Origin of the sequence: Streptomyces gottesmaniae (genome assembly GCF_031845845.1) — a bacterium.
Classification (GTDB): Bacteria; Actinomycetota; Actinomycetes; order Streptomycetales; family Streptomycetaceae; genus Streptomyces; species Streptomyces akebiae.
In genome coordinates this window covers 1-42,584 of the sequence record NZ_JAVRFJ010000062.1, presented here as the reverse complement: position 1 = coordinate 42,584, position 42,584 = coordinate 1, and the positions used below count along the sequence as shown (strand labels likewise).

Annotated in this window: 31 protein-coding genes and 1 pseudogene; 11 read left to right on the top strand and 21 right to left on the bottom strand. The window is 71.9% G+C overall.

Annotation, left to right across the window (positions count from 1 at the left end; translation table 11 throughout):
• Window positions 1–6,368: SDR family NAD(P)-dependent oxidoreductase (locus RM704_RS42285; RefSeq protein WP_311593181.1), on the bottom strand; the 6,368-nt coding region annotated here is incomplete at its 3' end.
• A gap of 329 nt (window positions 6,369–6,697) precedes the next feature.
• Between RM704_RS42285 and RM704_RS42280 the strand changes: the two genes are divergently transcribed.
• Window positions 6,698–7,534, top strand: a complete 837-nt coding sequence (locus tag RM704_RS42280) for a HEAT repeat domain-containing protein (RefSeq protein ID WP_192829791.1) — start codon at window positions 6,698–6,700, stop codon at window positions 7,532–7,534.
• A gap of 20 nt (window positions 7,535–7,554) precedes the next feature.
• Here the strand turns inward: RM704_RS42280 and RM704_RS42275 are convergent, their stop codons facing one another.
• Both RM704_RS42275 and RM704_RS42270 read right to left on the bottom strand, forming a co-directional pair.
• On the bottom strand, window positions 7,555–8,127 hold the full coding sequence (locus RM704_RS42275) for an AMIN-like domain-containing (lipo)protein (protein WP_033530776.1): 573 nt from the start codon (window positions 8,125–8,127) through the stop codon (window positions 7,555–7,557).
• 134 nt (window positions 8,128–8,261) lie between these two features.
• A complete protein-coding gene (locus RM704_RS42270) occupies window positions 8,262–9,002 on the bottom strand; it encodes a hypothetical protein (RefSeq protein WP_033530775.1) in 741 nt (246 codons plus the stop codon).
• A 328-nt stretch (window positions 9,003–9,330) separates the two neighbouring features.
• Here RM704_RS42270 and RM704_RS42265 point away from each other — a divergent pair, with 328 nt between their 5' ends.
• Window positions 9,331–12,285 carry a SpoIIE family protein phosphatase gene (locus RM704_RS42265; RefSeq protein ID WP_033530469.1) on the top strand — a complete coding sequence of 985 codons (2,955 nt, stop codon included), beginning with the start codon at window positions 9,331–9,333 and terminating at the stop codon, window positions 12,283–12,285.
• A 334-nt stretch (window positions 12,286–12,619) separates the two neighbouring features.
• Here the strand turns inward: RM704_RS42265 and RM704_RS42260 are convergent, their stop codons facing one another.
• Window positions 12,620–13,648 carry an ArsR/SmtB family transcription factor gene (locus tag RM704_RS42260; protein WP_033530468.1) on the bottom strand — a complete coding sequence of 343 codons (1,029 nt, stop codon included), beginning with the start codon at window positions 13,646–13,648 and terminating at the stop codon, window positions 12,620–12,622.
• A gap of 181 nt (window positions 13,649–13,829) precedes the next feature.
• Window positions 13,830–15,488: an alpha/beta hydrolase gene (locus tag RM704_RS42255; protein WP_033530467.1), complete on the bottom strand. Its 1,659-nt coding sequence runs from the start codon at window positions 15,486–15,488 to the stop codon at window positions 13,830–13,832.
• A 251-nt stretch (window positions 15,489–15,739) separates the two neighbouring features.
• Between RM704_RS42255 and RM704_RS42250 the strand changes: the two genes are divergently transcribed.
• Both RM704_RS42250 and RM704_RS42245 read left to right on the top strand, forming a co-directional pair.
• Entirely contained in the window at window positions 15,740–16,243 is a 504-nt protein-coding gene (locus tag RM704_RS42250) for a hypothetical protein (RefSeq protein ID WP_033530466.1), read from the top strand.
• Between the two features lie 223 nt (window positions 16,244–16,466).
• Window positions 16,467–16,940, top strand: coding sequence for a carboxymuconolactone decarboxylase family protein (locus RM704_RS42245; RefSeq protein ID WP_033530465.1), 474 nt, complete (start codon window positions 16,467–16,469; stop codon window positions 16,938–16,940).
• A gap of 97 nt (window positions 16,941–17,037) precedes the next feature.
• Here the strand turns inward: RM704_RS42245 and RM704_RS42240 are convergent, their stop codons facing one another.
• The 6 genes from RM704_RS42240 to RM704_RS42215 all read right to left on the bottom strand — a co-directional run bounded on the left by RM704_RS42240 (window position 17,038) and on the right by RM704_RS42215 (window position 24,667).
• A complete protein-coding gene (locus RM704_RS42240; protein WP_052146345.1) occupies window positions 17,038–19,497 on the bottom strand; it encodes a DUF8508 domain-containing protein in 2,460 nt (819 codons plus the stop codon).
• A gap of 171 nt (window positions 19,498–19,668) precedes the next feature.
• Entirely contained in the window at window positions 19,669–20,019 is a 351-nt protein-coding gene (locus tag RM704_RS42235; protein ID WP_033530464.1) for a hypothetical protein, read from the bottom strand.
• A 30-nt stretch (window positions 20,020–20,049) separates the two neighbouring features.
• Window positions 20,050–21,201: a Rieske 2Fe-2S domain-containing protein gene (locus tag RM704_RS42230; protein WP_311593173.1), complete on the bottom strand. Its 1,152-nt coding sequence runs from the start codon at window positions 21,199–21,201 to the stop codon at window positions 20,050–20,052.
• Between the two features lie 107 nt (window positions 21,202–21,308).
• Window positions 21,309–22,523 (bottom strand): serine hydrolase domain-containing protein, encoded by a 1,215-nt coding sequence (locus RM704_RS42225; protein WP_033530463.1) that lies wholly within the window; start codon window positions 22,521–22,523, stop codon window positions 21,309–21,311.
• 87 nt (window positions 22,524–22,610) lie between these two features.
• Window positions 22,611–23,486 (bottom strand): response regulator, encoded by an 876-nt coding sequence (locus tag RM704_RS42220; RefSeq protein ID WP_033530772.1) that lies wholly within the window; start codon window positions 23,484–23,486, stop codon window positions 22,611–22,613.
• A gap of 8 nt (window positions 23,487–23,494) precedes the next feature.
• Window positions 23,495–24,667: a sensor histidine kinase gene (locus RM704_RS42215; RefSeq protein WP_438828989.1), complete on the bottom strand. Its 1,173-nt coding sequence runs from the start codon at window positions 24,665–24,667 to the stop codon at window positions 23,495–23,497.
• Window positions 24,668–25,010: 343 nt separating this feature from the next.
• Between RM704_RS42215 and RM704_RS42210 the strand changes: the two genes are divergently transcribed.
• On the top strand, window positions 25,011–25,223 hold the full coding sequence (locus RM704_RS42210) for a hypothetical protein (protein ID WP_033530461.1): 213 nt from the start codon (window positions 25,011–25,013) through the stop codon (window positions 25,221–25,223).
• A 4-nt stretch (window positions 25,224–25,227) separates the two neighbouring features.
• On the opposite strand, the gene RM704_RS42205 is transcribed toward RM704_RS42210, so the two are convergent.
• Window positions 25,228–26,259: a LacI family DNA-binding transcriptional regulator gene (locus RM704_RS42205; protein ID WP_033530460.1), complete on the bottom strand. Its 1,032-nt coding sequence runs from the start codon at window positions 26,257–26,259 to the stop codon at window positions 25,228–25,230.
• A 358-nt stretch (window positions 26,260–26,617) separates the two neighbouring features.
• On the opposite strand from RM704_RS42205, the gene RM704_RS42200 reads away from it, so the two are divergent.
• On the top strand, window positions 26,618–28,681 hold the full coding sequence (locus tag RM704_RS42200) for an RICIN domain-containing protein (RefSeq protein ID WP_033530459.1): 2,064 nt from the start codon (window positions 26,618–26,620) through the stop codon (window positions 28,679–28,681).
• Between the two features lie 147 nt (window positions 28,682–28,828).
• Here the strand turns inward: RM704_RS42200 and RM704_RS42195 are convergent, their stop codons facing one another.
• The 4 genes from RM704_RS42195 to RM704_RS42180 all read right to left on the bottom strand — a co-directional run bounded on the left by RM704_RS42195 (window position 28,829) and on the right by RM704_RS42180 (window position 31,266).
• A complete protein-coding gene (locus RM704_RS42195; protein ID WP_033530458.1) occupies window positions 28,829–29,392 on the bottom strand; it encodes a hypothetical protein in 564 nt (187 codons plus the stop codon).
• A 55-nt stretch (window positions 29,393–29,447) separates the two neighbouring features.
• Window positions 29,448–29,975 carry a DUF5990 family protein gene (locus tag RM704_RS42190; protein ID WP_311593167.1) on the bottom strand — a complete coding sequence of 176 codons (528 nt, stop codon included), beginning with the start codon at window positions 29,973–29,975 and terminating at the stop codon, window positions 29,448–29,450.
• Window positions 29,976–30,148: 173 nt separating this feature from the next.
• Window positions 30,149–30,325, bottom strand: coding sequence for a hypothetical protein (locus tag RM704_RS42185; protein WP_192829790.1), 177 nt, complete (start codon window positions 30,323–30,325; stop codon window positions 30,149–30,151).
• Window positions 30,326–30,465: 140 nt separating this feature from the next.
• Entirely contained in the window at window positions 30,466–31,266 is an 801-nt protein-coding gene (locus tag RM704_RS42180) for an 8-oxoguanine DNA glycosylase OGG fold protein (protein ID WP_033530456.1), read from the bottom strand.
• 393 nt (window positions 31,267–31,659) lie between these two features.
• Here RM704_RS42180 and RM704_RS42175 point away from each other — a divergent pair, with 393 nt between their 5' ends.
• Entirely contained in the window at window positions 31,660–33,063 is a 1,404-nt protein-coding gene (locus RM704_RS42175) for a 5'-methylthioadenosine/S-adenosylhomocysteine nucleosidase family protein (protein ID WP_438828990.1), read from the top strand.
• A gap of 715 nt (window positions 33,064–33,778) precedes the next feature.
• Here the strand turns inward: RM704_RS42175 and RM704_RS42170 are convergent.
• The 3 genes from RM704_RS42170 to RM704_RS42160 form a co-directional block, all read right to left on the bottom strand.
• Window positions 33,779–34,039 carry a hypothetical protein gene (locus RM704_RS42170; protein ID WP_052146343.1) on the bottom strand — a complete coding sequence of 87 codons (261 nt, stop codon included), beginning with the start codon at window positions 34,037–34,039 and terminating at the stop codon, window positions 33,779–33,781.
• Complete coding sequence (locus RM704_RS42165) at window positions 34,036–34,236, bottom strand: hypothetical protein (protein WP_033530455.1); 201 nt, start codon at window positions 34,234–34,236, stop codon at window positions 34,036–34,038. The genes RM704_RS42170 and RM704_RS42165 overlap by 4 nt, the downstream gene beginning before the upstream one ends.
• 364 nt (window positions 34,237–34,600) lie before the next feature.
• Complete coding sequence (locus tag RM704_RS42160; protein WP_033530454.1) at window positions 34,601–34,852, bottom strand: hypothetical protein; 252 nt, start codon at window positions 34,850–34,852, stop codon at window positions 34,601–34,603.
• A gap of 133 nt (window positions 34,853–34,985) precedes the next feature.
• Here RM704_RS42160 and RM704_RS42155 point away from each other — a divergent pair.
• The 4 genes and pseudogenes from RM704_RS42155 to RM704_RS42140 form a co-directional block, all read left to right on the top strand.
• Window positions 34,986–35,252 (top strand): annotated as a pseudogene (locus RM704_RS42155) (winged helix-turn-helix domain-containing protein); the annotation flags it as partial.
• Window positions 35,253–35,704: 452 nt separating this feature from the next.
• On the top strand, window positions 35,705–36,247 hold the full coding sequence (locus RM704_RS42150; RefSeq protein WP_033530453.1) for a hypothetical protein: 543 nt from the start codon (window positions 35,705–35,707) through the stop codon (window positions 36,245–36,247).
• Window positions 36,248–36,492: 245 nt separating this feature from the next.
• Entirely contained in the window at window positions 36,493–37,812 is a 1,320-nt protein-coding gene (locus RM704_RS42145; protein WP_033530452.1) for a helix-turn-helix domain-containing protein, read from the top strand.
• 29 nt (window positions 37,813–37,841) lie between these two features.
• A complete protein-coding gene (locus RM704_RS42140) occupies window positions 37,842–38,426 on the top strand; it encodes a hypothetical protein (RefSeq protein ID WP_052146342.1) in 585 nt (194 codons plus the stop codon).
• 9 nt (window positions 38,427–38,435) lie between these two features.
• Here RM704_RS42140 and helR read toward each other — a convergent pair whose 3' ends face one another.
• Entirely contained in the window at window positions 38,436–40,709 is a 2,274-nt protein-coding gene (gene helR / locus RM704_RS42135) for an RNA polymerase recycling motor ATPase HelR (protein ID WP_033530768.1), read from the bottom strand.
• A 327-nt stretch (window positions 40,710–41,036) separates the two neighbouring features.
• A complete protein-coding gene (locus tag RM704_RS42130; protein ID WP_033530451.1) occupies window positions 41,037–42,350 on the bottom strand; it encodes a glycosyltransferase in 1,314 nt (437 codons plus the stop codon).
• Window positions 42,351–42,584: the final 234 nt, after the last annotated feature.

Genomic DNA, 42,584 nt, shown 5'->3' with positions numbered 1-42,584 from the left:
CTGTTCGTGGGCGGGTGCGGGTTCGTCGTGGCTGGTCGCGCAGTTCCCCGCGCCCCTTCGGGGCCTGCGGACCCTGGTGGGGGTGGCGTGTGGTGCGTGGCCGTTATCAGGACGTGGGCCGTGTCCAGGGTGAGCGCCGCGTGGAGGCCCGTCAGGGCTTCCCGGGCGGTCATGGGGGTGAGCGGGTGGGGGCGTGAGGTCGTTCCGCCGGCCAGGCCCGTGTCGGTGACGGGTCCGAAGGCGATGCTCTGCCAGGGGCGGCCGGCGGCGCGTTCGGCGGTGGCGAAGGCGTCGAGGAAGGCGTTGGCGGCGGCGTAGTCACCGAGGGCGCCGGCCAGGCCCGGCAGTACGGCGGAGACGGACGAGAACGCGACGCATGCGGCGTCCTCCTGGCCGTGCCGCCGCAGCGCCTCGGCGAGCAGCCTCGTACCGCGCACCTTCGCGCCGAGTACGGCCTCGATCTCGTCGTCCGGCTTGCCCCGCAGGCTGCCGGGGCGAGCCGTGCCCGCCGCGTGGAAGACGGCGTCCAGGGGTGGCAGGCCGGCCACGAGTTCGTCGACGGCGTCCGCGTCGGTGACGTCGGCCGCCTGGTAGCGGACCAGGGCGCCCAGCGCGCGGAGTTCGTCGAGCAGGGCGCGGGGCGGGGTGGGGGTGCGGCCGGTGAGGACGAGTGTGGGTGCGCCGCGTTCCGCGAGGTCACGGGCGAGGGCGGAGCCGAGGCCGCCCGCGCCACCGGTGATCAGGTAGGTGCCGTTCGGGGGGAGAGGGGTGGGCGTGGGGAGCAGGGTGGGGATGGGGGTGCGAGAACCCGTGGTGAGCGCGGTCGTGCGGGCGAGGCGGCGGCCGGTTCGCCAGGCGACGGTGCCGGATGTGTCCGCCACGGACACCAACTCACGTTCCAAGGCGTCGAGTTGGGCGTCCAACTCGTCCCCGTTCGACAGGTCGATGCTCAGGGAGGTGAGGCCCGGATGTTCCTCGGCCAGAGCCAGGGCGAAGCCGTGGAGGAGTGCCTGTCCGGGGCGCGGGCGGTTGGACGGGTCGCCCGAGCCCGTGCCGGACTCTGTGCCTGACTCCGTTCCGGACTCCGTGCTGTACGCGTCCTCGGTGACGAGCAGCAGGCGGGTGGGCCGGGTCAGCGGTGTGTCGAGCGTGGCCAGCACCTCGCGCAGGGCGGAGACGGCCGTGGCGGTCTCCGACTCCGGGCTCGTGGTGCCACCGGCGGCACCGGCGAACCACAGCACCACCTCCGGGGCGATCGTCCGGTCCGGTGTTCCCGTCCTGCCTTCGTACGGGTCCGGCGTCCGCGTCGGGTCCAGCACCCTCACCCCGCGTCCCGTGAGCCGGGCGGTGAGGGAACGGCGCAGCGGGGTGTCGGCGCCGGTGAGGCGTACGGCACGAGGGCCGGGGGCGGCGGTCAGCGGGGCGTCGCGCCAGAGGAAGGGCCGTGGGGTGGGCGGCTCGGCGGGTGAGGGCTCTGGCCCTGTCGCTTCGGGTGCCGGCCCCGTTACCGGCGCTGGTGCAGCGTCGAGGTGTCGCGGCCAGTGGTGTTCGCGCTGGAAGGGGTACGTGGGGACGGGGACCCGCCGCCGTGTCGTGTCCCGGGCCGGAGACGTCGGGGACAGCGGGGTCCCACGGGCCCAGAGCCGACCGACGGTGTCGAGCAGGGCGCCCGCTCCCTGCGTCGCCCCTTCGCCGGCCGCCGGAGCGGGCAGGACGGTCGTCTCGGCGGCTGTGACGGCGGGGTGGGCGGCGACGACCGCGTGGATCGGGGCGGAGAGGGAGGCCCCGGGGCCCAGTTCGACGAACGTGTCGTAGCCCTCGTCGAGGAGCCGGGCGACGGCGGGCCCGAAGCGGACGGGGCGGATCGCGTGGTCGCGCCAGTAGCCGGAGTCGGGGGTCAGGTCGGGGCCCCAGTGGCCGGTGACCGTGCTCAGGAGGGGGACGGTGGCCGGGTGCACGGTCAGGGCCTTCGCCGCCGTCTGGAGGGAGTCGAGCACGGGGTTCAGCAAGGGGGAGTGGAAGGCGTGGGAGACATGGAGGCGCCGGGCGGCCACGCCACGGGCGGTGAGCGCCGCGACGGCACGGTCGACGGCCTCGGTCTCGCCCGACAGCACGACCTGCGTGGGTGAGTTGACGGCGGCCACGGTGAGCGTGCCGTCGGAGTCGGCGACCAGGGCGGCGACGGTCTCCTCGTCTCCCCGTACGGCCGCCATCGCGCCCGGCGTGGTCAGCTTGCCCATCAGGCGCCCGCGTTCGGCGGCGAAGCCGACCGCCTCGGCCAGGGGCAGGGCGCCGGCGACGCACGCGGCGGTGATCTCGCCGACGCTGTGACCGACGACCGCGTCCGGCGTCACACCCCACGCGGCCAACTGCCCGGCCAGCGCCACGCCGAACGCGACGAGCAGTGGCTGCGCCACCTCCGTCCGTGCCAGGGCCTCGGGCTCGACGCCCTCGTCCAGACACCAGGCGGCGAGGCTCCGCCCCAGCACCGGCCCCGTGAGGGAGGACGCCTCCTCCAGACGATCCCGGAACACCGGCGCCGAGCGCCACAACTCCCTTCCCAGGCCGACCTGTTGGGCCCCCTGCCCGGGCATGACGAACACGGTCTGCGACCGTCCCCGGACGTGTCCCGTCACGGTGCGTCGCCCCGTTTCGAGCCGCTCCGCGAGGTTTCCCTCCGCCACCACGGCCAGTCGGTGCGGTCCCTCGTCGCGGGCGGTGTTGACGGTGGCGCACACATCGCCCTCGTCCAGTTCGGGGTGAGCGCGCAGATGCGCGGCCAGTTCGGCGGCGGCCTCCCGCAGGGCACCCTCGGTCCGGGCGGACAGGGTCAGCAGGTGCGGGCCGTCGGCGTCCGGAGTCGCCGCGTCGGCCGGTGTCGGTGGGGGCGTGGGTGTCGCCGCGTCGGCCGGTGTCCGCGGGGCCATGGGTGTCGCCGCGTCGGCCGGTGTCCGCGGGGCCATGGGTGTCGCCGCGAACGAGTCGGTGGGCGCCGGGTCCGTCACCGTCCTCGTCCCGCCGGGCCGGCCCGCGTCCCGGGGCGCCTCCTCCAGGATCGCGTGGGCGTTGGTGCCGCCGAAGCCGAAGCTGTTGACGCCGGCGATCAGGGGGCGGCCGTCCGGGCTGGTCCACTCCTCCTGCTCGGTGACCAGGCGGAAGGCGGGCGCGGTGTCGGCGAGGAAGGCCGCGGGTGGGGTGACGTGGGGGGACGGCGGGAGCCTGCGGTGCGCGAGGGCGAGGGCGACCTTGACCAGCGCGGGCATCCCGGCCGCGTTGAGCAGGTGCCCCACGTTCGTCTTCACCGAGCCGAGCCGCCGCGGGACCCCGTCGGCGCGGGGCGGGAACGCCTGCCCGAGCGACCGCGCCTCGACCGGATCTCCGATCGGCGTACCCGTCCCGTGCGCCTCCACGTACGACACCTCAGCCGGATCGACACCGCACTCCTCGTAGGCCCGGCCGATCACCTCGCGCTGTCCGCGCGGGGTCGGCGCGAGGAGCCCGAGCGAACGGCCGTCGTTGTTCACGGCCGTGCCGCGTACGAGTGCGAGGACCGGGTCGTCGGCGGTGCGGGCGTCGTCGAGGCGGGCGAGGACCAGCGCCGCGCCGCCCTCCCCCGGGACGAATCCGTCCGCGTCGGCGCCGAACGCGCGGCACCGGCCCGTCGGCGACAACGCGCCCGTCGCCGCGAGGAGACGCCGGCCGGTCGGCGTCAGGCCCAGGTTGACGCCGCCGACCACGGCGAGGTCGCACTCGCCTGCCAGCAGGCTGCGCCGGGCCAGGTGCAGGGCGACGAGGGCCGAGGAGCAGGCCGTGTCGACGGCCAGGGCGGGGCCGTTGAGGTCGAGCACCTGGGAGACCCGGGCGGCGATCAGGTTGGGCAGGTTGCCGGTGAGGGCGGCGGGGTGGCGGGTGAGGTCCCCGTCGGCGGCCTCGGCGAGGATCTCCCGGTACCCGCTGTCACCGGTCGCCGCGAAGACCCCGACCCTGCGTCCGGCCCGCCGGGGCCCGGCGTACCCGGCCCGTTCCAACGCCTCGTGCGCCAGCTCGAGGAAGATCCGCGCCTGTGGATCGGTCGCCCGCGCCTCCACGTCGTCCATCCCGAAGAAGCGGGCGTCGAAGGCCCCGGGATCGGTCAGGCGGCCGACGGCGTCCCCGCCGGACGCGAGCAACTCCCAGAAGTCCTCCGGCGTTTCGCCGCCGGGAAACCGGCAGGCGACGGAGAGCACGGCGAGAGCGTGGTCGTCGGCACCCCCACCGCCCCCCGAACGGGCCGCAGGTCCGCCGGTCGTGCGGGGCGCCCCGCGACCGGGCACGACGTCCGCGCCCCCACCCTCGCCCTCCGCCGACAACCCCCACACATGTCCGGCCAGCGCCACCACGGTGTCGTGGTCCCGCAGAGCACCCGGCTCGACCGTCACCGCGAACACGTCCTCCAGCCCGGCGAGCACGGCCATCGCCTTGAGCGAGGAACCTCCGAGGTCGAAGAACCGCTCCCGCAGCCCCACCTCGGACACGGGCACGTCCAACACCCGCGCCCACACCGCCCGTACCGCCTCCTGGACCTCCCGCAGCGAACGGGGAGCACCCCCGTCCCCTTCCTGCGCCCTGCTGCCTTCCTCCGCCGTGCTGCCTTCCTCCGCCGTGCCGTCCACCACCAGAACGGGTGCGCCGCCCCGATGGCCCTCGCCCGCCGCGCCGATCCAGCGGCCTTCGACCGCCGCGTACTCCCCGGCCTCGAACCTCGCCCGCAGCACCCCCCGACGCACCTTCCCGCTGGTCGTCCGCGCGAACGCACCCGGCGGCAACGGCAGCACCCGTACGTCGTCGTGCCCGAGGACCTCCCGCAGCCGACCGGTGGCGGCGCGGAGCACCGGCGCGGCGGCCGCGCGCGCGGGCCGTGCCCACTGCACGAACGCGACGACCCGCTCACCCCCGCCGTCCGGATCGGTGGACCCCACGACGGCCACGGCCCCCGGCTGCAGTCCCGGCGTCGCGGCGACCGTCTCCTCCAGGTCGGACGCGTGGAACGTACGGCCGTTGACGAACACGACGTCCTTGTGGCGCCCGGTGACGCACAACCGGCCGTCCCGCAGGAATCCGAGGTCGCCCGTGCGCAGCCAGCCGCCGTCGCCGAACGCGGCCGCGCTCGCCTCGGGTGCCCGGTGGTAGCCGCGTCCCAGCTGCGGCCCCCGCACCTCCACGTGCCCGACCCGCGACTCGCCCGCCGGGGCCCCGGTGTCGTCGGTGATCCGGACCTCGCACCCCGCGACCGGCCGCCCGAGATCCATCAACTCCACGGCGTGTGAACCGGCTTGGGCGTCCACCACCCGACCGGCGCCGAGCGCGTCCCGGTCCAGCACCAGCGGCGTCGCGGTCTCACCCAGCGGCGGTACCGTCACCGCGAGGGTCGCCTCGGCCAGGCCGTACACCGGCAACGGGGCGCGCGGATCGAGCCCCGCCGGAACCGTGAGGGCCGTGAACTCCCGCCAGACACGCGGGGCGATGGGCTCGGCGCCGACGAGCAGCAGGCGTACGCAGCCGAGGTCGAGTCCGGCGAGCGCGTCGGCGGGGACGCGGCGTACGGCGAGGGCGAGGGCGAAGTTCGCGGCCGAGAGGAGGGTCGCGCGGTGGCGGTCCACGGCCTCGAACCACAGGGCGGGCCGCTTCGCGAAGGACAGCGGTTCGATCCGTATCTGCTTCACGCGCGCGGCCATGGGGACCAGATGCGTGCCGATGAGCCCCATGTCGTGGAAGTACGGCATCCAGGTCGCGAGCACGTCGTCCGAGGTGATCGCCATCGCGGTACGGATCTGGCGGAGGTTGGCGAGGACCCCGGCGTGGGTCAGCTCCACGCCCTTGGGGGCGCCCGTGCTGCCGGAGGAGAACTGGAGGAAGGCGATGTCGTGCGGGTCGGGGCGGTGAGGACGCTGGGGCGGGCGGCCGTGGCAGGGCTCGCTCAGCCGCAACACGCTTGCCCCGGTGGGCAGTTGACCGTCCGCCGACTCGTCGTCCGCCAGCACGGGCGGTCTGCCGAGGAGTTCCCACACGGGGCCTATCCGGCGGGGCTCCGGGGCGAGGGGGACGGGGACGGCCCCCGCCGCCAGCGCACCCCAGAACAGGGGCTGGAAGGTGTCGCCCCGGCCGGCGACCAGGGGCAGCGGGGTGCCCGGCGTCACGCCCGCCGCGAGCAGGCCGCCGGCCACGCGCAGTGCGTCGTCGTGGAGTTCGGAGAAGGTGACCGTGTGCTCGGTGCCGTCCCCCCGGACGTGCACGACGGTCTGGCCCGGGGTCTCCCGAGCCGCCCCGAGCAACACGTCCAGCAGCGTCGAGTCCGCCCCGCCGTTCACATCTTCATACGATCTCTCCACCGTGTGGACACTACAAGCCGTTTCGGCCGGTGGGAGGCAGAGCCGGCCGCGGCGGAAGCGGCCAGGGCCGGTCGGCGGTGAGGGTGGGCAGCCTTGGCCGGCGGGGTGGCGCCCTAGGGTCCCTCTGATGGATCTCCGCGGCGTCGCGACGCCCGGCACGCGCTCTCGCCGCATCGCGCGAAAGCCCACGTACGTCCAGTACGCGGGCTTCCGCGCGGCACGCCGAGAGCACGCTCCCCCAGTCTCGGCTTCGCTCGACCGGGAGGGGCCCCCACGACGCCGCTCCTTCTCCCGCGGAGATCCATCAGAAGCGCCCTAGCATCTGCGTCATGGCGATGTTCGTGCACCTGACCTCGGCGGCGAACGCGTCGCGCATCCGGCGGGCCGGGGTCCGCGCGGCCTCCCACGGGCAGGGCGGGGCGCGCGGGGTGTACTGCTTCCCGGTGCTGCCGTCGTACACCCTCACCCACCAATGGCTGCGCGAGCTGGGCCGGTTCGGCAGCAGGGGCGGGCTGGTGGCCGTCCATGTGCGGCTGGACGACGCCGAGGAGGTGCTGGTCGGGCGGTACACGGACCGCGCGCGGGGCCGGCAGGCCACCGTCACGGGGGCCGAGGCCGTGCGGCGGATCGCCGCGCTCGCGGACCCACGCGGGTGGGAGGTCTTCGTGCCCCGGGCGATCCGGGCGCGCGAGGTGCACCGGGTGCGGGCGGCGCCGCAGGTGGTGGGGTGGCGGTACCTCCCCGACGCCCACGGCACCCGGCCCTGCACCTGCTTCGGCTGCCGCGTGCGCGGCGGCTACGGATCCCGCCGCCTGCGCGAACGCCTGCCCCACCCCCTGGACGGCCCACCGCCGCCCGTACGGGTCCTCCTGGCCCGCGTCGCCGACGCGAGCGGGCCCGGCGGCCCGACCGCCTCCGCCGACCCCGGCGTCCCCGGCGACGCCGCCGTGCTGCGCCAGGCCCTGCACTGGTTCGGCATGCGTCGTCGAGGGCCGCTGGAGCGGCTGGCGCACCTCGCCGTCCACCCCGACCCCGGTGTACGGGAGGACCTGGTCTGGGCGGTCGCCCGCTGGTCCACCCCCGGGGTCGGCGCGCTGCTGGACCGCCTCGCCGACGACCCGCACCCGGAGGTGCGGGAGGCCGTTGAGGCGGTGAGGGAGGGGTAGTCGGCGACCCCCCGCCTGACCTACGTCCAGCTGTGGGCCACGTCCACCACGAGGCGGTCGGAGAGCTGCAGCACCCGGAACGGCAGCCGGGCGCGGATGCCGACGCCGATCTGGGTCTCGCCCTCGAAGCTGCCGGCGAAGCGGGTGTCACGGAAGGTGCGGTAGCCGGTGAGGTTCACACCGGGCAGCGGCCCGGCCACGTCGCCCGGGTAGGCGACCCCGCCCGTCTCGGGGTCGTAGCTGGGCGCGGCGACCCGTATCTCCAGGATGGCCCCGCCCTTCACCGGGATGGGTTCGCCGGAGCCGACCTGGTGGAGCCGGTCGACGTACTGGACGAAGTAGCCGATGTGGTCACCCCCGCCGGGCACGTCGAACACGATGCGGTCGAAGCAGTCGTGCCGGCCGGTCCTGATGTCCGACAGCGGCACGGCACCGCTGTCGGGGGTGCCCTTGACGCCGCTGCCCCAGCCCGTCGGACAGGCCGCGGCGGCACGCGCCGCACCCGCCGGCGCGGCACTCGCGGTGGCCGCCGCCGTCACTGTCGCGGTGCCGGCGAGCGCGAGCGCCAGAACCGCTGCTCCGATTCGTCGCATGTCGTCCCCCTTGTTCACGCAGCGCTGTGGTAGCGCTGGTATCGGGTGAGACGACCGGGTATGGCGGAAGGTTGTACTCCGATCGCATCGAAGTGTCCCGGTTTCGGAACAGCGGGTGGCGCCCGCTCCCACCCCTACTTCTGGGCCACGGGCGAGCCGCTGCGTTCCGGGTGGCGGCGGCGGGCCGCCGGGGCGGGGGAGGGGACCTTGTGGAGGAGGGGAGCGGCGGTGGGGCGGCCGGGGCCGGACGGGTGGCTCACGTACTGGCTGTGCAGGCTGTCGTCGATCCGCCAGAGGATGCCGGTGGTGCGACCGGTGGGGGCCGCCGGGTCGAGCTTGGCGGTGAAGGAGGCCAGCCGGTCGTAGAGGGTGCGGGCGCGCGCTCCGGTGGCGGTCAGCTCCGAGGTGGTGGCCTCGTGGAGGGCGTCGAGGAGGTGGACCAGGTTGTGCCCGGAGAGCTGGACGTCCTGCATGCCGCCGTCCGCCTTGGTGATGCGGCCCGGCGGCAGGTTGGGGTTCGTGGTGAAGTGGGCCGCCCTGGTCGCGGTCGGGCCGACGCGGTCGTAGGGGTCGCGGGTGCTCTGGGTCCAGGCGGGCTCCCAGACGCCGAACGCCGTGCGGGCCAGGAAGGTCCAGGTGTCCTCATGGCAGCGCAGGGTGAGGTAGGAGACGCCGGCCGCCCGCCGGAGGGTGTCGTTGTGCTGTTCGAGGGCCACCCGGTTCGCGGCGAGGGCGGCCCGCAGGATCACCCGGTCCTCCTCCCGCCAGCGCCGCTCCTGCTCACCACGCTGCGCCAGCAGATCGCGTTTGAGCTGCTGGTTCCTCGCGTACTGCTCGACGAACGTCTTGATCAACGTCTTCACTGGCTGGAACATCTCGAACATGGCGCCTGCTGGGGTCGGGCCGGACATCCTGGGGTTGCAGCGGCCCAACGACGTTCATCAGATCTTGGTAACGCGGGCCGGCGACCGGGCGTCGTCGCGAGGGCCCCGCCGGGGACGGACGAGCCGGCGCCCGTGCCGACGCCTGTGCCGGCGCCCGAACCGGCGCCCGAGCCGTCCCCGCTTTCTGAGGGTCAGTCAATTACGCCTCCGCACAGCCTGGTTGAGACGCCGACCCGACTCGAGGACGGCATCGCGGAGTGACTGTGGAGTTCCTGTGGCGGACTGCCCTACGTGTGAGTAGAACGTTAGGGTCTGCCGTATGAACGCACGGCTGGCCCTGCTCGGCACGGTGGATCCGGGTGTCGCGGAGAGCGAGGTCTTCCGGCTGGCGCTCCAGCACGCGGTCGGCGAACTCGGCGCTCTCGGGGCGATGATCCACCTCAGGGGCCCCATGTCGGCCCTGCGCCTGGTGTCGGTCACCGGCCTCCCGCCCGCCCTGACCCGCCCCTGGGAGATCATCGACCAGGAGGGCCCGCTGCCCCCGGCCCGCGCCCTGCACCAGGGCAGCGGGGTGTGGTCCCCGCTGGGCTCCATGGCCCTCGCCTGGCCCGGTACGGGGCTCGCCGCGTTACCCGTCTCCGGCCGCGACCGCACGGTGGGCGCGCTCACCGTCCTCACCGGCGACCGGGGCGAACCCACCGGCCTGCAATGGGACTTCCTGCGTGCTGTCGTCGACTGGACCGAGCACCGCATGGCTCAGGCGCCCTTGCCGTCCGGCCCCGCACCGGCCGAACCGGACGCCGAGCGGCTGCGGCAGGCGCTGAAGGAGGTCAACGTCGGCTCCTGGGACTGGGACATCCAGAGCGGTGACCTGATCTGGGACGAGGCCGCCCTGGAGCTCTACGGCACCCGGCCCGCCGAGTTCACCGGCAAGATCGAGAACTGGATGCGGATCGTCCACCCCGACGACCTCCCGCCCACCCTGGCCGCCGCCGAGCGGGCGATCCGCGACCACACCGTGTACGAGGCGGAGTACCGCGTACGGCGCTTCGACGGCACCTGGGGCTGGACCCGGGCCCGCGGCCGGGCCACCTACGACGAGGACGGCGCACCCGCCCGGATGATCGGCGTCGGCTGGGAGAGCGACGAGGCACGCTGCGCCCGCGACGCGGTCGGCCGGGCCCTGCGGCACATGAGCGACGGTTTCCTCGCCGTCGACGACGACTGGCGGATCACCTTCGCCAACCTGGTCGCGGAACGCACCCTCGGCCTCTCCGAGGAGGAACTGTTCGGGCGGCACCTGTGGGACCTGCCGTCCGTGCGCGACACGTCCTGCCTGGAGACCCGCTGCCGGGCGGCCGCGGCCGAGGAGAAGCCCGCCGGGTTCGACGTCCATGTGCCGGACCACGACCGCGTCTACCACCTGCGGCTGGTTCCCGGCCCCGACGGCCGCACCATCTACTTCACCGACGTCACCGAGCGGCGCCGGCACGACGAGGAGCGCCGCGAGGCGGAGCGCGCGGCCTCCGAACGGGCCCACCGCATCGCCGCGTTGACCGCCGCGCTCGCCAAGGCGACCACCTCGCAGGACGTCGTCGACGCGGTCGCCCTGCGGGTGCTGCCGCCGTTCGCCGCCAGCGGCCTGCTCGTCCAGACCGTCGAGAACGGCCGGCTCCACAACGTCGGCGCCGTCGGCTACGCCCCCGACTTCATCGAGCTCGTCAACCACCGTCCCCGGACGCCGTACGGCCCGGCCTGGGACGCCATCACCACCGGCGCCCCGATCTTCCTCTCCTCACCGCAGGAGTACGCCGCCTACGTGCCCCGACACGCCCACCTGCCCGCCCGCGCGGGCAAGCAGGCCTGGGCGTTCCTGCCGCTGACCGCGTCCGACCACACCTTCGGCGTGTGTGTCGTCTCCTTCGACCGGCCGCGCCGCCTCACCGACGAGGAACGCACCCTGCTGACCGCGATCAGCGCCCTCCTCGCGCAGTCCCTGGAACGCGCCCGCCTCTACGACCTCGAACACACCCGGTCCCGCGAACTCCAGCGCGCCCTGCTCCCGAAGGACCTGCCGGCCCTCGCCGCCTGCGAGTCGGCCGCCCGCTATCTGCCGGCCGGGCAGGGCATGGACGTCGGTGGCGACTGGTACGACGTCATCCCGCTCTCCAGCGGCCAGGTCGCCCTCGTCGTCGGCGACGTCATGGGCCACGGTCTGTCCGAGGCCGCCACCATGGGCCGCCTGCGGACCGCCGTGCACACCCTCGCCGACCTCGAACTGCCCCCCGACGAGATCATGGGCCACCTCAACGACATCGTCGGCTCCATGGGCGAGGACTCGTACGTCACCTGCCTGTACGCCCTCTACGACTCCACCACCCGGGTCTGCTCCCTCGCCCGGGCCGGGCATCCGCCACCGGCCGTGGTCCTCCCCGACGGCACCGTGCGCTTTCCCGAGTGGACCGCCGACCCACCGCTCGGCGCGGCCGAGCCGCCGTTCGAGACGGTCGAGCTGAGCGTGCCCGAGGGCAGCCTGCTGGTGCTCTACACCGACGGGCTGGTCGAGTCGGCGAAACGCGGCATCGACGAGGGCATGGCCGACCTGGCACGGCTGCTGCGCACCGCCCACGAGGACGGCACCGCCGCCGACCTGGAACGCCTCTGCGACACCCTCACCCACGGCCTGCTGCCCGCCGAGCACGCGGCGGCCGACGACGCGGCCTTCCTCGTCGCCCGGCTGCACGCGCTCACCGACGACCGGATGGCCTCCTGGTCCCTCCTCGACGACCCGAGAGCCGCCGGGCAGGCCCGCCGCCACGTCCGCGAACAGCTCGCCGCCTGGGGCCTGGAGACCCTGGCACCCACCACGGAACTGCTCGCCAGCGAACTCGTCGGCAACGTCGTACGCCACGCCAAGGGCCCCGTCCGCCTGCGTCTCCTGTACGGCTCCGCGCTGGTCTGCGAGGTCTTCGACGGCAGCCTCACCATGCCCCGCATCCGCAGGGCCGGCGACACCGACGAGGGCGGCCGTGGCCTGCAGTTGGTCACCGCGCTCTCCCAGCGCTGGGGCACCCGCTACACGGCCACCGGCAAGTGCATCTGGACCGAACAGTCCCTCACCGGCCCCGACCCCCGGCCCACATCCCCGTCCGGCCCGCCGGAGCACCCGCTCCTGGTCCCGGCCGACTTCGACGGCGACCTGGACGCGCTGCCGTTCGACGACCTGGACATGGACGACCTGGACGTCGACACCGGCCGGGGGAAGGGCCGTTGACCCTCGGGGAGGGCTTGCTCGATCAGCAGTTGCGGACGGAGCGGACGGGCCCCCGGTTCACGGCGTGGACCCCGTTGTCGGCGGGGTACGAGGCCAGTTCGTTGCCGGCGGAACCGTAGACGCGGGCGACCGCGCCGCCCGTCCGGCTGTTCTGGGCCTCGCCCCACTCGCCCCAGTGGGACAGGGAGTACCGGGCGCGGTCGGAGAAGGAGAAGACGCGATACCCCCCCGGCGGAGTGTCGAGCGGTGGGTGTGGGGATGAGCGGCCGCCGGTCGTCGGCCGGATGCGGACGCGCCGGGTCGTGGGGCCCGTCGCCGCGCTTCGTGATCACCGTCACCGTTCGGCTCGGGCCATGGCTTTCGAGCGTGGTCGCATCCCGCAGGTCGTGCCGCCTTCGAGGAGGTCGACACCCAGGGCGGTGACGGTGTGCAGCACGGCACCGCCGATCCGCCGGCTGGTCAGGAGCCCCGACTCCCGGAGCACGGCCACATGGTGGCTGACGGTCGCCGGGCTGAGCCCCACCCGGGCCGCCACCTCGCTCGTGGTGCGGCCGTCGGCCACCTCCTCCAGCACGGCGGCCCGCGCCCGGCCGAGCAGCGCGGCGAGGGCCTGGTGCGAGCCGGGCGCGTCGGGCGGCGGGGCCAGCCAGCGGGGGTCGTGGGTCACCGGGTGGACGAGCACCGGGGGAAGGGAGCCGTCCTTCAGCACGATCGGGCCGGGCCAGCAGAAGAAGGAGGGGATGATGCGCAGCCCGCGCCCGTCGAGGTGCAGGTCGCCCTGGAGGTGGGAGCCGGCGATGTGCAGCACCGGCGCCGTCCAGCGCAGGCTGGGGTGCAGCCCCGCCGCCAGACCGGAGAAACCGGACCGCAGCAGGGCCCTGGCCGCGACCGACCTGGCGTCGTCGAATCGGGCCCGGACATGGCTCCAGTAGGGGGCGACGAACCGCTCGTGGTGCCGGCGGACCAGGCCGGCGAGCCCGCGCAGGGCCTGGGGGTCGCCGTCGGCGAGCGGCCTGGCCCAGCCCGGCAGGGGACGGGCGAGGGACAGCTCCGTCAGGTCGGTCCGCAGCCGGGCGCGGGGGGTGGCGAGCATCGCGTCGAGGCCCGCCTCGAAGCCTCCGGCCGCCCCGGCCGGGGTGAGGAAGTCCGCCGAGTAGCCGCGCGGCGGGGCCAGATGGCGCAGCCTCGGCAGCTCCGGGTCGAAGAGGCCGCGCGACGCCCGGCGCCAGCGGCCGAAGACCAGGGCGCCGTCCCGGTTCTGCAGCAGGTGCAGGCTCAGCAGCCCCTCCCACAGCGGGTCGGGTTCCTCCGCCAGGACCACCCTGGCCAGGTCCTCGTACGTGAAGTGGATCCGCAGCCCCACCGGCCCGCTCCCCCCAGATGCGTGCGGCTCGACGTGCCGCTGACGTGTCGCGGACGCGACGCGGACGTGCGGAACCCCGGGGCGCTCGCCGTGGAGTGGAGGGGCGGGCGCCCCGGGGTTCGGTCGGTCGATCAGCCCAGGGAGCCGAGGGCCCCTGGGGTCGGACGGTGCGCCGAGCCGGTCAGCTCGCGTCGCCGATGCGCTCGACGCGCTCGTTGACGCCGTTGCGGAGTTCACCCAGGGTCGTGCCGGGCGGGGCCGTCTTCGGGGTCGAGGACGGCGGCTGGGTCTCGTCCGCGCAGGTGGTGCCGGAGGCCGGGACAGTCAGGTCGACGAGGTAGTTCACGACCGCGTCCGTCGCGCAGCGGCTGCGGCCGAACGCGGTGTGGCCCTCGGCGTCGAACGTCAGCAGCGAGGCGTTGTCCAGCTGCCGGGAGAGCGCGACCGCGTCCTGGTACGGGGTGTCCGGGTCACCGGTGGTGCCGAGGACCAGGATCGGCGCCGAGCCCTTGGCCCGGAAGGAGCCGTCGTAGCGGCTGACCTTCTCGGCCGGCCACTGGACGCACGCGGTGGCGTGCTGGTGGTCGTAGGTCGGCGGACCGAACGCCATGGCCGGGCCCAGCAGCGGCGCGTCCTTGGCGTTGGCCGTGACGTTCCGCTCCAGCTTGCGCAGGCTCTTCGGGTACTCCTTGTCGACGCACTCCACGACCACGTTCGGACCGAGGAAGTCGAAGCTCGCCGGGGACGGCGGCCGCAGCAGGAACGAGGTGTTGTCCCGCAGCTGCGCCTTCTTCAGCGCCGCGCCGAGGGACGGCCAGATGACCTTGCCCTCGTTGATGTTGAACATCAGCCGGTAGACCAGGGTGTAGCCGTTGGCCTTGCCGCCGCTCGCCGTGGTGACGGGGTTGGCGTCGAGGTCCTTCTTCAGCTGCTCGAACGCCCCGCGCGGATCGCCGTCGCCGAAGCCGCAGATCGCCTGGTCGGCGGCGCACCAGTCGAGGAAGCGGCCCATCGAACCGTCCAGCGCCTGGTACTGGGCCCGGTCGTAGGCGTAGGGGCGGTAGGCGTACTTGTACGGGTCGTACGCCCCGTCGAGCGACAGCGCCCGCACCCGCTTGGGGAACATCGCCGCGTAGACGGTGCCGATGTACGAGCCGAACGATCGCCCGTAGTAGGTCAGTTGCTCCTCGCCGAGGGCCTGGCGCAGCAGGTCGATGTCCCGGGCCACGTACTCCGTGCCGACGTACGGCAGCAGCTCGCCCGAGTTGTCGAGGCAGGCCTGGTTGAACTCGGCGGCCTCGCGCAGCGCCGGGCCGAAGGCGTCCGGGCCGGGGACGCCCTTGGCGTCGGTGACGGCCTTGGTGTAGCGGGCGTCGTCGAAGCAGGTGAGCGCCGAACTGCGGCCGACACCACGGACGTCGTAGCCGAAGACGTCGAAGGAGTCGCGCAGGGCCGCCGGGAGGCCGGCGTGGTTGTTGCGGACGAAGTCCACTCCGGAGTTGCCCGGTCCGCCGGGCTGCATGAAGAGCGTGCCCTTGCGCTTCGCGGGGTCGGCGGCCTTCTTGCGGACCACCGCGAGCGTGATCTTCTTGCCCTGCGGCTCCCGGTAGTCCAGCGGGACCTCCGCGTTGGCGCACTCGTACCCGCCCTGGCAGTCGGCCCAGGTGAGCGTGGGCACGGGCGGCGGCGGGGTCTTCGCCGACTGCGGCTTCTGCGTCGTGCTCTGCGCGGCCATCGCCTGGGTCGCCGACCCCGTCGCGGCGAGGACGAGCGCGGTCACGGCGGCACCGACGAGTCTGAGCCGGGAGTTACGTCTCGGGGCGTGCTGATACCTGGTCATGGATGTGTTCCCCCCTGGGAATCCGTGCTTCCTGCATCCCACTGGTCAAGGTGGGGCCGGAGCATGTCTAACTGAGGAGAGGGGAAAAACGCCAGAGAGGTGCCCTCGTGGCCGACTTTCCACGCAATCTCTCCACTACCTGGCGGTAGTTACCGCTCGCGGCGATCGCTTCGTAATCTTGGGGCGTCCCTGGCCGGTGATCCAGTGCTGGGCCCGGCCGGACCCCCCACGAGCATTAAGGATCCGCGCACGTGTCAGTCAAGAACAGTCGTCTGAGGGTCGCCTTCCTCGCCGTGGCGGTCGCGGCCGCCGGTCTCGCCCTCGCGGGGCCCGCCGCGGCGGCCACGCCGCAGCCCGCCACCACCACCGTCTCCACGGCCTCCCAGTCCTCCATACCCGTCGACTTCGTCGACCTCGCCACCAGCCCCCTCACGGCGGACGGCAAGAGCCACGAGGTCACCGTCACCTACCGCAACGACACGACGGCCGACCGGACCGTCGCCCCGCAGCTCCTGGTGGAGTCGCCGGACGCCGGCCCCTTCCTCGACCCGGCGGACGTCGAGGTCGAGCGCCGCACCGCCGGCGGCTGCTGGAAGGCCGTCGACCTCGGCAGCCAGACCGGCACCCTCTTCACCGACCTGACCGCCGCCCGGCGCACGCTGGCGCCCGGCGCCACCGTGACCGAGGTCTACCGCGTCACCGTCACCGACCCGGCGGCCCAGGGCACGGTCCACCCGAGGATCGCCCTCTACTGACCCACCGCCGCGTCGTCCACGACAAGGGCCGGGCCCAGCTCCTCGGAGCGGGTCCGGCCCTTGTCGCGTGGAACCCGACACCTACGGCGCCCCGGGCGAGGGGTCCGGCCAGGTCGACTACGCCGGTGGCGAGTGACGGGCGTCACACGCGTCCATGTCACATCCACCCGGGTCCGGTCCGTCCTTGTGTTGTCACCGCATACGACGGCACAAGGAGCCCGCCATGGAAGCCCGTCTGAACCTGTTCGCCAGCCCTGTCACCGGCAAGCTCGTCAAGCACCTCGTCGGGGCCGACAAGGTGATCTCGGGGACGGAACTGCCCCGCTCCACACAGGAGTTGGTGAAGATCCGCGCCAGCCAGATCAACGGCTGCGGATACTGCCTCGACATGCACACCAAGGAGGCCGCGCACGCCGGGGAGACCGACCAGCGGCTGCACATGGTGGCCGGCTGGCGGGAGGCCAAGGTCTTCACCGACGCCGAGCGCGCCGCGCTGGAGCTGGCCGAGCAGGGCACCCGGATCGCCGACGCGGCGGGCGGTGTTCCCGACGAGGTCTGGGAGAACGCGGCCAAGCACTACGACGAGGACCAGCTCCTCGCCCTGGTGGCGTTGATCGCCCTCATCAACACCTTCAACCGGCTGAACGTGATGGTGCGGCAGCCGGCCGGTGACTACCAGGTGGGCATGCTCGGATAACCAGAGCCACGACGAGGAACCCCCGGGCCACGGACGGGCCCGGGGGTTCCGCATGGTCGAGGTCGAGGCCGAGGTCGAGAGACCGACCGGCCGGCGGTCAGTCCCGGCGGCACCTGCCCACGTCGATCCGCACGATCTGCGGGTCGTGGTCGCTCGCCTGGTCGGCGAACTCGGCGTTGATGTGCACCACGTCGTAGTCGAAGTGCGTGACGGCCGGGCTGGTCAGGATGTGGTCCAGGGTCTGCGAGTTGCCCTCGTAGACGTAGGTGTAGCGCTCGGCGGCCGGCAGGGTGCCGATCAGCGGGTTCAGGACCTTGCCGGCGGTGAGCGCGGTCATGGTCCGGGAGAACTCGAAGTCGTTGAGGTCGCCGAGGACGACGGCCTTGGCGTTCCGGTCGGCCTTGAGCAGGTCCTTGACGAAGGTGTTGACCTCGGCGGCCTGCTGGTGCCGCTTGGTCTCGGAGCCGCGGGTCGGCTCCTGGTAGCGGCCGTGCAGGGGCTGGTCACCGCCCTTGGAGCCGAAGTGGTTGGCGATGACGAAGACCTGCTCGCCGTGGAAGACGAACTCGCCGACCAGCGGCTTGCGGCTGCTGTCCCACGCGTCGCTGGTGGGGTTGATCCGGCCCGGCGAGTAGGTGAGCCGGGCGCCCTTGCGGGTCTTCACCACGCTCGTGGCCGTCGTGGGCGTGGCGGCTTCGGCACCGGCCCGGTCGGTGAAGGAGACCCGCTTGGGGTTGAACAGGAACACCTGACGGATGTTGCCGCCGGGCTCGCCGCCGTCCTGGTTGTCGGCCGGGGTGGCGTAGCGCCACCGGTAACGGGGGCCGCCGGCCGCGCGGATGGCGTCGGTGAACCGGGTCAGCGTGGCCTCGGAGGTCACCGTCCCGTCGTTCGTCGGCCCGTTGTCGTCCTGGATCTCCTCCAGGGCGACGATGTCGGGCGAGGCGAGGCCGACCGCGACGCCCTCGGCGAGCCGGTCGAACTTCTCCTGGCCGTCGAGCGCGTCCAGGTTCTCCACGTTGTACGTGGCGACCGCCAGCTCGTCACCCTTCTGCCGCCGGGTCCTCTCGGCCTTCAGCCCGTTGTCGACGAGCGTGCCGAGCTGCGTGGCCTGGAGGTTGTAGCCGCCGAAGGAGGAGTAGTCGAGCGGCCCGCTGGTGGTGCCGGACAGCTCGTCACCGACGTCGGCCTGCGGGAAGGCGGCGGCGGTGTCGAGCGACATCACCTTCATCCGGCCGGTGCCCGGCTGGTCGTAGCCGGAGTAGAGCGAGCCGCCGCGCGCGGTCGGGCTCTCCTCCGGCTTCACCGTCACCCACACCTCGTCGTACTCCGTGGTCGCGCCGACCACCCGGGTGTCGGAGGCCCGCACCCGCGAGCCCTCCAGCGCCTCGTAGAAGTCGAGGGCGTAGACGGCCGGTTCGAGCGGCAGCGCGTCGATGCTGCCCCCGCCGGCCGTGGGCACGTACGCGTCCGGCACGGTCGACGCGTCCAGCGTCACGGGCTCGGGCAGCGGGTTGCCGCCGGACAGGACGGTCGCCGTCGGCCCGGTGATCTCCGTGACCGACTGGCTGGTGCTGCTCGGGTAGTACTCGGTGACCTTGCCGCTGACGAGGACCGAGTCCCCGACCGCCACGGTCGGGTCCGCCGACCCGGTGTACACGAAGACCCCTTCACCGGTACGGGGGTCGCCGTCGGCCTGCGGGTCCTGGATCCAGTACCCCTTCGAGCCCGACTTCCGTACGCCGGTGACGACGCCGGGGACACGGGTGACCGTCTGCCCGGTGAGCGGCGAGAGCCGGGTGGTGCCCTGGATGTCGTGCACGCGGAGGGGTCCGGGCTCGGTGGACCCGCCGCCCCCGTCGCCCTCTCCGTCGCCGCCGCCCGAACCGGCCGTCTCACCGGCCGAGTTGACCGGGCTCGGGGCGCCGGACGCCAGGTCCGCCGCGTTGTCGTCGGTGTCCGCGAGGGAGGCGGCGCGGGCGACGGAGGCGGTGTTGGAGGCGCCGGCGGCCGGGCCGCTGCCCTCCCGGACGACGGCGCTGCCGTACCCGACGAGGTCGACGACGTGTCCGTTCGCCGCGCAGTCGGCGGCGGTCTTGCAGGTCAGCGGGGTGGTCCCGGCGACCAGGGCGATGGTGCCGCTGGCGGCGCTCATCGCGATCGACCCGGTGGCGTCGGCGGTCGGCAGGGCCGTCGTCCCGCCGGTGCCGGCCGCCTCGGCTATCAGATACCGGCCGCCGGGCGCGATCGAGCCGCTCAGCGCGGTCACCTGCCACTGCGAGGACGCCGACGGCGACCCCGGCAGGTACTGCACGCTGTAGCCCGCCAGGTCGTAGGCCCCGGTCCCGGCGTTCCCCAGCTCGACGAAGTCCCTGACCAGGGTCGCCCCCGAGTTCCCTCCGCCGCCGTACACCTCCCCGATCACCGCACTCGCCGAGGGCGCGGCGAACGCGGCGGGCAGCACGCCGAACGCGAGAGCGCCGGCCGCGCCCACGGATATCAGCGGATGGGCGACGCGGCGCGCACGGGCGCCGCTTCCTGCGGGTCTGTCGGACATGGGCACGGCTGAGGGTCTCCTCGGACATCGGGCTTCGGGCATCGGTATCGGACGTTCGGACGTCGGACATCGGGTACGCCGAAGCGATGGTGTGGGGGGAGTCGGCTCAAGTTACGCGCGTAGAGAGGGAGTCGCCAAGAGCCCGTGGGTTAAATCCCGGGAACGAACGCCCTACTCCCCGTCGCGCTGGGCGAACTGGAGGGACAGCGCCCGCAGGACATCGGCCGTCGTCGTGTCGGTGCGCCCCTGGTCGTGCACCTCGGCGAGATGGACGAAGGCGTAGGAGAAGCAGTTGGCCAGCGTCACGATCGCCGGCGCCAGGGCGTCCGTGATGATGTGCGCGACCTCCTGGGCGGAGGCGTCGGCCGGCAGCTCGATCTTGGGCAGGGTCTCGACGAGCAGCGCGGAGACGGCCCCCGTCAACGCCACCTCGACACCGGGGTTCTCGCGGGCCTGCCGCCGCACCTCGACCGCCTCGGTGAGAATCCCGACGACTCGCTGCATGATCTCGGATCGCTCCATGGGGGGAGCTTAGGGCCCTTCCGACGCACCTCAGCGACGTCGCGAAGCCCCTGGTGCGCCCCGCGCCACCGACCGGACCGCCTCGACCGAGTCCTGTGCCGTCGACCGGGCCACCTCGACGGCGCCCTCCGCCCCACCCGCGCCGGGACGCGGGTCCCCGTCCGGAGGCGCCGGATAGAACTGCGCGTACCACCGCCGCAGCGCCCTGATCCCCTTCTCGTGCGGAAGCAGCACCGGCCGCGCCTGGTGGATCTTGTGGTCCCAGATCCGTACCTCCTCCCGCACCTCGCCCAGTGCCTCGGCACGGAAGACGAGCTTCAACAGGGGTGTGAGGAAGGGGAGTCGGCGTGGCTTGCGGAGGTAGTACAGCATCCGCAGCTCGCTCGTACGGTCGTCGACGGGCGTGCTGAGCGCGACGGCGGTCACCGACAGCACCGGCCCGTGGGCCCGGACGACCATCACACCCGGTCCGTACATGAACGCGTCGAACGTGTTGTGGATGTCCCGGCCGAAGACCCGCCTGCTGATCGTCCCCCGCGCCTCGGCGAACGGCCCGTCCTCCCGCCACTCCTGGACCGGCGGCTCGCTCTGCCCGTGGATGAAGTGGAAGTGGGACTCGTCGACGATGTTCTCGCGCATCTCCTGGATGTGGATCCGCGCGCGGCACGTGTCGTCGACGGGCGAGGCGAACCGTCGGGACCTCGTCTCCTCGATCTCCGGCACCTCCCACGGGGGTTCGCCCGTCTCGCCCGGCCCGCCCGGCCCGCTCGGCTCCGGTCCGACGTACACGAGGACGAGCCCGCTGTGCTCACGCACCGGGAACCCGCCGATCGACACCTTGGGCGTCCGGACGGCGAACGGTGCCTCCAAGCACCGCCCGTCCGCCCCGAACCGCCACCCGTGGAAGGGACACTCCACCGTCCCGTCCACGACCTTCCCGCCGACGCCCAGATGCGCGCCGTAGTGCGGACAGTGCGCGTCCCGCACGGCGGCCCGCCCGTCGGCCCCGCGGAACGCGATCAGCGCCCGCCCGAAGTAGTGCAGGCTGACGACCCTCCCCGCCCGCAACTCCGCACTGCGCAGCACCGCGTACCACCCGTACGGCACGCTCGGCATCGGATACGCGTCGGCGCGCGGATCACGGTCACGATCCCTGCTGTCATGGCTCCGACGCATTGGCATGCCGCAGATGCTAACGGCCGCCCTGATCTGAGCACGCCAACACCCCCATCCGCATAAGCACCTCAACTAGCCTTCTGAACAAGGAGGTTGCTGGTCCCAGCGTCCCACTACGACGGCATCCCGTACGCCGCCACCATCACGTTCATGGCCACCTTGTTCATGGTGCTGCCCTTGGCGTCGGTGGAGTTGACGCTGTAGACGAGGGTGCGGGAGCCGTCGCGGGTGGAGGCGATGGCGCTGTTGTAGCCCCAGCGCCCCCCGGTCTTGCCCCAGACCTCCCGCCCACCCAGCACCTTGCGCGCCAGCCCCACGGCGTACTCGGCCGGCTTGCCCGTCGTGTGGTCCGTCACGTCCGGCACGGTGAACATCTCCTCCAGCAACGGCCCGCGCGGTACGACCCGCCCCCGGAACAGCGCCTTGGTGAACCGCTCCAGATCCGCCGTGGTCGAGACGATGTCCCCGGCGGCCCACCCGTCTGTCACGCCCCACACGGTCACGTCCCGCAGCCCGGTCGTCCCGTCGTCGAGCGTCATCCGCTGGTACCCGTGGTTGTGCGGGCCCACGATGCGCGGATCGGCCCCCGGGAAGTACGTGTCCCGCAGCCCGAGCGGCCTCAGCACATGCCGCGCGACCTGGTCCTCGTACGAGTCCCCCGTCACCCGCTCGACGATCAGCGCGGCGACCGTGTACCCGATGTTGAGGTAGTGCTGCCGCTCTCCCGGCGCGAACTCCCGCTCCTTCGCCGTCGCCGACCGCACCATCTCCTCCGGGTCGTGGACGCGGAAACGGTTCGCGTACGCCCCCTCGACGGTCGTCCACGGGAAGTCGGGCGCCGGGATGCCGTGCGTGTGGTTGAGCAACTGCCGGACGGTGACACCGCCGTACGACGCCGGAACCAGCTCCGGCAGGTACGAGCGGGCGCTCCGGTCGAGGTCGACCTTCCCCTCGGCGGCCAGGCGCAGCACCAAGGCCGCCGTGAACACCTTGGTCACCGACCCGGCCCGGAAACGGCCCTGGGGATCGGCCGCCCGGTCGGTGGCGAGGTCGTGCACGCCCGAGCTGCCGCGCCACACGCCCTCGCTCCCCCCGACCCGCATGAGGGCGGCGGTGGCGTCGGCGGAGGGCAGTCCGGCGATGGCGGCCTCCATGGCGGTGGCGAGGTCGGCGTCGGCCTGCGGCGGTGACGGTGACCGCGACCACGCGGGGGCGGTGTCGGCGGTCGCGGTCGCGGCGGTGGCGGGCAGGGCCGTCGGCCCCGCCGCCACTCCCAGGAGGAGGGCCGCGGCGATCAGCGCACGGGCGGTGCTCTTCGAGCTGGGCATGGTCAACTCCGTTGATGTGAGCCGGTGTTGTGGTCGTCTCCATCCTGCTGACCGGCGGCTTGGCGCGGATCCCCCGAGCGAGCGGTCCTAGCGGCGTCGTTTCCTCGCCGACGCGGGGGAGGACCAGGCCCGGGAGACTCCCCCGGACGGGCGACTACCGGCCCCGCGCGGGGGAACCACGTCCTGGGACTCCGGTCCCGTGGCCGCGTCGAGCGACGTGCCGCCCGCCCCGAGCGACGCGTCGCCCACCGCGATCAGCCCCGTCTCGTACGCGCAGATCACCGCCTGGATACGGTCCCGCAGGCCGAGCTTGGCGAGCACGTTGCCGACATGGGTCTTGACCGTGTGATCGCTGACGACCAGCTCGGCGGCGATCTCGGCGTTCGACAGCCCCCGCGCCAGCAGCAGCAGGGTCTCCCGCTCCCGCCCGGTCAACACGTCGAGCCGGGGGTCGGGCCGCCGGGCCCGGACGACGGAGGGGGCGGGGCGCGTGTACTGCTCGACCAGCCGCCGGGCCACGGACGGCGCGAGCAGCGAGTCGCCCCGCGCGACCACCCGCACGGCGTGCACGAGATCGTCGCGCCGGACGTCCTTGAGCAGGAACCCGCTCGCCCCCGCGTGCAGCGCCTCGTACACGTACTCGTCGGAGTCGAAGGTCGTCAGCATGACCACCCGGCAGCCGCGGCGCCCATGGTCCGCTCGTTCCGCGCCGTCCGCTGTCTCCACTCCGTCCGCTGTCTCCATGCCGTCCGCACTGATCGCCCGGCACGCCTCGATCCCGTCCATCCGTGGCATCCGGATGTCGAGCAGCGCCACGTCGGCCCCGCACCGCCGTACCGCCTCGACGGCCTCGACCCCGTCACCCACCTCCGCGACGACCTCGATGTCCGGCTGCACGTCGAGGATCAGCGCGAACCCGCTCCGCACGAGCTCCTGGTCATCGGCCACGACCACCCGGATCATCTGACCGGTCAACGCCCCACCTCCGCCGTCGCCACCACGTCCGGCACGTCCGGCACGGTGGGCACGGGTATCCGCACGCGCACCTCGAACCCGCGCCCACCGGGCCCGGCCCCGACCTCCGCCGTACCCCCGTGCGCGGCGGCCCGCTCCCGCACCCCGACGAGCCCGTGTCCACCTCCGCCGTACCCCGCCCGAGGCCCGCGCCCGTCGTCGAGCACACGTATCTCCAGGTCGGAGTCTTTGTAATGAAGTCGGACGGTGACGGTACGGGCGCCCGCATGCCTGACCGTGTTCGTCAGCGCCTCCTGGACGACCCGGAAGACGGTCGCCCCGACGGCTCCCGGCAGCTCCCGCTCCGCCCCCACCACCTCGTACCCGACCGCAAGTCCACTGCCCCGCACCCGGTCGAACAGCGCGGGCAGCTCCCCGACCCCGGGCTGCGGCGCACGGGGAGCGAGCCCGGCCGCGTACGCCTCCCGCTCCTCCGGGCCGCTCCGTTCATGGCCCCCTCCTCCCTCGCTGTCGCGCAGGAGGCCCAGCATCCGCCGCAGCTGGACCATGGCGTCCCGCCCGGTCTCGGAGATCGCGTCGAAGGCGGCCTCGGCCCGCTCCGGCGCCGTACGCACCGCCACGGGCCCGGCCTCCGCCTGCACGATCATCAGGCTGACGGCGTGGGAGAGGATGTCGTGCATCTCCCGTGCGATCCGGGCCCGTTCGCGCGCGGCGACCTGCTCGGCCTCGATCCGATGGGCGCGCTGACGGGCGTCGGTGAGCCGCCCGAAGACGTAGGCGGCCGCGAACACAAAGGCGGAGAAGGTCAGTTCACGCGCGGACCGGGTGTTGAGCCCCACCCCCACGGGCACGGCGATGAGCACCAGCACGCCGCTGACCAGCCGCTTCCAGGGCGGCGAGAGGACGGCGACCGTATAGACGATCACAAGCCCGTTGTACGGCAACGGCTGCCCGGGCCCGTCGAGTGCCAGCTTGTAGACCATGCTGGTCAGCAGAATCGCCAGCAGCACGGCGAGCGGAGCCCGCCGCCGCCACACCAGCGGCACCACCGTGAGCGTGGTCAGCCCGTACGCCGCCCACGTCGCCGGCGCCAGCCCGGCCGCCCGGGGCACCACGAACGGCATCGTCATGGCCCCCTGCACCAACAGGGCGACCCCGACGTCGACCACCCACGGATACCCCTCCGCGAGCCCCCGCCCCCGCACCCACCAACCCCGCGCACCACGCCCGGGTCCACGCCCACGCCCACCCCGTATGCCACTCACGACAGCCCACCGTAACGGCACACGCCCGCACCGACGGGGCGTCCACATTTTCGGGGCCGAGGTGGACCGACTCCGCCAGTCGGCGGCCCCGGAGTACGAGAACTGAGCGTTTGTGAAGATACGTGGCGCAGCCTTCGCCGACCCTCGCGAACCCGTCGCCCCGAAGGCATCATGGCGATGCGGAGGCCAAGGGGGGCCGCACATGAGATCGCGCTGACCGCGGGTCCATGGCAGGGGAGGGCACATCATGGTCGAACGCACTCAGCCGTACACAGCCATCCTGTTCAAGTTCGGTGTCCTGGTCGGCCTGTTGTACATGCCGGTGCTCCTCTTCCACCTGGGCACGTGGTTCCCGTTCGCCGGAGCCAGCGGTTACCTGCTCTGGGAGCTCGGCCGCCTGCACCGGGCGTTCGGCACCCAGCGGCCCGACCAGCGCCAGGAGACGACGAGCGGCACCTGAGCGCTCAGCTGCCGGGTACCGGCGGCGGTGCCGTACTCCGCCGCCGTACGAGCCGGGTGGGCACGAGAGTCGTCCCGTGTTCCTCGCCGCCTTCCCCCGGCTCCCCTCGATCTCCTTCCCCGCCCTCCCGCATCTTGCGCAGTACCCCCTCCACACACAGCCGCCCCACCTCCGCGAAGTCCTGGTGGACGGTGGTCAGGGGCGGCAGGAAGGACGCGGCCTCGGGGATGTCGTCGAACCCGACGACACTCACGTCCTCGGGAACCCGCCGCCCACGCTCGTTCAGCGCCCGCAACAACCCCAGCGCCATCTGATCGTTCGCGACGAACACGGCCGTACAGTCCGCCTCCTCGGCGATCCGCAACCCGGCCCGGTACCCGGACTCGGCCGACCAGTCGCCCCGCACGAGAGGCGGCGCGTCCAGGACACCCGCCTCGGCGAGCGTGGCCCGCCACGCGTTCGCCCGCCGCTGCGCCGCGAACGAGTCCTCGGGCCCGGCCAGGTGCCACACCGTCTCGTGCCCCAGCTCCAGCAGATGCCGTACGGCGTCCCGCGCGCCCCCCGCCTGGTCGGTGTCGACGACGGTGTACCGGTCCCCGGCGTCGGAGTCGGCGACCACGACCTGCACCCCGGGCGGCACGGACACGGTCGCCGCGTCCAGCAGATGCACCTCCATGATCACGATGACCGCGTCCACGGCCAGCTCCCCGAGCCGCGAGAACGCCCCGTTCACCTCGTCCTGCGTCGGCACGGCGACGGGCAGCAGCGTGACGGCGTACCCCTCCCGCGCGGCGGACGTGGCGATCGCGTCGAGCGTGCGGATGTTGCCGAGGGTGGAGAGGGAGAAGGTGATCACGCCGAGCGTCCGGAACTCCCCGCGCCGCAGCGCCCGAGCCGCGCTGTTGGGCCGGTACCCCAGTTCCCGCATGGCGGCGAGCACCTGGCGCCGGGTGTCCTCGTTGACGCCGGCGAAGCCGTTGGAGACCCGGGAGACGGTCTGGGCGGAGACGCCGGCGACCCGGGCGACATCGCTCATGGAGGGCCCTTGCCGGGGCCGCCCCGTACGTCTCCTCGTACGACCGTCGGTCGTGTCCACCTGGGTTCCCCCGACTCTTCCGCCTCGCCCGCGACGACCGGTCGACGCATCGATCTTTGACGAATCCTTGACCGCCGAGATTCGCACAGTGTAGACATCCGCCTCAGTGGATGTTTACGTAAACATTCACCGCGACAAATCATACGAGAGCGCACCGAACCGCAACAGAAGCTCTCACCCGGAGCCTCAAGAGCCCCACCCAGAGCCCCACAAGCAGCACCCCGCCGAACCGCACCACGCGGGCCCCGATCTCTATGTTCCGCCGGGACGCGGCACACGGAAGAGTTGGAGTACTCGAATGGCACACCGCACCCGTACGAGACGGCTCCTCGGGGCCATCGGCATCACGGCCCTGGCCACCGGCACGGCCATGGCCACGACCTCCCTGCCGATGGCGCACGCCGACACGACGGCCGCCGCGTCGGTGACGGTCAGCCCCGACCCCTCCTACAAGGGCCAGAGCTTCGAGGGCTGGGGCACCAGCCTGGTCTGGTTCGCCAACGCGACCGGCGACTACCCGCCCGCGATCCGCGAGAAGCTCGCCAAGCTCCTCTTCGGCGAGGCCGGCCTCAACCTCAACATCGCCCGCTACAACATCGGCGGCGGCAACGCCCCCGACGTCAAGGACTACCTGCGGGCCGGCGGCGCGGTCGAGGGCTGGTGGAAGGCCCCGGCGGGCACCACCCGCGAGGACGTCGACTGGTGGAGCGCCGACGACAAGAAGGACTGGAACAAGAACGCGGACGCCACCCAGCGCTGGTGGGTCGACCGCATCAAGAAGGACATCACGCACTGGGAGACCTTCAGCAACTCCCCGCCGTGGTTCATGACGGAGAGCGGCTACGTCTCCGGCGGCTTCGACGCGTCGAAGGACCAGCTGAAGGAGGAGTCGGTCGAGGACTTCGCCCAGTACCTGGTCGGCGCCACCGAGCGCCTGGAGAAGGCCCACGGCATCAAGGTCGACACCCTCGACCCCTTCAACGAGCCCAACACCAACTACTGGGGCACCAAGCTCGGCGCCGACGGTCAGCCGACCGGAGGCCGTCAGGAGGGCGCCCACATGGGCCCCGAGCTCCAGCAGAAGGTGCTGCGGGCGCTGGGCCCGGTCCTCGACGACTCCCGCACCCGCGCGGAGATCTCCGCGATGGACGAGACGAACCCCGGCACCTTCGCCACGAACTGGAACTCCTACCCCCAGGAGGTCCGCGACCTCGTCGACCAGATGAACGTCCACACCTACGGCACCAGCCAGCGCACCACGGTCCGCGACCTCGCCAAGGCCGCCGACAAGCCGCTGTGGATGAGCGAGGTCGAGGGCGACTGGGGCGACGGCCAGAGCTTCACCGACATGCGCCCCGGCCTGGGCCTCGCCCAGCGCATCGTCGACGACCTGCGCGAACTGGAGCCCCAGGCCTGGGTCTTCTGGCAGCCGGTCGAGGACTACGACAACATGAAGCCCGGCGGCGAGTCCGCCAAGGGCGGCAACTGGGGCTCGATCCAGCTCTCGTTCTCCTGCACGAAGTCGGACACGCTCAAGACCTGCCCGATCTACACGAACACCAAGTTCGACACGGCCCGCAACTTCACGCACTACATCAAGCCGGGCGACCGCCTGATCAAGACCAACGACGAGTCGAGCACGGCCGCGGTGGCGAAGAAGGGCGACAAGGCGACGGTCGTCCACGTCAACAGCACCACCGAGTCCCGCGCGGTGACGGTCGACCTCTCGAAGTTCGGCAAGGTCTCCAAGAAGGCGACGATCACCCCGGTGGTCACGGACGCGGCCGGCAAGCTGATCCGCAAGAAGGCCGTCAAGGTCACCGGCAAGCAGGCGACGATCACGGTCCCGGCCCAGTCGGTGACGTCGTTCCTGGTGAACGGTGTCTCGGGGGTGGCGGCGTCGAAGGCCGAACTCCAGGACAACCACACGTACACCTTCACGGGCGTCCAGAGCAGCAAGAACCTCTCCGTCGGCCCCGACGGCAAGAGCCTGGTCATCAAGACCCCGAGCACCGCGGCCGGCAACACCCAGCAGTGGACCCTGGACCGCATCGGCAAGGGCAAGACCGACAACCGCACGCGCTACGCCCTGACGGAGACCACGTCGCACAAGCGCCTGGCCATCCGCTTCGGCTCCCTGGTGGCCGAACGCGACACGGCCACCCGCGACGAGGCCGCCCAGTGGATCCTGTCCTCGACGGGCGACAGCACGTGGACCCTGGTGAACGTGGCCACGGGCGAACTCCCGGACGTCTACGGCCAGTCGACGACGGACGGCGCGGGAGTCGGAGTCTGGACCCCGAACTCGGGCCTGAACCAGCGCTGGAAGCTGACGGACGTGACGGGGACGACGGCTCCGTAGAGCCGCCGCCCACCACCACGCCACCACAACCGGACAACGGGGGACGGTGACGTCCCACGGGGAGCCCCGGGTCGAGCAGGATCGACCCGGGGCTCCTTCATGGACTCGTGCGGATCCAGGCCGACTTCGCTGGGCGATGCTTGCCTGTCAGCCGCAGCTGAGGTACTCGTAACCCGCCTGACGCGAGTCGTCGTTGGCGTCGGGGAAGACGTACTTGCCCTCGGTGTTTCGGCTCAGGTCGAAGCTGTGCTTCTTGCCCTGGTACCTCAGATACAGCGTCTTGCCGCGAGCGGTCGATCCACCGGTCTGGTACATGTGCTTGTTGGCCAGGCCCATGGTCTCCCCGCCGACAATGCCGTCCTTGTCGGCCCCCAACTGCTTCTGCAGGTAGATGGTCGAGTAGTAGGTGCGCCACCCGAAGTATCCGGTGATGTCGTCCTTCTCGAAGATCTCGTTGTCGTAGTTGGTGGCGTACGCCCCCTCCGCCCACAGAACGCGCTGCCACAGACAGGTGGCGTTGGAGTTGGAGTTGGGCTCCAGCCTTCCGAGATCTCCTTCGTCGTCCCAATCGTCGGAGAACCTGTCGTATCCGCGCACCCACCCGTCGGACATCTTCGCCGAGGCAGGCGATGCCGACAGCCCCAGCGCGGTCACGACGGCGGCGCCCATCACCGCCGCGACGACCCGTGAACGCGTGCCGTGAAAGTTCATGTGATTCCCCCTGTGTCTGTGTCTGTCTGTGTCTGCACCTCGGTCAGGGGCATGCTCACACAGAGGTGGATCCAGGGGACCCTGGAAAGTTCGAGGGTGCCCCGCTGGCCCGGCCCTGGCCGGCGGGCTCGGCGGTCCAGGTGATGTGCGGGGGCGTGACGCGCGCGTACAGGGGGTTGCCGTGCGGATCGGTCAGGCCGAGGCGTCCGACCAGCAGGCCGTCGCGTGCGGCGGCGGCGAGTGTGTCGGCGGGGACGGCGTCGAGCATGAGCTTGGCGCGGCGGAACATGGTGAAGACGCCCGAGTCGTCGACCGTGCCCCAGGACAGGTAGATGAACCGGTGACCGAAGCGGTCCTGTACGTACGGGCCTGTCACCTCGGTGCCGGTCGGCGAGACGGTCGCGCTGCACTCCAGGGTCCAGGTGGCGGACACGGCGTCACCGGGCTGCGGCTCCAGGAGTTCGGCCGGACTGCCGCGGCGCTGCACCGCGACGTGGACGTTGCCGTAGGCGGGGACGTTCCTGTCGGCGGGGGCCGGGCAGGTGCGGCCGGGCAGGTCGACGGCGTCGATACGGATGCGCATACGGGCCATCATCCGCTGCTCCGGCCGTGCAGCGGTGACAGGCAGTTCGTCCCCGGACGGGTGAGGTGCCGTTCGGGGACCAGTGCGATGGGCGGTCCTCCTGCTGAGGGGTGGGGGCCGGAGAAGCCACGTCGCCGGCGCGGGCGGTTGGGTCGGTGAGGCGATGCACGTGGTCAGCAGGCGCCGCATCTGGGCTCCTGTCCGTCGGCATCGAGATCGGCCGGCATGCCCTGCTCGACGCGGCGAACCGCGTCGCTGGCCACGCTGGCCACCTTGAGCTGACGGCGCCCGAGGGCGGTCAGCTCGGTCGGCAGGGCCGGCTGAACCTGTGCCCGCGAGTCACGCGTCACTCCTGGCGCGGTGGTACGCGCGCCGAGCGCTCAGGGGTCGGGACGCGCGGCGCTAAACGGCCAGTCTGCCCAGTGCAGTTGGCGCCTGGCCGCGCCCAGTAGCGAAATGGCACGCCCTCTCAATCCAAGTCCCCGGTGGTCTATGCGGGGTCCCAAGCCCCGCTGAAAAGGGCCAACTCGAGAACGTCCGGCTGCCCTGCGGGCCACTCGATCGACGCGGCACTCAGCTGGTCGCCGACCGCGTACATCCACTGGAGGTAGACGTGATAGCGGTGGGAGGTCCAGTCGCTGTCACGCCAGACGCGGTTGGCGACCGGCGCGGCCCATGCGTAGCCGGCCACGACCCCGATCTTCGTAGCATGCCGACGCAGAACCCCCGCGAGCACGCTGTCGAGAATGAGAGGACGCGGCCCTTTCACCTCCGGCAACGCCTGACCGGCGAAGTAGAGGAACTTGGTGAGAAACGCCGGCCCGAGCCCGTCCACCGCCCGCAGCCTCTCGTAGGCCGCGCACGCACCGTCGTCGACGAGCAGGGACACGGCTTCCGCGAAGGCATCCTCGGCCCCTGGCTGGGCGAGCACCCGCCCCGTGCGGTAGGGACCGTAGCCCGTGAGGCCGTAGCCCCAGACCTGGGTCGCCACGAACGCCTCGGCCCAACTCCGTGATCGCTGCGCTGCCCGAACCGCGGCCACAACCTCGGCCCGACTCACGGAGGCCGAAGCGACCGCGGCCCGGTCGGCGAAAGTGTCGGGCCACGGGGCTACGGCCATCCAACCGCGAGGCGAGTAAGGAATCGCATGCGCCCCGCTGCCATGGCTGTAGCGCCGGCCTCGCTCCGGATCGGCGAGCCAACTGCCCAGTGACTTCACCGCTTCGTCCGGCAGCAGTTGTGCGTGCATCGCCGCGTCGAGCCTGTCGGCCGAAGACTGGTCAAACCTCAAGGAAATCGTCCCTCCCCGCGTGACACGACATCGTGGCACGCGGCGACGGCGACGGCGACGGCGACGGGGTGCGCATGCGTTGAGACGGCTCCGGAGGTCCGTTGAGCTGGAAAGAGCAGCAGTTCAGGGCACTGGTGACAACCAGGCCCGGACGAGTCCACGGGTCCACGAGCCGGACACTTGCCTTGCGGACCTGCATTCATGCTGTTGCCCGGCAGAGGCTGCCCACAGATCGCCGCTGCTGAGACCACCGTGGCCGGGTCTGTCAAACGAGCGGTGTATCCGGGGTTGTTGGGCCTACCGTGGACTTCTATATCGGGACGAGAGAACGGGCGAGGCAAGTTAGTGGTAGACACGAAACTTCCGACCGCGGTCATCCTGACCGCCTTGCCTGTGGAATACAACGCTGTGCGAGCTCGGCTTTCCCAAATTGAGACACTTGTTCACTGGCCCAGTGGTACACGCATCGAACGCGGTCGGCTCGCCGGTTCCTCCTGGCGCGTTGCGCTTGCTGAGATCGGCGAGGGTAACCTCACAGCCGCCACCCTCACCGAGCGCATTTATACCTGGATTGCCCCCCAGGCCCTGTTCTTCGTGGGTGTTGCAGGCGGCCTGAAGGGAGACATCAACATCGGTGATGTCGTGGTGGCTACGAAGATCTGCGGCATCCAGGGCGGTAAGCAGACGCCTGAAGGATTCCTCGTGCGCCCTGAGGCATGGCATGCCACGCATCGGCTGGAACAGGCTGCCCGCTACGCCCTCCGAAATGCCGATTATCAGGTCCACTTTAAACCGATTGCAGTCGGTGACTTCGTCCTCGCTGACGCCGCTTCAGCAATCACACGCCATCTCAACAAACACTACAACGACGCTGTCGCCATCGAGATGGAGGGCGCTGGTGTTGCCCAGGCATCCCGTCTCACCGGCGCCCTGGACAACCTGATTATCCGGGGCATCAGTGATAAGGCTGACGCGCAGAAGCAAGTACGGGATACCGAAGGCTCCCAGCTTCAGGCGGCTCGTAACGCCGCTTCTGCTGTCGTTGCCGTACTCCGCAAACTTGAGCCAGCCGGCAAATCCCAGGTAGCCCAGCCGCCGCCTGCCTCTCTACCGCAGCGGCGCAAGAACGCCTTCGTCTTGGGCGCCGTGGCCGTAGCCATGGCAGCGGTTACAGCAGCCGTGTCCAGTATCTGGCTGGACGGTGAAAGAAGTAACAACACCCCGAAGGACAAGGGTGGCTTCAGTGCAGCTCCACCGCCTACTGTGCCGAGCAATACGCCAAGCCCTACCGACACGTCGAGTAGTAGCGAGCTGCCCACTCAAATCCCGTCATCCAAGCAAGCATCATCCACGCATGAGCAGCCTTCTCCATCCCCCACTCCCGAATTGGGGTCGCCCGATCCACAGCCGACCGAAGCGTTATCGGTTATCTCGACCGTGAAACTTGATGTCCGGCCTGAGGAATATGTGGATCTCGACAAGCCCGGAACGGTGACCGAGGCAGATGCGCATCGCAGCGAGTTCTACGTCACCCTTGCCGGGCAATCCTTTCAGTTTGAGTCATCGGACAGCCGTCCCGGAACTGCGGTGGTCGAATTTGGCCTTCTCGATGAAAGCAGAATTCCCGACTGTGCGGCTCGTGACAGGGCTGATTCGTATGTCCGAATCGACGACATACTGGACAAGGGTGGGCTTTGCGTGCTTAGTAGCGAAGACAGCTGGGTGCTTATCACGATCCGGAGCAACGATCCGTACGACAACATGGTTCGACTAAACCTTAGTTACCTCGAGAGTTGACCATTGTTGGCCTGTCCTGGACTCGCGGCCTAGCGGAGCTGGCAGTATGACAACTGGATCACGCGAATGTTGACGCACTCAACGACGCGGGAAGCAGTGACACGAGTCGGGTGACGTCCATGACACTCGGGACGGCGCGGCGGCTCCCCTCACGGCCGCCGGAGCCGCGCCTTGTGATGGAAATCCTTGGGCACAGTCAGAGCAGCATCACCATGGACGTGTACACGCACGTTGTGCAGGACACCCAGCATTAGGCGGTCAGCCACATGGACCGGCTGATCAAGCGGCGGACCGTCGTCGGTGACCGCCCTGGTTCGGCTGCGTCGGTGGATGCCTCCCGTACGTGGCCGGTAGCACCTGCGCCAACCAGTTAGGGACATGCCGAGCACAGAGGCAACACGTGGAGAGGGTCCGGACCCTGGTGGCTCCGATATGGCAACAGGTCCCCTACCGGCGGGAGAACTGCGGACAGGGGCCACCGGTTGAGGCGTTCGGTGCGGGAGCCGCTGCGTGAGCGGTGCGTCTCAGACGTGAAGGACGTTGGTCTGCAGACCGCCGGGCACTCGCGGGTGGTGGCGGAGAAGGTCTGGATTTCTTTTGTGCGGGAGGGCGTTGGCCTGCCTTCACGGCCAGCCTTTACTGCGTCTCCCGGCCCGGATTCGTACGGCGCCGGGCCGGGAGACGGTTCAGCAACCCGGTGGTGCTGCGGGACCTGCTACGCGCGCCCGACGATGTGCGCCGCCCCCGGCGAGGCCTGCACCGACTGGCGGCACTCAGGCGCGGCCGGTGGTGACGGTTCGCCGTCGAGGGCGCGGCAGAGTGCGGCGTGCAGGTGTTCGGCCTCGGCGAGGGTGAGGGTGAGTTCGGTGTCGGCGGCGTGTCCGTCGGTGAGGGACAGGCGGAGCGGTACGGCGAGGCGGTTGTCGTCGGTGCGGCGCACCGGGCGGCCGGGTGGGCGTTCGATGGTCCAGCTCATGACGTCGTCGCCTTTCCGATGCGCGTGAGGCGGTACGTGCCCCACAGCTGACGTCCGTCCTCGCAGCCGTCCTGAGCCTTGGGGGTGCCCTTGCAGCCGGCGGCGCACGTGCGGGTGTGCTCGAACCAGAGGCGGTAGGCGCGGAGCATGGGGAGTTCGGGGCGGGGCACGGCGGCTGCGTTCTGTCGGCTGGGCATCAGTGCGCCTCCGTCAATCGGTACGCACATCGCCTGTACTGGCGTACCTCCGGGGCGAGGAGGTAGGCGCCGACGAGAGTGCTGTTGATGTCGTCCATGGTGATGGGGGGCACTTCTGTGTGAGGTCGTGGGTGCGAACTTCTGTGGGGCGGGGTGCTTGTGAGGAAGTTGGCCCACGTCTCCAGCGAAGGGCGGCACGGCGACAGGCTCGGATCGGGATGAGAGTCAGAGCGTGAGCGCTGGGGCAGAAGATGGTCTTCCGGATCTGGCAGTCCGATCAGTACTGCTCTGGCCCAGGCAAACGCCCGTGATACAAGCTTCATTGTCGATCTCCTGGTTGGATCGGCCATGCCCCGGGGCCGTGTCAGCGGTCGCCGGGGCTCTGTTCGGCCTTGTCAATGACGAGCGCCCAGAGGTGGTCGCTTTCACCGGTGCGCCGATGCCCGTACGCGTCGGCGTCGGCGATGGCGGCCAAAACGGCTCTGCGTGAGGCCGCGCTCAGCTCCTGCGGCAAGTCCACTTCCAGTCGGACACCGGCGGCAGATTCCTGGCGGCGCACCTCGGCCCCCGTGGCTACGGCCAGTCGAGCGGCAATGCATTCGGCCTTCGGTCGCACAGGTCTCCCCCGTAAGCGCACGATCACACAGCGTACTTCTACTTCAGTAGCTTCTACCTGATGCAGTAGCTTGTCAATGTCGTCGTCAACCGCATCACCAGCCCTGCGCGTTCGGGGCAGCACGGAGAGTCGTATGCCGCGAGAGGCCCCCTATCTCGATGTCGCGGACGACCTGCGCCGCCGGGTGCGGGCGGGGGAGTGGGACGTCGGTGAGCGTCTGCCGTCGCGAGCGCAGCTCGCCGAGGAGTACGGGGTGGGGCGCAATGTCACGCAACGTGCCATGGAGCGCCTGATCATTGAGGGCATCCTGGAGGGGCGGGCCGGGTCGGGAACGTATGTCCGAGCACCTCGCGAGCGGTTGCGCATGGTTCGGTCCCGGCACAGTGAGCATCGGGGCGGGGGCTGAGCCCGTGAGCCCGTGAGCCCGTGAGCCCGTGAGCCCGTGAGCCCGTGAGCCCGTCTGCCCGTCTGCCCGTCAGGGGGACAGGCGCGCTCAGGCGCACTCGCCCACAGGTGAGGAGAGAGTGCGGGGCGGTCGACGTTCGACGCGCCACCCGGCGGCACCACGACTTCCGGTGCGGCCGTCCAGGCGGCATCCCAGCCAATCCCAGGCATTCCCAGGACCCCGTTCTCCGCAGGTCAACAGGGGTGGGACCGTTCTGCCGCCGGGGATGGGTCGGCAGCTGTTGTGGTGATCCCCGGCGTCCTCGAAGCTCTGGGTGTCGCCCCGGCCGGGACGTGATGACCGCCCGGCAGCGGTACGACGGCGACACCCTCCCGAGCCTGCGTGGCGGGCACCTCTGTGCCCGAGCGCCTGGCGAACCCCTTGACGATCAGAGAAGGAAGACGCACATGAACAGGAAGTCCCCCGCACGCCGTGGTTCGGGTCTCCGCGCGGCCGCCGCCGGCCTTGTCCTGGCTGTCGCGCTCGGCGTGTCGGCGCAGATGCCGGCGCAGGCGTCCGTCCATGCCTCGGCACAGGCGCCCACCGCCGCCTCGAAGCCGGCCGCCGCCGCGCCGAAGTCGGTCACCGGTACGTCCGGACACGTGGTGACCCGGGTCGCCGACTTCTACGGCGCGTACATCGACGCGAAGGGCGACTACGCGGACCCCGACGCCGCGCTGGGCAAGGCGCTGCGCAAGCACTACCTGACGCCCGACTTCGCCAAGCGGCTGGCGGCCTGGGAGAAGAAGAACGGGGCGGACGGCGTCCTGCGTGCCCAGAACATCCCGGCGCGGTGGACGGTGACCGACAACGGCAGCATGGGGCACACGCACGAGGTCACCGTCACGCTCACCTTCGGCAGTGGGAAGACCGCGAAGAAGAGCAAGCTCTACGTGCTCGTGGAGCGGTACAACCGCATCTCCGACATCGCGACCAAGAGCGCCCACTGACGGCGGAGCCCGCCCCGTCCAGCCGGACGGGGCACCCGCCCCGTCCAGCCGGTCAGCGGCCATGAACGCGAGCGTCGGCGGCCGTGAACGCGACCCTCGGCGTCTGCGTATCGGACGTCGCCGACCATCGGGGTCCGGCGTGAGGTCTGCCGTCCTTCGGGCAACAAGGAACCATCCCCGCCCACCTGACGTGCAGTGATATCAGGGCCTGGGATGCGGAATCACGGGCGGACGACAGGGGAACGATGTCGGTTCGGGACGATGCCGAGGAGTTCGCGGCGTTGCTGCGTCAGCTCAAAGACCGCACCGGCCGGAGCTACGGCTCCCTCGCCCGCGAGATCAGCATGAACGCCTCCACACTGCACCGGTACTGCGCGGGCGAGGGCGTGCCGCAGGACTTCGCGCCCGTCGAGCGGCTCGCGACCTTCTGCGGGGCTACACCGCAGGAGCGGCTCGATCTGCACCGACTGTGGTTGTCGGCAGTGGCGGCCCGGCAACGGGTGCGTACGGCCGACTCACCGGAGGCAGCTATTCCGGCACCCGCACCCGCACCCGCACCGGACACGGAAACGAAAACGGACCCGGACCCGGACCCGGACAGGGGGAGGGACAGGGACACGGAAACGGAAACGGCTGCAGACGGGGACGGGGGCGGGGAAGGGGACGGCGGCAGGGATCGAGACAGCAGCCGGTACGGCGACCGTGCGGGCTCCGCGCGCCGCCGTCGACGGATTCTCGTGTCCGCCACCACTGCCGCCTGCGCACTGCTCGTCATCGCCGTCGCGGGTCTGTCCGCCCTCTCGGACGGCCACTCCTCCGGGGAGGACGCGTCCCGCTCCGTGAGCCCCGGGGGGACCGCCGGGACAACCGCCGCCGGCGCACCGGGTCGCCCGGCGCAGCCGTCGGCCACCGAGCCCGCCGCCGACCCGCCCCTCACCTGGAGCGTCGACCCCCTGGTCTGGGACAAGGGCTGCGACCACGACTACGTCATCGACAAGCCGGTCGCGCGGGTGCCTCCGCCGCCGCTCCCGCAGGACGTCGAGGTGTGGGCGGCGACGCAGGGCGCGGTGCACGGACGGCAGACGAAGGTGCAGATCTCCGTGCAGGGGCGGTCGTCCACGGCCGTGGTCCTGAAGGCGATCCACGTCAGGGTCGTCAGCCGCGGCACTCCCGCCGACGGGAACGCCTACTCCATGGGCCAGGGCTGCGGCAGCGACCTCACCCCCCGCCGCTTCACCGTGGACCTCGACGAGGACCGTCCCGTCGCCCAGCCGAAGGACGGCGCGAACGCTGCCGACGGCGGGCACGTCATCCCGGCGGTGCGCTTCCCGTACCGTGTCTCCGCCGAGGATCCGGAGGTGCTGGAGGTCCACGCGACGACACTGACCCACGACGCCCGCTGGTACCTCGAACTCGACTGGTCCTCCCAGGGCCGCACCGGCACGATCCGCATCGACGACGACGGCCGCCCGTTCCACACCACCGGCATCAAGGGCATGCCGCACTACTGGTACGGCACGAACGACGCGGGAGAGCGATCCTGGGTCCCGCTCGACAGCCACTAGAGCCACCAGGACGAGGGAGGCGTGATCGCATGACCACCGCCAAGGCCGGCCCGGCCTCGCGACAGCAGACAGCCATCGCGGTGACCGGGCATCTGGACCTGACCGAGCAGACCGTCCCCCTCGTGCGTGGGGCGTTGGACGACCTGCTCAGACCGTACGCCCCGGACGCCGACTCCGCCGACTCCGCCGACTCCGCCGGCCCCGGTGGCTCCGGCGGCCCCGGTGGCCCCCTCGTCGGGGTGTCCTGCATCGCCAAGGGGGCCGACACGGTCTTCGCCGAAGCCGTGCTCGGTCTCGGCGGGCGGCTGATCGTCGTCGTGCCCTCGCGCGACTATCGGCGGAGCACCGTAGAGCCCGAGCACGCGGACTCCTACGACCGGCTCGTCGAGGCCGCCGAGGAGGTCGTCGTGCTTCCCTACGAGACGGCCGACCGGGAGGCGTACGAGGCCGCCAACGCCGTACTCATCCAGCGGGCCGATCGGCTCGTGGCCGTATGGGACGGTGCGCCGCCCACCGGCAAGGGCGGCGGCACCGCCGATGCCGTGCTCGAAGCGCGGGCGGCCGGGATTCCCGTGGACGTCGTCTGGCCGGAGGGGGCCGCTCGCAGCGGATGAACGTCGGGCTCAGGCGGTGGTCGTGAGGATCACCAGTCGTTGGGTCGCCCGCGTCATCGCCACGTAGTGGTCCACCGCTCCCTCGATGCCCTCGCCGAAGGTTTCCGGGTCGACGAGGACCACGAGGTCGAATTCGAGGCCCTTCGACAGTTCGGGGGTGAGCTGGCGGACTCGGGGGGTCGGGGGGATGCGCGTCGCGGAGCCCGGCGCGGTGATCACGCACGCGGTTCCGTCCGCGTTGGCGGACAGCCAGGCGTCCAACGTCGAGCCGAGTGCCACCTCCACATCGGACGTGCGGGTGTGTTCGACCGGGATGCCGTTGCTGCGGATGGACGTCGGGACGTTCGCGTCGGGGAGTGCGGCGCGGATCACCGGTTCCGCCTCCGTCATGATCTCTTCCGGGGTGCGGTAGTTGATGGTGAGGGAGGACTGCGTGATGCGGTCCAGGCCCACCCTCTTCAGGCGGTCCTGCCACGACTCCGTGAAACCGTGCCTGGCCTGGGCGCGGTCCCCGACGATCGTGAAGCTGCGGGACGGGCAGCGCTGCAGCAGCATCTGCCATTCCGCGTCGGTCAGTTCCTGCGCCTCGTCCACGACGATGTGGGCGAAGGGGCCCGCCAGCAGGTCCGGGTCGGCGGTGTGGAGTTCGGAGTCGTCGACCAGGCTCACCTGGGCGTCCTCGCCGCGCAGCATCGTCACCAGGCCTTCGCCGTCGTCGCCGTCGGCGCCGGAGTTGGCGACCGCCTCGATCAGGTTGTCCACGACCTGGGTCATGCGCTCGCGCTGGGCGGCGAGCGTGGCCGCGTGGCGGCGTTTGCGGCGGGCCGTCTCCGGGTCGCCCAGGCGTTGACGGGCGGCGTCGAGGAGGGGCAGGTCGGAGGTCGTCCAGGCCTGGGGGTCCTCGCGCTGGAGGCGCCGCACTTCGTCACGGGTCAGCCAGGGGGCGCACAGCCGCAGGTACGCCGGTACCGACCACAGGTCTCCCACCAGGTCCGCCGCCTCCAGGAGCGGCCAGGCCCGGTTGAAGGTCGTGACCAGGTCCCTGTTCTGCAGGAGGGCCCTGCGCAGGAGCGCGGGGGGCACGGCCGCCTCGGAGTCGGGGTCCCCGGCGGGATCGGCGGCGGCTTGTGCCTCGTGCTTGTCGGTCAGGATCGTGAGCAGTTCCTCCCAGACCTGGTGGCGGGCCTCGTTGTGCGGGGTGCCCGGTTCCGCCGCGTCGAAGGCCGCGGTCCAGTCGGCGGGGCTCAGCCGGATGTCGGACCAGGGCGTCGTGACCGTCATGCCCTCGGTGGGCGGTTCCTCGTAGAAGCGGACGGCCTTCTCGATGCCGCCCACCAGCGCCGCCGACGACTTCAGGCGCGCCACCTCCGGGTCGGGCTCGACACCGGCCACCGCCCCCTCCGCGACCAGGTCCCGCAGGATGCACGTCTGCACGCCCTCCTCGCCGAGGCTGGGCAGGACGTCGGCGACGTAGGAGAGGTACGGGCGGTGGGGGCCGACGAAGAGCACGCCGCCGCGGCGGTGGCCCAGACGGGGGTCGGAGTGGAGGAGGTAGGCGGAGCGGTGCAGGGCGACGACCGTCTTGCCGGTGCCGGGGCCGCCGTCCACGACCAGCGCGCCCCGGGAACTCGCGCGGATGATGGCGTCCTGGTCGGCCTGGATGGTGCCGAGGACGTCCCGCATGCGCTCCGACCTGTTGGTGCCCAGGCTGGCGATGAACGCGGACTGGTCGTCGAGGGCGGCGGTGTGGTGGTGGTCGGTGAGGCTGTCGAGCGCGGAGGAGGAGAAGATCTCGTCCCAGTAGTCGCTGATACGGCCGTCGGTCCAGCGGTAGCGGCGGCGGCTGGCGAGGCCCATCGGGTTGGCGTGCGTCGCGCCGAAGAAGGGCTCGGCGGCGGGGGAGCGCCAGTCGATCAGCAGGCGGCGGCCCGTGGTGCTGTCGGTGAGGCCCAGTCGGCCGATGTAGAGGGGGGTCTCCGGGTCGTCCTCGGGCACCATGTGGCCGAGGCACAGGTCCAGGCCGAAGCGGCGCAGGGTGCGCAGACGGGCGGTCAGGCGGTGGATCTCCGTGTCGCGGTCCATGGCCTGCCGGCCCAGGCCGCCGGGGGCCCGCCGTTCGGCGTCGAGCTGGGCGGAAGCCTCGGCGATCGACTGGGCGAGGCAGGTGGCGAGGGCCGCGAAGTGCCGCTCGTCGGTCGAGATGAGGGAGGGGTCGGCTTTCGCGGCGAGTCGGTCGGGCAGGCGGAACGCGCTGGGGTTGGTGGGGGTGGTCGGGGGGTTCATCTCATCGACTCCGAACGTCATGTGCGCGTGCTTCGAGTGTGGGGGGTGCGGAGGGTGGTCCTGTGGGGCGGGGGTGCCTAGAGGGGCTGTGGATGCGTCGTGACTGGGGTGAGTGGGGTGGGGTGGTGCATCGCGTGGGGTCGGGGGCGTCGCGTGGGGTCGGGGGGTCCTGTGGGGTGGGTGTGTCATGGCCTGGGGCGGCTTACGCCGGTCGTAGCGGGAGCCCGCCGTGCCGGTCGTCGGCCCCGGCACGCCGGTCGACCCAGCCCGCCGGTCACAGGCCCCGGCCCACCGGTCGTACGCCCCGGCCTGCCCGCCACCTCCCGCTCACACCGGCGCCGCCGATCCCCGGCGCTCCCCTCCGTAGGTGTCGAGCAGCAGCCTCGCCGCCCGCGTCGCCCCGTCCGGCAGGACCACCCCGGCCACCTCGGCCGCCCGCGCCGCCGTCTCCGACGCCAGGGCCACCTTCAGTGCCGTCGACAGGGACTCGAACGTCGGGGTCGGGCCGTCGTGGGCCACGCCGATGCCCAGGTCGGCCACCCGGCCCGCGAAGTACGGCTGGTCCGCGCCCTGGGGCACCACCACCTGGGGCGTGCCCGCCCAGGTCGCCGTCGTCGTCGTACCCGCGCCGCCGTGGTGGACGACGGCGGCGACGCGGCGGAACAGCGCGTGGTGGTTGGCCTCCCCGACGACGAAGCAGTCGTCCCGGTCGTCGAGTACGGCCAGTTCCGCCCAGCCCCGGGAGAGGATCACACGGCGGCCGTGCGCGCGGATCGCCTCGACGCAGGCTCCGGCGACGTCCTCGGAGCCGCCGATGGCGATGCTGCCGAAGCCGACGTACACGGGCGGCGTGCCCGCGTCCAGGAACGCCGTCAGCTCGGGCGCGAGCGGTCGCTCGTCCGGCACGATCCAGGTGCCGGTCTGCACGACGCCGTCGCCGCCGAGGCCGAGGCCGAAGGACGACGGTTCCCGCCGTACGCCCTCCGCAGCGACCTCGCCCGCGCCCTCCGACGGCGACCGCCACGGATCCAGTACCGGATCCGTCGCCAGCCACGGCCGGTCGGTGAAGACGTGGTCGCGGACGTCGGCCACCGGTGGCAGGCCGACCGACGTCCGGTGGGTGTTGATCACCTCGCCGAACAGGTCGTTCGCACTCCGGGCGTCGAAGTCCCACAGGGCGCGGTTGTCGGTCGTGTCCGTCGGCAACGGCCGCCCCGGCCGGGCCATCGGCGGATGGTGGGGCGACGGCAAGGACACGGACTGGAAGCTCGCGTACACGTACGGGATGCCCAGCTTGTCGGCCACCGACCGCACACAGGCCGCGGCCGGGAGCAGTCCCGTCGCCACCAGGACGTCACAGCCCTCGGCCGCCTCGGCGACCGTGTCGAACTCCGCGAGCAACTCGGCCGCACGTCGGGGCACGCCGCCCGGCGTCGGCGGCGCCGCCGCGGTCATCAGCGCGCGTACGGGGCGGCCGAACAGCACCAGCGGTACGCCGACACCGGCCAGCCGCCGCGCGAACTCCTCGTCCGGCGGCGCGCACACCCGCACCTCCGCGTCGAGTTCACGCAGCCGGACCGCGAGTCCCACCAGCGGCTCGACGCCCCCGCGCGAGTCGTAGTTCGCCAACAGCACACGCATCCAAGCGCCCCCGGTTTTCGTCGATTCAGGCTCAGGCCGGAGATTCTGCGGCACCACGGGGGCCTTGCCGCAAGCCCCCCGGTGCGCTATACGTTGAGAGTGGCAAGGAGTGCATGACCTCCTTGCCTTTGTCGTTTCCGGCCTCCGGATCGGCCCCGCCCGGCCTCCGGATCGGCCCCGCCCGGCCTCCGGATCGGCCCCGCCCGGCCTCCGGATCGGCCCCGCCCGGCCTCC

Excerpts from the sequence above, each read along its gene's own strand:
- RM704_RS42235 (WP_033530464.1), bottom strand. The coding sequence starts at position 20,019 with ATGGAGCGATCCGAGATCATGCAGCGAGTCGTCGGGATTCTCACCGAG.
- RM704_RS42255 (WP_033530467.1), bottom strand. The coding sequence starts at position 15,488 with ATGACCAGGTATCAGCACGCCCCGAGACGTAACTCCCGGCTCAGACTC.
- RM704_RS42275 (WP_033530776.1), bottom strand. The coding sequence starts at position 8,127 with ATGCGACGAATCGGAGCAGCGGTTCTGGCGCTCGCGCTCGCCGGCACC.
- RM704_RS42130 (WP_033530451.1), bottom strand. The coding sequence starts at position 42,350 with ATGCGTGTGCTGTTGGCGAACTACGACTCGCGCGGGGGCGTCGAGCCG.
- RM704_RS42195 (WP_033530458.1), bottom strand. The coding sequence starts at position 29,392 with ATGAACTTTCACGGCACGCGTTCACGGGTCGTCGCGGCGGTGATGGGC.
- RM704_RS42190 (WP_311593167.1), bottom strand. The coding sequence starts at position 29,975 with ATGCGCATCCGTATCGACGCCGTCGACCTGCCCGGCCGCACCTGCCCG.
- RM704_RS42240 (WP_052146345.1), bottom strand. The coding sequence starts at position 19,497 with ATGTCCGACAGACCCGCAGGAAGCGGCGCCCGTGCGCGCCGCGTCGCC.
- RM704_RS42220 (WP_033530772.1), bottom strand. The coding sequence starts at position 23,486 with ATGATCCGGGTGGTCGTGGCCGATGACCAGGAGCTCGTGCGGAGCGGG.
- RM704_RS42270 (WP_033530775.1), bottom strand. The coding sequence starts at position 9,002 with ATGTTCCAGCCAGTGAAGACGTTGATCAAGACGTTCGTCGAGCAGTAC.
- RM704_RS42210 (WP_033530461.1), top strand. The coding sequence starts at position 25,011 with ATGGTCGAACGCACTCAGCCGTACACAGCCATCCTGTTCAAGTTCGGT.
- RM704_RS42230 (WP_311593173.1), bottom strand. The coding sequence starts at position 21,201 with ATGCCAATGCGTCGGAGCCATGACAGCAGGGATCGTGACCGTGATCCG.
- RM704_RS42200 (WP_033530459.1), top strand. The coding sequence starts at position 26,618 with ATGGCACACCGCACCCGTACGAGACGGCTCCTCGGGGCCATCGGCATC.
- RM704_RS42150 (WP_033530453.1), top strand. The coding sequence starts at position 35,705 with ATGAACAGGAAGTCCCCCGCACGCCGTGGTTCGGGTCTCCGCGCGGCC.
- RM704_RS42165 (WP_033530455.1), bottom strand. The coding sequence starts at position 34,236 with ATGCCCAGCCGACAGAACGCAGCCGCCGTGCCCCGCCCCGAACTCCCC.
- RM704_RS42140 (WP_052146342.1), top strand. The coding sequence starts at position 37,842 with ATGACCACCGCCAAGGCCGGCCCGGCCTCGCGACAGCAGACAGCCATC.
- helR (WP_033530768.1), bottom strand. The coding sequence starts at position 40,709 with ATGAACCCCCCGACCACCCCCACCAACCCCAGCGCGTTCCGCCTGCCC.
- RM704_RS42205 (WP_033530460.1), bottom strand. The coding sequence starts at position 26,259 with ATGAGCGATGTCGCCCGGGTCGCCGGCGTCTCCGCCCAGACCGTCTCC.
- RM704_RS42265 (WP_033530469.1), top strand. The coding sequence starts at position 9,331 with ATGAACGCACGGCTGGCCCTGCTCGGCACGGTGGATCCGGGTGTCGCG.
- RM704_RS42280 (WP_192829791.1), top strand. The coding sequence starts at position 6,698 with ATGGCGATGTTCGTGCACCTGACCTCGGCGGCGAACGCGTCGCGCATC.
- RM704_RS42145 (WP_033530452.1), top strand. The coding sequence starts at position 36,493 with ATGTCGGTTCGGGACGATGCCGAGGAGTTCGCGGCGTTGCTGCGTCAG.
- RM704_RS42225 (WP_033530463.1), bottom strand. The coding sequence starts at position 22,523 with ATGCCCAGCTCGAAGAGCACCGCCCGTGCGCTGATCGCCGCGGCCCTC.
- RM704_RS42245 (WP_033530465.1), top strand. The coding sequence starts at position 16,467 with ATGGAAGCCCGTCTGAACCTGTTCGCCAGCCCTGTCACCGGCAAGCTC.
- RM704_RS42170 (WP_052146343.1), bottom strand. The coding sequence starts at position 34,039 with ATGAGCTGGACCATCGAACGCCCACCCGGCCGCCCGGTGCGCCGCACC.